This window comes from Mycobacterium europaeum (assembly GCF_034555895.2).
GTDB classification, from domain to species: domain Bacteria; phylum Actinomycetota; class Actinomycetes; order Mycobacteriales; family Mycobacteriaceae; genus Mycobacterium; species Mycobacterium europaeum.
Window position 1 is genome coordinate 2,972,597 of record NZ_CP157315.1, and the last position, 55,267, is coordinate 3,027,863.

Here is a 55,267-nt window from a genome sequence, read left to right on the forward strand (position 1 = left end):
CGACCCACGCGCCGACCGGCCGGGCGGCGTGGAACCACGAGCTCGCGGCGACCACGACGGAAATCGCGAGCAGCATCAGCGCGATGCCGTCGCGGCGGTGTCCCGGGTCGATGTCGCGGGCCCGTCCGATCGACCGCGCCGCGCCCCCGGTGCTCCGCGCGGCCATCAGCCAGGTGGCGCGCAAAGCGCGGCCGCCGGTCAGTCCGGCGGCCACCAGCAGCGAATGGTTACGCCGCCTGGCAGGCCTGCTCGGCCGTTTGCGGGGCGCCGCCGGCCGCGCGCGACCCGACCCACTCCGCGCAGGGGCCTTTGACCTGCTCGTTCTGGCCTTGGAGCGGGCGGCGGTCTTGTTAGCCATATCGGCCAGGGTAGTCGCATCGACATCATCTGCACCACCCGCCACACGGGTAACGATTCGGCCCGTGCGCCATCTGGCGGGTCCTCCGCCGGACCGCGTGAGTAGGGTAGACAAGCGGTGATTTAGATAACAGAAGTCATGCGCGTCACCCCCACCCGTTGCCCCAGGAGGCCCCAGCATGCCCGTCGTCGTCGTTGCCACCATGACCGTCAAACCCGAGTCGGTCGACGCAGTCCGCGACATCCTCACGCAGGCGGTGGAGGAAGTGCACAACGAACCGGGCTGCCAGTTGTACTCGCTGCACCAATCGGGCGAGACCTTCGTGTTCGTCGAGCAGTGGGCCGACGAAGAGGCGCTCAAGGCCCACAGCACCGCGCCGGCCATCGGCAAGATGTTCGGCGCGGCCGGCGAGCACCTCGCCGGGGCGCCCGACATCAAGATGCTGCAGCCGGTTCCCGCGGGGGACCCGGACAAGGGTCAGCTGCGGTCGTGATGACCCGGCCACTCGAAGGCAAGGTCGCCTTCATCACCGGCGCGGCGCGCGGGCAGGGACGCGCGCATGCGGTGCGGCTCGCCGCCGACGGCGCGAACATCATCGCGGTCGACCTGTGCGAGCAGATCGCCAGCGTCCCCTACCCCCTGGCCACCGCGGAGGACCTGGCGGAGACCGTCAAGCTGGTCGAGGACACCGGTGCGCGCATCGTGGCCGCTCGCGGCGACGTGCGCGAGCGCGCATCACTGTCGGCCGCGCTGCAGTCGGGCCTGGACGAGTTCGGCCGGCTCGACATCGTCGTGGCCAACGCCGGCATCGCTCCGATGCAGTCCGGTGACGACGGCTGGCGCGACGTCATCGACGTCAACCTCACCGGCGTCTACAACACCATCAAGGCCGCCATCCCGACCATGGTCAAGCAGGGCACCGGCGGCTCGATCGTGCTGATCAGTTCGAGCGCCGGCCTGGCCGGCGTCGGAAGCCCGGACGCGGGTTCGGTCGGCTACGCCGCCGCCAAGCACGGCGTGGTGGGGCTGATGCGAGTGTACGCGAATCTGCTTGCCACGCAGTATATTCGAGTCAACTCGATCCACCCGTCCGGAGTCGAAACGCCGATGATCAACAACGAGTTCACCCGGGAGTGGCTGGCCAAGATGGCCGCCGCGACCGACACGCCCGGGGCCATGGGCAACGCCATGCCGGTGGAGGTCCTGCAAGTCGAAGACGTCGCCAACGCGGTGGCGTGGCTGGTGTCCGACCAGGCCCGCTACATCACCGGCGTGACATTGCCCGTCGACGCCGGATTCCTGAACAAGTAGCGGCCCATGGCCCGAAATCCCGCCGCCCAGACCGCCTTCGGACCGGTGGTGTTGGCGGCCGTCGAACACAACGAGCCGCCGGGCCGCCGCCTGGTGGACGACGATCTCGCGGAGCTGTTCCTGCCGGCGCCGCTGCGCTGGCTCGTCGCGGCGACCCGCGCGGCGCCGGTGCGCCGCTTGATGATGCGCGCATCGGAGTGGTCCGGCCGCGGCCTGTGGGCGAATCTGGCCTGCCGTAAGCGATTCATCGGCGACAAGCTGGCCGAAGCGCTGGACGGCATCGACGCGGTCGTCATCCTCGGCGCCGGATTGGACACGCGTGCTTACCTTTTGACGCGGCAGGTCCGCATCCCCGTCTTCGAGGTCGACCTGCCGGTCAACATCGCCCGCAAGCTCAAGACGGTCCGGCGGGTGCTGGGCGGACCGCCGATGTCCGTGCGGCAGGTGGCACTGGACCTGGAGCGGGACGACCTGCTCACCTCCCTGGCCGAGCACGGCTACCACACCGACTACCGGACGTTCTTCATCTGCGAGGGCGTAACCCAGTACCTCAGCGAGAAGACCGTCCGGCGAACCTTGGAGGGGTTGCGCGCGGTGGCGCCCGGCAGCCGTTTGGTCTTCACCTACGTCCGGCGAGATTTCATCGACGGCACCAATCGATACGGCACCCGCACGCTCTATCGCAGCGTGCGCCAGCGGCGACAGTTGTGGCACTTCGGCCTGCAGCCCGACGAGGTCGGCGGGTTCGTCGGCGAGTACGGCTGGCGGCTGCTCGAGCAGGCCGGCCCCGACGAGCTGGTTGCGCGTTACGTCGCACCCACCGGCCGCAAACTCACTGCCTCCCAAGTGGAGTGGTCGGCCTATGCGGAGAAGGTGTGACGGCGCACGTTCCGCGGAACTGCGACGCGCAGCCACCAACACGTCATCTCTTGCTGTGGTACCGGGTGGCGAACACCTCAGCCTGCGCCACAGCGGCCGACTCCGGTGATGTTAAACCGAGGCCCTGCTCCATGAACTCTTGTACGGCGTCGGCGCCGTCAGACCCCACCTCACGCATGACTTCCGACAGGGAAGACCCGTCCAGCCAATAGCTTTGCTGCGCAGCCAATCCCTGCTGCCGGGCCAGGGCGGCAATGACCAGTATCTCGTCCGCGAGCTCGGCTTCGGTCATGCCCGTCACCTTCGGTGACAACCCGACACTTTCCATGGTGCCGTCCAAGAGCACCGACACCGACACGGTCCCGGGCGGGTTTGTCACCGTGACGACTTCGACGGCGTCCTTCTGCGGTTCCCCGGAAGCCGGACTCTGCGAGTTGATCGCGTCCAAGTCGGTTGTGGTATCGACCGGCTCGTTCGGCGAGAACTCGCCCAATGCCTCGATGACCGACTCGCTGCCTTTGCCGTCTTTGGGAGCTGAAAAGTCCAACGCATCCGATGGCGCCGGGTCGCCGGAACCGGACATGTCCGCGGTGAAATTCAGGGCGGCCAAAGCGTCGTCGGTGGGCTGCGACATGGCTCCTCCTTTGCAAAGAATGACGTCAATGGTCGGCGGATCGAGCCCCGGTCAGATGCTTCCCCCACTCGACGCGATCAGCGCTCGAGCACCTGCGCGTCGATGTTCCTGCTTGTTTCGTCGTCGGCGCTTTGGTAAACGGCTCTCGCGGTGCGCAACTTGCCGGAGAGCTCGGTCGACGCCTTGCTCATGGCCTCGGCCGTGCTCTTCCGCGCGGCCGCGGCGTTGGTGAAGGCCACGTTGGACGCCCCGCTCACGATGCCGTGGGTGACCCAGACGGCAGCCTTGATGTTGTCGCCTGCCGTACCGGCGGTCGAGGCTTGGGTAGCCGCTTGGTCTTGTGCTGTTGCCAGCTTCTTGAGGTGTTCCGGCGTGACGATCAGGTCGGCCATAAGTCACTCCTCCTTTGCCCTGGACTGCTGTATCCGGTTGTGCCACAACATGGTCGGCTGGAAAATCGGCATCACACGGCGCGCTCGACTCCACGTGGCGCCTGCGCCGTGGGGGCGTCGGCCGGTGCCGCCTCGACGGGCGCGCGCTCAGCGCCGAGTGTTCCCAGCCCCGCCCCCGTGCCCTCGACGTCGCCGTCTGCGGCGCGGACCTCCTCGGCGGTCGCCGCCGGAGTTTGTGCCACCTTGCCCTGCCGGGCCGCTTGAGCGAGGGTGCGCAACTGGCCGCGGGCCTGGTTGACGAGGTCTTCGTGGCTGGACAGGTTCGTGGCCTGCCCTGTCGTTGCCGCCAGCTGCACCAACGTGGGCATGTTGGCCGTCGACGTGGACGGGGCCGTTTGGTCGGGTGCGCTCTTCGCGGGTCCGTCGGCCTCGCCGGCCCGCGAGGCGACGCTCGGCCCGCCGACGGCGGCCGACGTACCGGACATACCGGCCGATATCGCCTCGAAGCTGGCCACCGTGGACTCCGTCGCGGTGGCTACCCCCGTCTCGGTGAACGCACCGTTTTGAACGATCGCACCCGCCAGCTCCGAGTACGTGACGGCCAAAGCATCCGCCTTTGTGGCGTGCTCGATGGAATATCCGAGCAACGTGCCAAGGAAGCTCACGGCAGCACCAATCCCGAGGACCGCAACCGTGATTGCGAAGGCTTTCGCCGCGACGGGACCGGCCGGGGCGGGCACCGTAAACGTAATGGTCATCTCGATGACGAGGGCCACCAGAAGAAAATCCTTCAATATGCCGAACGCCAATTGCATATGGCCGACCCACTCGGCCTGCGCTTTCACGAGGGCCGCCAGCTGGTCATCAAGACCGGCCATGGTCTGGGCGGCGTTACGGAGCGCCGTGTCCAGCCCGGCATAGGCGTCCGAAGCGCTGCCCTCCCAGCCGGTGTCCGGAAGGGCGGACTTCAGCTGCTCGGCGAGCGTCGTGAATTGCTGCGATCCGCCTTTGAGGGAATCGCCCTCGTACGGTGTACCGAATCCGGCCGTCAGCGCCAATAATTCGACGGTAGTAATCGTCCAGGAGATGATGCTGAGTCCTTGAGCGTGTTGTTTTGCGCCCTTCAAACCTCCAAGCTGCCCGAAAAATTGTTCTTGAGCATCTTGGGGGAGCGACTTGATGTACCCGGAGATCATGTACCCGGCAAAAGGATTCAATACCAGGGACCCGCCGTCACCCGCCATATTCAAGCCGGTCACGGCCTTGCCTTCGGCGCTCGATTCCGAGCCGCTCCAGCCGCTGCTGTCGAGGCCCAGGCCCGCGCCTTGTTGCCCCAGGGCGGCCAGGCTGGCGATCAACTTCGCGGCTGCGGCGAACACAGACATCGGCAATTCCCTTCGTGCTTTCGGGCTTGGTGGACGTTGGGCCTGAGCACCGCGTTCACCCGTTGAGCGTAACGCCGCTCCCAGCATCCCCGGCGCACGAATTATGGTCGGAGCCCCGACCGCAACTGTTAACTGGATTCCCTACAAAGAAGGCGGGTCCAATTCAGCACAAGCCGATGGCATGGCTAAACGCATACGGTCGGCGGGCGAATCGAATTACACTGACGGTTGCCGCCGGACCCGCAGCGCTCCCGGAAGTAAGGACGCCCATGACCGCCGAAATGCACCCGCAGGTCGCCGAGGCGCTGCGGCAGGCCCAGCAGTTTCAGTCGGTCCTCGACGACCACATGCACCGAACGCACACGGAAACGGTGACGGCGACAGACGAAAACGAGAGCGTCGAAGTGACCCTGGATCCGCACCGCGGGTTGACCGCCCTCACCATCGAACCGGGCCTGCTGAGGCTGGGCGCCGCGGTGGTGGAAGAGCGCATCAACGAGGCGCTGCGGAACGCAGTGGCCACCGCCACCGCGGCCACCGACGGCGAGGACGAACGACTGGTCGCGGCGCTGGCTGAGATCGCGGGATCTCTCAAGAACAGCCTGGGCTTGACCTAGGCGGGCCGAGCGCCTCAGACCTCGATGACCGTCGGCACGATCATCGGCTGCCGGCGGTAGGTCTCGCCCACCCACTTGCCGACGGTGCGGCGCACGGCCTGGGCGATGCGCCCCGGGTCGGTGATGCTGTCGGCGGCGAGCAATTCCAGCTCCGCCTCGACCCGGCGCACGGCGGGTTCCAGCGCCTTGGGATCTTCGGAGAACCCCCGCGAGTGCAGGTGTGGGGCGGCCGCCGGGCGCCCGGTGCCGCGATGGACGACCACGGTCACCGCGACGAAACCCGACGACAGGATGAGCCGTTCGCCCAACGTGATGTCGCCGACGTCGCCGCCGATCAGTCCGTCGACGAACATCTTGCCGACCGGCACCGCCCCGGCGATCGACGCCGTGCCGGCGACCAGGTCGACGCTGACGCCGTTCTCGGCCAACAGGATTGACTCCTCCGGCACACCGGTGCTGGCCGCCAGCTTCGCGTTGGCGCGCAGCATCCGCCAGGTGCCGTGCACGGGCATGACGTTGCGCGGGCGCACGCCGTTGTAGAGGAACAACAGCTCACCGGCGTAGGCGTGACCCGAGACATGCACGCGCGCTTGGGCGTTGGTGACGACCCGGGCCCCGATCTTGGCGAGCGCGTCGATCACGCCGTAGACGGCCTCCTCGTTGCCGGGGATCAGCGAGGAGGCCAGCACCACCAGGTCCCCCGCGGTGAGCGTGATGCTGCGATGCTCGCCGCGCGACATCCGTGACAGCGCCGACATGGGTTCGCCCTGGGTGCCGGTGGTGATCAGCACCACCCGCTCGGGCGGCATCAGCTCGGCGGCGCCGATGTCGATCACGTCGGAATCATCGACCCGCAGGAATCCCAACTCGCGGGCGATGCCCATGTTGCGCACCATCGACCGCCCGACGAACGACACCCGCCGGCCCAAAGCCACGGCCGCGTCGATGATCTGCTGGACGCGGTCCACGTTGGAGGCGAAGCACGCCACGATCACGCGCCCCTCGGCGCCCCGGATCAGGCGGTGCAGCGTCGGCCCCACTTCGCTTTCCGACGGCCCCACGCCGGGGATCTCGGAGTTGGTCGAGTCGCACAGGAACAGGTCCACCCCGGCGTCGCCGAGCCGCGACATCCCGGGCAGATCGGTGGGCCGGCCGTCGAGGGGCAGCTGGTCGAGCTTGATGTCGCCGGTGTGCAGGACGGTGCCCGCGCCGGTGTGCACGGCGATCGCCAGCGCGTCGGGGATGGAGTGGTTGACGGCGAAGTACTGGCACTCGAACACGCCGTGGGTGCTCCGCTGTCCCTCGGTGACCTCGACGAACACCGGCTTGAGCCGGTGTTCGCGGCATTTGGCGGCGACCAGCGCCAGGGTGAACTTCGACCCGACGACGGGGATGTCCGGGCGCAGCTTGAGCAGGAACGGGATGCCACCGATGTGGTCCTCGTGCGCGTGGGTCAGCACCAGCGCCTCGATGTCGTCGAGCCGGTCCTCGATGTGGCGCAGGTCCGGAAGTATCAGGTCCACTCCCGGCTCGTCGTGGGTGGGGAACATCACCCCGCAGTCGATGATCAGCAGCCGGCCGAGGTGTTCGAAAACCGTCATATTGCGGCCGATTTCGCTGATGCCGCCCAGCGCGGTGACCCGCAGCCCGCCAGTGGTCAAGGGACCGGGAGGGGCGAGGTCTACATCCACTTACGGGCCCCTTCAGCTCACCGGAGCACCGATGCCGCGCGCATATCGGCGGCCAGCGCATCCATCTGCTCGGGCGTTGCGGGCATCTGCGGCAACCGGGGATCGCCGACCTCGATGCCCTGCAGGCGCAGACCCGCCTTGGACATCGTGACGCCGCCCAGCCGGCTCATCGCGTCGCACAGCGGGGCGACGGTGACGTTGATCTTGCGCGCGGTGGCGATGTCGCCGGAAGCGAAGGCCGCCAACATCTCTCGGAGCTGGCCGGCGGCCAGATGCGAGATCACGCTGATGAAACCGGTGGCGCCCATGGCCAGCCACGGCAGGTTCAGTGCGTCGTCGCCGGAGTAGTAGGCCAGCCCGGTCTCGGCGATGATCTGGCCGCCGCTGTGCAGGTCGGCCTTGGCGTCCTTGATTCCCACGATGTTGGGGTGGGCGGCCAGCGCACGAATGGTTTCGGTCGCGATCGGGATCACCGAGCGTGGCGGGATGTCGTAGAGCAGCACGGGCAGCTCGGTGGCGTCGGCGACGGCGGTGAAATGCGCGATCAGCCCGCTCTGCGGCGGCTTCGAGTAGTAGGGCGTGACCACCAGCAGTCCATGGGCGCCCTCCGCGGCGCAGGCCCTGGCCAGCCGGACGCTGTGGGCGGTGTCATAGGTGCCCGCGCCGGCGATGACCCGGGCGCGGTCACCCACCGCCTCCAGCACGACGCGCAGCAGGTCCCGCTTCTCGTCGTCGGTGGTGGTCGGCGATTCGCCGGTGGTTCCGGAGACCACCAGGCCGTCGCAACCGGCATCGACCAGGTGGTTGGCCAATTGTGCCGCGGCGGCGGTGTCGAGCGAGCCGTCGGGAGCAAACGGTGTCACCATCGCGGTCAGCACGGTTCCCAACCGTGCCGGGGCGTCGAATCCGACCGTGCTCACGGTCTTTAGGTTACCTGGCGGCGGCAAGGGCTTGAGTAACGGCGCGGAGGTCCGGCGGGAAACTCAGGCCTCGGTCGCCAGCGGGCTGGTGGCCACCTCGGTCCCGTCGGCCAGCGTCGAGATCTCGAAGTCGGCGAACACCGCCGGCGCGGCGCCGGCGAGCTGGCGCAGGCACTCGATGGCCAGCCGCCGGATTTCCACGTCGGCGTGCTCGCTGGCGCGCATCGCGATGAAGTGCCGCCAGGCCCGGTAGTTGCCGGTCACGACGACGCGGGTCTCGGTCGCGTTGGGCAGCACGGCGCGGGCGGCCTGGCGCGCCTGTTTGCGGCGCAAGACCGCGTTGGGCTGGCCCGCGGCGAGTTTCGCCTCGAGCTTGCCCAGCAGCTCGGTGTAGGCGGCCCGGCCGGCGTCGGCGGCCTCGGTCAGGATCTGCCGCAGTTCGGGGTCGTCTTCCATGCCCGGGGGCACGACGACTCGCGAATCACCCTCGGGCACGTAGCGCTGTGAGAGCTGTGAGTAGGAGAAATGCCGGTGCCGGATGAGCTCATGGGTGAGCGATCTGGAGATGCCGGTGATGTAGAACGACACGCTCGCGTGCTCGAGCACCGAGAAATGCCCGACGTCGATGATGTGCTTGATGTAGCCGGCGTTGGTCGCGGTCTTCGGATTGGGTTTCGACCAGCTTTGATAGCAGGCCCGGCCGGCGAATTCGACCAGCGCCGGGCCGCCGTCGGCGTCGGTGGTCCACGGCACGTCCGGCGGCGCCAGGAACTCGGTCTTGGCGATCAGTTGCACGCGTAGCGGCGCGGTCTCGGCCACGGCGCTCACCTTAACGCGGTGACCGCACCGACAGCTCACCCGATATCAACACCGGCAGCAGCGCGTCGCGCAGCGCGGCCAACCGCACGCTTTCGGTGCGGCGCGCGTGGCACAGCGCTCCCAGGCCGGTGATGGTTTGCCGGGCACCGGCGGGCAGGCGCCGGACGTCCGGGACAGCAACGTCCAGCAGCTCGCGGGGCTGGATCCGCTGATGGCTGCCCGACGTTCCGGCGACCCGACGTTGCAGTCGTTCGGAGACGTCCGGCTGCCGCACGGCCGCCCACAGGGCCGACGCGTCGAGGCCGCTCGGGGTAAGGACGACGAACTCGCTGCTGGCCAAGGCCATTTCCGAGGGCAGGCTGACCACGTTCCAGATCCGCGGGATCCGGGGGTTCAGTTTCGCGAACAACACACACGGCTCCGACAACAGGAACTTGCCGCTCCGGATGGACTCGGCGGGCACGACGCGCGGGTTCGCCCCGTCATCGAACGCGGGAAGGCTGAAGTGCGCGACCACCTCGTCGAACTCGGCCACGTTGAGGAACTCCGTGGCGCGGCTCGCCAGGGCGGACAGCGGCACGCGCTCGCGGGCCGACCCCGCGATGGCCACCATCACGTTCTCGGCGGTCTCGATCACCCGCGCGTTGGCGGATACCTTGTCGTCGAGGGAACCGAGCAACTCGGCGACGGCGCGGCGCCGCGGCGCCCCCACGCTCCGCACGGCCACGGCCCGCAGGGTCCGCTGGCTGAGCAGCGGCTGCCCCGATCCGCAGCGGTGATCGCCGAGCCGGCAGGTGTGCAACGCGTAGTACCAATACCGCGTCTCGCGTGGGTCTTTCGCCCGGCATACCACGGCGTTCTCGGTGACCCAGACGTCGGTGTCGCAATACCGCAGGCTTCCGCACTGCGCCCCGACGCGTCCCAGGATGATCAGCGGACCGGCCGCGTTGGGTTCGTTGCAGTAGCCGATGGCCCCGTTGGCGCCATAGACGCGAAAGCGTCCGCGCGGGGCGCGCCGCGGTGCGCTGCTGCCGTTGCTGAAGACCAGGTGGTCACCCAGCGTGGCCGTCACCGCAGGCGCTCCAGTTGCCGGCGCACGACATCGTCCAGACGGGCGGATTCGTCGAGCGCGGCCAGCAGGTCGCCGGTCAGCCGGGTGATCTTGTCCGCTACCGGCTCGCCGTCGTCGGCGGCGGCGGGCGCACCGACATAGCGGCCGGGCGTGAGGGTGTAGCCGGCCGCGGCGATGTCGTCGAGGCATGCGGAGCCGCAGAACCCCGGGACATCTTGGTAGCCGAGGTTTTTCGCGGCGGCCGCGCGCGATCCGCGCCAGGCGTGATAGGTGTCGGCGAGGCGGGCGACTTCCCCGTGCGCCAGCGCGCGCTCGGCGCGGTTCACCAGGTGGCCGAACCCACGGGCGTCGATGAACAGCACCTGCCCGGACCGCTCGCCCTTGTCCGTGTCGAAGATCCACAGGCACACCGGAATCGACGTGCTGCGGAACAGCTGGGCGGGCAGCGCGACCATGCACGAGACCAGGTCGGCGTCGACGATCCGGGCGCGAATGTCGCCTTCGCCGAGCGTGTTCGACGACATCGAACCATTGGCCATCACCACCCCGGCCTTTCCGCCGGGGGCGAGTTTGGACAGGATGTGCTGAATCCATGCGTAGTTGGCGTTGGCGGCGGGCGGGACGCCGAAGCGCCAGCGCGGGTCGTCTTCGTCGCGTGCCCAATCCCTGATGTTGAACGGCGGGTTCGCCATCACGTAATCCATCTGCACGCCGGCGTGCTGGTCCTCGAGGAGCGTGTCACCCCAGCGCTCGCCCAGGCCGGTGTTGTCGATGCCGTGCACGGCGAGGTTCATTCGCGCGATCCGCCAGGTCTGCTCGACGCTTTCCTGTCCGCAGATGGTGACGTCCGCGGGGGCGCCGGCGTGCTGCGCGACGAACCGTTCGGTCTGCACGAACATCCCGCCCGAGCCGCAGCATGGGTCATAGACCCGCCCGCCTGCGGGTTCCAGCATCTCGACGATCACCCGAACCACGCTGGGCGGGGTGAAGAATTCGCCGCCGCGCCGGCCTTCCGCGCGCGCGAAATTGCCCAGGAAGTATTCGTACACCTCACCCATGAGGTCGCGGCCGCGGCCCCGTTCGCCGAATCGCGCGGAGTCGAGCAGGCAGACCAGCTCACCGAGCCGGCGCCGGTCGAGCCCCTCGCACAGCCGCGGCAGCGCGAGGGTGTCCATCGCGTCGTCGACGAGCCGGCCGATCGCCGGCGATTTCGCGTTGCGCCTCAACAACTCCCACTGCGCGTCGCACGCGTGCTGGAGAAACACCAGCCCGAGGATGACGTCCTTGTAGTGGCTCGCCGGCAGGGAACCGCGCAGCTTGTTGGCCGCCTTCCAGAGCGTGTCTTTGAGCTCCTTGTCCGTTGCCCGCATCAGCCGGCCGCCCGCAGGTCGGCGGCCAGGTCGCCCCGGGTCGCGACGCTGAACCCGCCCAGGCCCAGCCAGGACGCCATGGACCGCAGCTCGCCGGCCATGGCCTCGACCACGCGCGGTCGCGGGGTGTCGGGTTCGCCGAACGCGCCGACGACGCGCAGCGTGTCGCCGGCCCGGTCCGCCTTCAGGTCGACGCGGGCGACCAGTTGCCCGTCCATCAGCAGCGGCCACACGTAGTAGCCGTACCGGCGTTGGGCGGCCGGGGTGTAGATCTCGATGCGGTAGTGGAACCCGAACAGCCGCTCGACGCGGGGCCGGAAGAAGATCAGCGGGTCGAACGGGCACAGCAGCGCGGTGCCGCGGTCGGTGCGCGGCACCGCCCGACCGGCGCGCAGGTAGGCCGGCGCGGGCCAGCCGGCAACCTCGACCGGCTCGATCTCCCCCGCGGCCACCAGGTCGGCGACGGCCGGTTTGACCTGCTGGGCCGACAGGCGGAAGTAGTCACGAATGTCGGCTTCGGTGGCCACGCCGAGCGCGGTGGCGGCCCGCAGCGTCAGTTCCCGGACGGCCTCGGCGTCGTCGACCTCGCGGGCCAGCACGCTCGCCGGCAGCACCCGCTCCACCAGGTCGTAGTGGCGGGCAAAGCCCACTCGCGTGGCGGTGGTGAGCACGCCGGCGGCGAACAGCGCCTCCGCGACCCACTTGGTGTCGCTGCGGTTCCACCATGCGCCCTTCTTCCGGCGCGGCGCGGCGTACTTGGAGGCCAGGTGCGCCTCGATCTGCCCGGCCGTGCTGGGGCCGAGTTCGGCGACGGCGGCGACGACGTCCTCGGCCAGTCGGGGATTGGCCTTGACGACGTGGGTGCCCCAGCGGCCGTGCCGGTACTGGTGCATCCGCCAGCGCAGCAGCGGCCAGTCGTCGACCGCCATCAGCGCGGCCTCGTGCGCCCAGTACTCGGCCAGCAGCCGCGACGACCGCGGGCCCCAGGCGGCGCGGTCCAGCACGTCGCGGTCGTAGGGGCCGAGTCGGCTGAACACCGGGGCGTAATGGGCGCGCACCGCGACCGACACCGAATCCAATTGCAGCACTTGGATTCTCGATATCAGCCGCTTCAGGTGGGCACGGGTGATCCGGCCGGACGGCGGCGGCTCGCTAAAGCCTTGGGCCGCAACGGCGATCCGCCGGGCTTGCGCGGCCGACAGCCTGGGGGTCCGGACAGACACGGCGCCGAGAATACCGCTCGGGTGCGACAGCGGCCGGCGGCGACGCGGCTAGGCCGTGTTGACCTTCCCGTCCAGCGGCACCACGACGCTGGCTTCCGGCGCGTTCTTCTGCTCTTGGTAGGCCGACTCGAGCGCGGCCGGGACCGCTTCGAGGTCGCGGTACACGCCCATCAGCTGCTCGAGGACGTTGATCCGTTGTTGGATCGCCTCGTCCGCCGCGCGCCGCGCCTGCTCCCGGTAGTGATCGGCCTCCCGCTGGGCGTCGCGCCAGGCCTTGTCGACCGCCGCTTCGGTCTCGGCGCGCATGCCGGCCAGCTCGGCCTCGAGCTGCTTCTTGGTTTCCTCGTAATCGTTTTCCATGGCTTTTCGTTGGGCGGCCATCTCCGCCAACTCCTCTTCGTGCTTTCGCTGCGCCGCTTCGATCTCCGCCTGGGCCGCCGCGATCAGCGCGTCCGCCTCGCTGCGCGCCTCGGCCTGCATCTCGGCCACCTCGTCGACCGCGCGGTTGAGCATCTTCGCCATCCGGCGCTGCATCGCGTGCGGTGAGGGCGAGGTGTCGGTGAGGACGGCGACCTCCTTGCGCAACGCGGCCGTCTCGTCGCCGGCCTCTTTCAGCCGGGTCCGCAGGTTCTCCACGTCGTCGAGCAGCAACTGCTGCTTGGTGGCCAACATCTCGATGTGCGCGTCCACCGCGGCCGGGTCGTAGCCCCTGAACATGCGGTTGAACGTTTTTGCGGGTTCGGTTATCACTGCCAATTCCCCCTTCTGGCAACGTGTGGTGACCTCGTGAGACCGACCCCGCGTCCGAGTATGTCACGGTCGCGGGGACCGGGGCTCATGCCCGACGGTAGCTGTGCAGCCGGTACCGCAGCCCGGTGCGGCTGACCTGCCACTCCCCCGTCTCACCGATCCAGCTGTCGTCGAGCACCGGCGCCAACGCGTCGTCGTCGTCGCGCCGCAGGTCGACTTCGACCTCGGTGACCTCGCACCGGGTGGCGCGCGGCAAGGCGAGCAGATAGACCTGCTCGCCGCCGATCACCCAGGTCTGCGGCTCGTCCTCGGCACGGGCGAGGGCGGCCTCGAGCGAATCGACGACCTCCGCCCCGTCGGCCACGAAGTCGCTCCGCCGCGAGAGTACGACATTGCGGCGGCCCGGCAGCGGCCGCACCTTCGCCGGCAACGACTCCCACGTCCGCCGCCCCATCACCACGGTGTGCCCGAGCGTCAGCTCCTTGAAACGGGCCAGGTCCTCGGGCACTCGCCAGGGGATGTCGCCACCGCGGCCGATGACGCCGGACGTCGACTGAGCCCACACCAGACCCAGACGCGTCATACGGCGACGGGGGCTTTGATCGCCGGGTGCGGGTCGTAGTTCTTCACCACGACGTCGTCGTAGGTGTAGTCGAAGATCGAATCACGATGCGCCAGTACCAGTTCCGGGTAAGGTCGCGGTTCGCGGCCGAGCTGGGTGCGCACCTGCTCGACGTGGTTGTCGTAGATGTGGCAGTCACCGCCCGTCCAGACGAACTCGCCGACCGCCAAGCCGGCCTGGGCGGCCATCATGTGCGTGAGCAATGCGTAGCTGGCGATGTTGAACGGCACCCCGAGGAACAGGTCGGCGCTGCGCTGATAGAGCTGGCAGCTCAGCCGGCCGTCGGCCACGTAGAACTGGAAGAACGCGTGACACGGCGGGAGCGCCATCTGCGGGATCTCCCCGACGTTCCACGCCGACACGATGATGCGCCGGGAGTCGGGATCGGTGCGCAGCAATTCCAGCGCCGCGCTGATCTGGTCGACGTGCTCGCCCGTCGGCGTCGGCCAGGACCGCCACTGCACGCCGTAGATCGGCCCGAGATCGCCTGTCTCACTTGCCCATTCGTCCCAGATGGTGATGCCGTGCTCGTGCAGCCAGGCCACGTTGGAGTCACCGCGCAAGAACCACAGCAACTCGTAGACAACCGACTTGAGATGCACCTTCTTGGTGGTGAGCAGCGGGAAACCGGCCGACAGGTCGTAGCGCAACTGCTGGCCGAACAGGCTGCGGGTCCCGGTGCCGGTGCGGTCGGATTTGGCCGTGCCCCGCTCGAGCACCAGGCGCAGCAGGTCCTCGTAGGGCGTCGGGATCGGCACGCGGCCAGCTTAGCTCTCGGGGCCAGGAGTAGAACGGGTGCCATGCCGAAGATCATCGACACCATCACCACCGCTGACGGGGCCTGCACGGTCCACTTCTTCACACCGGATGGCCCGGAGGGCCGGGTCCCCTGGCCGGGCGTGGTCATGTACCCCGATGCCGGCGGGCTGCGCGGCACCTTCGACCAGATGGCCGCGAAGCTGGCCGGTTTCGGTTACGCCGTGCTGCTGCCCGACGTGTATTACCGCAGCGGCGACTGGGCGCCGTTCGACATGGCCACCGTGTTCGGCGACGAGCGGGAGCGCAGGCGGCTGTTCGGCATGATCGGCAGCGTCACCCCGGACAAGATGGCCGGCGACGCCGGCGCCTTCTTCGACTACCTGGCGGCCCGGCCCGAGGTGTCCGGGGAGCGCTTCGGCGTGTGCGGCTACTGCATGGGCGGGCGCACGTCGCTGGTGGTCGCCGGCCGGGTGCCAGAACGCGTCGCCGCGGCGGCCTCGTTCCACGGCGGCGGCCTGGTGACCGACGCCGCGGACAGCCCGCACCTGCTGGCCGACCGGATCAGCGCCACGGTGTACGTGGGCGGCGCCAAAGACGACGCGTCCTTCACCCGCGACGACGCCGAGCAACTCGACAAGGCGCTGACGGCGGCCGGCGTCCAGCACACCATCGAGTGGTATCCGGCTGGTCACGGGTTCGCGGTTCCCGACAACGCGCCGTATGACCCGGCGGCCGCCGAACGGCACTGGCAGGCCATGACCGAGGTGTTCGGTTCGGCGTTGCCGCGCTGAGCCGCCCGGCGGCGCAGGTCTCGCCTAGCTCGGCGGCAGGTCGACCAATTCGGCCAGCCGGGCGCGGTGACGGTAGGCGGTGCCGAAGATCAGCTGGTCGCTCTTGGCTCGCTTGAGGTAGAGGTGCGCGGGATACTCCCACGTCATGCCGATGCCGCCGTGCAGCTGGACGCATTCCTCGGCCGCGTGCACGGCGATGCCGCTGCAATAGGCCTGGGCGAGGGCGGTGGCGACGGCGGCGTCTTCGTCGTCGCGGGCGCACGTGTCGGCGGCGTAGCGGGCCGCCGCCGTCGCCGCCCCGACCTCGAACCACAGGTCGGCCAGCCGGTGCTTGACCGCCTGGTAGGAGCCGATCGCGCGGCCGAACTGCTTGCGCTGCTTGACGTAAGCCAGGGTGGTGTCGAAACACCACTGCGCCACCCCGAGTTGCTCCGACGCGAGCAGGGCCGCCCCGGTGCGCAGCGCCTCGGCGACCGGCCCGTCCGCCGGCCCGACGCGTGACGAGGCCGCCGCCGAAAAGCTCACGTCGGCAAGGGGTCTCGTCATGTCCAACGCGACAAGCGGGGACACCCGCACACCGGCGGCCGCGCGTGGGACGGTATGCAGCTCCAGCCCGTCCGGGCCGGCGACCGGCACCACGAGCACGTCGGCCTCGGCGGCGCCGGCGACGCTGGTGACCGATCCGCTCAGCCCGTCCGCGCCGCCGCTCACCGCGGTCGTGGGATCGCCGGGTGCGGTCGACAGCGGCACCACCAACGCGGCGGTGAGCTCGCCCTGCGCCAGGGCGGACACGGTCTCGGTATCGCCGGCGCGCAGCAGCGCGACGGTGGCCAGCACCGCGCTGGACAGGAACGGCACCGGCGCGACGGCCCGCCCGATCTCCTCCATGACGACCGCGGCCTCCCGGGCACCGGCGCCCGCCCCGCCGAGTGACTCCGGGACCAGCAGCCCGGCCACGCCCAGGTCGGCGGCCAGCGTCCGCCAAACACCCGAAAAGTCCTGCGGTTCCGGGTCGTAGGCGCGTGCCACCGATTCGGGCGGGCAGCGGTCGGCCAACAACTGCCGGACGCTGTCCCGCAACGCCTCCTCGGTGTCGGAATAGAGCAGGTCACTCACCGGTCCAAATCCTTCCAGGCGACGTCTTTGTCGACCCGGTGCTCGCCGGGCAGGCCGAGGATGCGCTCGGAGATGGTGTTGCGCAGGATCTCCGAGGTGCCGCCCTCGATCGAGTTGCCGCGGGCACGCAGGTAGCGGTACCCGGGCTCGCGTCCGATCAGATCGACGACTTCGGTCCTGCGCATGGTCCAGTCGTCGTACTGCAGGCCGGACTCGGCGTGCAGCTCGATGTCGAAGCCCGAAATGGCTTGCGCGAGCCGGGCGAAGGCCACCTTCATGCCCGCGCCTTCCGGTCCCGGCTGGCCGGCCTGGGCCTGCTGTCGCAGCCGCTCACCGGCCAGGCGGAGGACCTCGGTGTCGACCCACAGCCGCATCAGCTCGTCGTGCATCCCGGGGTTGCGCAGCCCCGGCTCATCCCGCCACACCCGGGCGACCTTCCCGATCATCCCGCCCTCGCGCGGTGTCCCGGCGCGGGTGCCGATGGCGACGCGCTCGTTGTTGAGGGTGGTGGTCGCGACCCGCCAGCCGCCGCCGACCGGGCCGAGCCGGTTGGCGTCGGGCACGCGGGCGTCGGTGAGGAACACCTCGTTGAACTCCGCCTCGCCGGTGATCTGCCGCAGCGGTCGCACCTCGACGCCGGGTTGCGTCATGTCGCACAGGAAATACGTCAGGCCCGCGTGTTTGGGCACGGTGGGGTCGGTGCGGGCGACCAGGATGGCCATCTGCGCGTGCTGGGCCATCGAGGTCCACACCTTCTGCCCGTTGACAATCCAGTCGTCACCGTCGCGGACCGCCCGGGTGGCCACCCCGGCCAGGTCCGAGCCCGCGCCGGGCTCACTGAACAGCTGGCAGTAAACCTGCTCACCGGTGAACAAGGGACGCAGGAACTTTCGCTTCTGGTCGTCCGTCCCGAATGCCGCGATGGTGGGGGCCGCCATGCCCATCCCGATGAAATTCTTCGCCGTGCCGCCCACCGGCGCGCCCGCGGCGGCCAGTTGGGCGTCGACGATTTCCTGGGCCTTGCGCGGCAGGTCCAGCCCGCCGAAACCGTGCGGCAGGTGCACCCAGGCCAGGCCCGTGTCGTATTGCGCGCCAAGGAACTCGCGCGGGTCGGTGGTGGCCGGGTCGTGCTCGTCCAGCAGCGCCTGGACCCGCGCCTTGAGGTCCACCGCCAGGTCTTCGGAGCTCATCGCTAGCCCTGCGGCCGTACCTGGAAGCCCTGCGCGGCGCCGAGCAGCAGGCCACCGTCGATGACCATGGTCTCGCCGGTGATCCAACTCGCGGCGTCGGAGACCAGGAAGGCCACGGCGCCGGCCACGTCGGCGGGCTCACCGATGCGTCCGAGCGCGATCGAGGCGGCCAGCGGATCCTCGTGGTCCTTCCACAGCGCCTCGGCGAGCCGGGTGCGCACCACCCCCGGGGCGATGGCGTTGACGCGGACGCGCGGCGAGAGCTCCAGGGCGAGCTGCTTGGTGACGTGGATGAGCGCGGCCTTGGTGGCGTTGTACATGCCCATGGCCGGGGACTGGTGCAGGCCGCCGATGGAGGCGGTGTTGACGATCGCGCCGCCATGCTCGCCCATCCACGCTTTGACCACGAGCGACGTCCACAGCAGCGGCGCCCACAGGTTGACGTCGAAGATCTTGGTGAACCGGGCGTGGTCCTGGTCGATGAGCGGGCCGTAGGCGGGATTGGTACCCGCGTTGTTGACCAGGATGTCCGCGCTGCCGAAGCGCTCCAGCGTCAGGTCCACGCAGCGCCGGGCGGCGTCCTCGTCGACCGCGTGCGCGCCGACGCCCAGGGCGTTGCCGTCCACCTGCGCGGCGGCCTCGTCGGCGGCCTCCTGCTTGCGGGCGGTGAGCACCACGTTGGCCCCCGCGGCCGCGAGCTGCTGCGCGATCGCCAGGCCGATCCCGCGCGAGGCGCCGGTGATGATCGCGGTGCGGCCGGTCAGATCCAGTGAGGTCATCGTGATGCGCCTTCCGTTGCGCGAATGCCAACGGTTGCCCGTTCGCTACATGGATGTTTTACACGCGTATGCGCGTGGTATGCGACCCGCATGTTCTCGAAATTAACCCTCGCGAAAAGACTGGTGGTGGGCGGGACGGCCGCCGCGGCAATCGCGGTCGCACCAATCGCCATGACCGATTCCCACGCCTCGGCGCCCGCGCCGTCGGCGGCCCCGACGCACGTGGTGTTCAAGGACGATCCGGGCGGTGGCGGCTGTGACGCCAACGGCAACTGCGGTTCCGGCGGCCAGTTCAACGGGCCCGGCGGCGGTCCGGGCGGCCAGGGCTGCGTCCCGGGCGTCGGCTGCGGCTCCGGCGGCCAGAACGCGGGGCCCGGCGGGATCCCCGGCGGTCAGGGCTGCCTGCCGGGTGTCGGCTGCGGTTCCGGCCACGCCTGATCGGGTCGACCCGGCGATTCCCGGAGCCTGGCGATCCAGGCCCGGGAGTCCGCGGGGTCGATGACGTCGTCGAGTTCGAACGTGGTGGCCGCCCGCAGCGCCTTGCCGTGCTCGTAGGCCGCCGCCACCAGCTTGTCGAACAGTTCCTGGCGCTTCGCCGGGTCTGCCTCCGCTGCCAGTTCCTTGCTGAACCCGAGGCGTACCGCGCCCTCGAGGCCCATCCCACCGATCTCGCCCGTCGGCCAGGCGACGGTGAACTGCGGGGCGCGGAACGAACCACCCGCCATCGCCATGGCGCCGAGCCCGTAGCCCTTGCGCAGGATGATCATCCCGACCGGCACGGTCAGCCGCGCACCCAGGACGAACATGCGCCCGAACCGCCGGACCGCCGCCTGGGTCTCCGCGTCGGGGCCGACCATGAAGCCCGGGGTGTCGCACAGCGAAATCACCGGCAGCCGAAACGATTCGCAGAGGGCCAGGAAGTCGCCGGCCTTGTCGGCAGCCTCGGCATCGATGGCGCCGCCGAGGTGATGGGTGCTGTTGGCGATCAGCCCGTAGGGCGCCCCTTCGACGCGGACGAGCGCGGTGACGATCCCGACGCCGTAGTCGGGCCGCAGCTCCAACGCCGAGCCGGAGTCGACGATCGCCTCGATCGCCCGGTGCACGTCGTAGGCCCGTAACCGGTTCTGCGGCACCACATGCCGGGCCAACCGCGGATCCGGTGCGGCCCAATCGCCCACCGTGCCCTGGAAGTACGACAGGTACTGCTTGGCCAGCGCGACCGCGTGCGCCTCGTCGCGGGCGACGAGGCTGACGACGCCGTTGCGCCGCTGCAGGCCGATCGGCCCGATCGCCTCCGGCGGATACACCCCGAGCCCGCCGCCCTCGATCATGGCCGGGCCGCCCATGCCGATGTTGGCGTCCGGGGTCGCGATGATGACGTCGCACACCCCGGCCAGCGCGGCGTTGCCGGCGAAGCACCGGCCCGACACGATCGAGATCAGCGGGACCCGGCCGCTCAGCGCCGCGAGCATCCGGAAGGTCGGCACGTCCAGCCCGGCGGCGCCGCCGACGTCGGTGTCGCCCGGCCGGCCGCCGCCACCCTCGGCGAACAGCACCACCGGCAACCGCTTTCGGGCGGCCAGGTCGAACGCGCGGTCGGTCTTGGCGTGGTTGCGCATGCCTTGCGTGCCGGCCAGCACGGTGTAGTCGTAGGACACCACGACGGCCTCGGCCGCCGCTCGCCCGAAGCGGTCCGCGCCGATCGTGGCCAGGCCGGCGACCAGGCCGTCGGCCGGCGTGTTGGCGATCAGGTCCTCCTCCGAGCGCCTGCTGCGCTGCGCCGCGATCGCCAGCGCGCCGTACTCGACGAAGCTGCCGGGGTCGATCAGGTCCGCGATGTTCTCCCGGGCGGTGCGACGCCCTTGCTTGTGCCGCTTGGCAACCGCCGCCTCGCGACCCTCATCGAGGGTGAGCAGATGCCGCCGGTGCACCTCGTCGAGGTCGGCGCGCGGCCGGTCGAGATCCGCTGCGGCCGTTGCCGAATCGCCACCGCCGGCGGTGCCGGTGCGGGTGAAGACCAGTAACGGATCACCGGTTCCGACCACCTGCCCGGGGGCAACCAGGTTGCGCGCGGTCCGCAGCGCATCCGGCGCGACGAGCACGTGCTGCATCTTCATCGCTTCGAGGATGACGAGCTGGCCGCCCGCGTGAACCTCGGCGCCCTCGGGCGCCACCTCGACCACGGTGCCGGCCAGCTGCGCCCGCAGCACGTCCTCGCCGGGGTAGAGCTCGACCGGCGCAACGGGGACCTCGTGGTGGTGCGCCGCCGCGGCCGCGGCCAGCTCGGGCAGCTTGTCGTCGACGAAACCCGTGCTCACGCAGCCGGATTCCACCGCGGGGTCGCTCAGCAGCTCGCGCAGGAAATCGATGTTGGTGCGGACGCCCTCGATGCCGAACTCGGCCAGCGCGGTCCGGGTTTTGCGCAGCGCGGCCTCGGTTGACGGTCCGTGCACGTGGGTGACCACCTTGGCCAGCAGCGAGTCGTAGTGCGGGTTGACAGACAGTCCCGCCCGGCCGTAGGTGTCGACCCGGATCCCCGGCCCGCTCGGTGGCGCGAAGGCGGTGAGCGTGCCGGCGGAGGGGACGACCGAGAGGTCGGCGGCGAAGGTCTCCGCGTTGACCCGCGCCTGGATCGCGATGCCGCGGTGCGCGGCGGGCTCGCCGATGACCTCGGTGCCGTCGGAGGCGATTCCGGCCGGCAGGCCGAGCTGGTAGAAGGAGGCGCCGGCGGCGATGCCCAGCTGGACGGCCACCAGGTCGACGCCGGTCGTCTCCTCGGTGACCGTGTGCTCCACCTGGATTCTCGGGTTGACCTCCAGGAACACGAAGTCCTCACCGGTGACCAGGAATTCGACCGTGGCCAGCCCGCGCAGCGCGACGCGCGCGCACAGCCGGGCCGCGGCCTGGTGTAGGTCCCGCCGCAATCGGTCGGAAAGCCCTTGCGCGGGCGCTATTTCGACGAGCTTCTGATAGCGCCGCTGGATGCTGCAGTCGCGGTCGCCGAGCGCGAGCGCGCGAGTCTGGTGCCCCGCCGGGGCGGCGACCACCTGGACCTCGATGTGCCGGGCACCGTCGAGCAGCGCCTCGGCGAACAACGCCGGGTCGCCGAAGCCCAGCCGCGCCTCGGCGGCGCACTGTTGGTAGGCGTCGCCGATCCGATCGGCGCTGCGCACCGTGCGCATCCCCCGCCCGCCCCCGCCGGCCAGCGCCTTGATCATGATGGCGCCGCCCCGGGCGGCGAAGAACGCCTCGACGTCCGCGATGCTGCTGGGCCCGTCGGTCGCGGGCAACACCGGCACCCCGGCGGCGACGGCGGCGCCGCGGGCGGCGGACTTGTTGCCCACCAGCTCGAGCGCGTCGGCGTCCGGCCCCACGAACGTGCACCCGGCGCCGGCGCAGGCGCGGGCGAATTCGGCGTTCTCACTGAGGAACCCGTAGCCCGGGTGGATCAGCTGGGCGCCGGCAGTCTTTGCCGCGGCCAGCATCGCCGGCTGATCCAGGTACGTTCGCGGTCCGGCACCGGGCAGGCCGATCGCCTCGTCGGCGGCGTGCACGTGCGGGCTCTCGGCATCGTCCTCGGCATAGACGGCCACCGTGCGCATGCCCCGTTCGGTTGCCGTGCGGATGATGCGGAGCGCGATCTCGCCGCGGTTGGCGACCAGCACGGTCGAGCTCATCGCAGCGGGTCCCCCCACCGCACCTGCTCACGGAGTTTGCCTTTGAGCAGTTTGCCGCCGGCGTTGCGCGGCAGCGCACCATCGACCACGGTGACGTACTGCGGCACTTTGAAGTCGGCGAGCTGCGAGCGGCAGTGGTCGAGCACCGCCGGCACGTCGATCTCGTCCGCGCCGCCGAAGAGCACCGCACCCACCTTCTCGCCCATGATGTCGTCGGGAACCGCGAGCACGCACGCGTCGGCGACGTGCGGCGCCGCCAGGAGCACGGCTTCCACCTCGACGCTGGAGACGTTCTCACCGCCGCGGTTGATGATGTCCTTGAGCCGGTCGACGATGTGGACCCGGCCGGCGTCGTCGACGCGCACCACGTCGCCGGTGTGCAGCCAGCCGTCCACGATGGTGGCCGCGGTCGCCTCCGGGCGGTTCCAGTAGCCGGCGGTCACGTTGGCGCCGCGCACCACCAGCTCGCCGACTCCCGGCTCGTCGCCGCCGAACGGGACCAGGCCCAGGTCGACCGACGGCACCGCGTAGCCGACCGAGTCGGCGTGCTCGACGGCGTCGCGGCTGGGCAGGACGGTCATCAGCGAGGCCGTCTCGGTCATGCCGTAGCCGTTGAACACCGTGGCCTGGGGGAAGGCGTTCTTCACCGCCCGCACCAGAGACGGGGCGATCGGGGCGCCGCCGTACCCCACCCAGCGCACACCGGAAACGTCGGCGTCGGCGAAGCTGTTGTGCCGCAACATCAATGCGTAGATCGCCGGGACGGTGACCATGACGGAGATGCGCTCGGCGCTCAGCGTGGCGATCAGCCCCGCCAGGTCGAGGGCGGGCATGATCACCGAGGCGCCGCCGAGCCGGGTGGCCGCCAGCAGCTGCGAGTTGCACCCGGTCACGTGGAACAGTGGCACGGAGATCAGCGTGCGCATCGCTTCGCCGAGATCCCGGGGCTGGTCGAGGCAGCGAATGGCGTTCTCGGTGTTGGTGAGGAAGGCCTCGTGGGTGGTCGGCACGCCCTTGGGGTGGCCGGTGGTGCCCGAGGTGTAGAACAGCGCGGCCACGTCGGCGGGACCGAGTTGCTCGGTCACGTACGGCCGGCCGTCGGGCAACGGCGTGTCGGCGGCCAGGTCAAGCATCGCCCCCGAGTCGGAGAGCACGAACTCGACCTCCGGTTGCGCCGAGCGCGTATTGACCGCGACCGCGACGCCGCCGGCCATCACCGTGCCCCAGAACGCCAGCACCCAGTCGATGCCCGCGGGGTAGCGCACCGCGACGCGGTCACCCGGTCGCAGTCCGGCCGCGCGGAGCCCGCCGGCCACGCGCGCCGCCCGGTCCCACAGCTGGCGGTAGGTCAGTCGCCCGGCGCCGAGTTCGACCACCGCCTCGCCGTCCGGGCGCCGCTCGACGTGTTCGGCGAGCATGCCCAGCAGGGTGGCCGGGAGATCGTCGTAGCGCGGGATGCCGTCGGCGCCGCGAATCACGCCGGTCGTGGGGAACGGGTTGTTGGCCCGGGAAATGTCGAGGACTGCGCCCCGCTGCGTCACGTCTCGACCTCCGTCACAAAGAACAGTCACGTTCCGCTGCGAGCGTAGTGGGCGGTCCGTCCCCAGGGCCCGAAACGGGGCGACCGGATCAGCGCGGTGGTCCCGGCGGCCACCCGGAAAGACCGTCCGCGATCCCGCGGTCGATGTCGTGTTGTTGAACCGGGCCGCCGCCTGAAGGCCTGTCCGCGCAGGCGCAGCCCAGGGTGCCGAAGACGCTGGGGTCGGCGCGGACCGGCGCCCCGCCACCGCAGCTCAGCGCCAGAGCGGCGGCGAGCAGTATCTCGACGATCACCTGACGGCTCCTCCTCACCCGGCGGCTGCCCGCCCCATACATAAGCGGACGGCGACGCGCACTACCGGGTTCCACTGACCAGGTCGGGTGTGCGGTCGACAGCGGCCTCGGCCGCCTCTGACCGCAAGAGCATCCCGTCGAGCGCCAAGAACGTCAGGACGGCCCCGGAGCCCGCCATCATCGGCGGCAACACCAGCACACACAGCTCCGACAAGCCCAATCCGGTCAGCCGAACTCCCGCCGACAAGACGGCCGCGTTGAAGGCGAGCGTCTCGGCCACGTGGAGCACGGACCTCGCCAGATACCGGCCGCCCGCGGCGCGGATACTGGCCGGAGAAGCGGTGGTCGTCTTCATGACCCCAGGCTCACGCGCCGCCGGGTCGGTGTCGTCGGTGCTGACACCCGTCTTGCGGGACGGCCAGCCTGACCGCGGCCGTACCCGCTGGCTGCAATTACGCTCGGCACAGCCGGTGCGGATCAGACGAGAGGACCGGGATCAGGTGGAGTCGGACAAGCCGGGCGTGCGCGTCGTCCTCGCCGACGACGACGTGCTGTTGCGGGAGGGGCTGGCCAGCCTGCTGACGCGGTCGGGCTACCGCGTCGTCGGCCAGGCCGGTGACGCCGCGAGCCTTCTCGAGCTGGTCCGCCGGGAAAAGCCGGAGCTGGCGATCGTCGACATCCGGATGCCGCCGACGGGCACCACCGAAGGACTCGACGCCGCGATGACCATCCGCGACGAGCTGCCGGCCGTCGGACTGGTGATCTTGTCCGCCCACGTGGACGTCGAGCCCGCGACGCGACTCCTGGCCAGCGGCCGCGGTGTCGGTTACCTGCTGAAGACGCGGGTCACCGATGTCGACGACTTCCTGGACACGCTGCGCCGGATCGCCGACGGCGGGTGTGTGGTCGATCCCGCGCTGGTCCAGGAGTTGGTCGAATCGCGCACGCGCAACGATCCGCTGGCCGTGCTGAGCCCACGGGAGTTGGAAGTCCTTGCCCTGATGGCGGAAGGGCGCTCCAACGCCGGCATCGCCCGCCGCCTGTGGGTTACCGAGGGCACCGTCGAAAAGCACGTCCGCAGCATCATGACCAAGCTGGAGCTGCGCGAGACCCCGGACGATCACCGGCGGGTTCGTGCCGTCGTCACCTTCCTGAAGGCCCGCTGACCGGTGCCGAAAGCCAAGTCGGAGAACCTGTCCCGCCTCGGCTCGAGGTTGCTGTCGCGGGACCCGCTACCCACGCCGCTGGGCGTCGCGGTCGCCGCCGCCTGCATTGCGGTGGAAACCTCCGTGATGCTGCTGCTGAAGACACTCGCCGAAGAAAACGCCTTCGGCGTCCTCTACCTGATCGGCGTCCTGATCGTCGCTACCGGCTGGGGCGCCGGACTGGCCGCCGCCACCGCGGCCCTCAGCGCGCTCGCTTTCGTCTACTTTCGCAACTGGCCGGACAGCACGATGGTGCCGACCCAGCCCCAGGACTGGACGGCGTTGCTGGTCTTCGTGGTCGTCGGCCTGGCGGCAAACGCCCTGGCGCGCACCGCACGAGCGCACGCCGCAGACGCCGAACAGCGGCGGCGAGACGCCGAGGCGAGCCGCGATGAGCTCGGTGCGCTGGCCGACCGACAAGCCGCGCTGCGCCGGGTCGCGACCCTGGTCGCGCGCGGCGTTCGGCCATCGGACGTCTTCCCGGCCGTCGCCAACGAGCTGGCCAGATCGCTCGGCGTTGCCAATGCCGCACTCTGGCGCTACGAGAGCGACGGCACCGCAACGCTTGTCGCGGGCCGCGACGACCCGGTTCAGGTGGCGCGGATGCCCGTCGGTAGCCGCTGGTCGTTGGACGGGCAGAACATCGGCGCGATGGTGGCCGATTCCGGTCAACCCGCTCGAATGGACAGTCACGACACGGCGGTTGGTGACGTGGCAGCGCTGATTCGCCGCCTCGGATTGCGCAGCGGCGTGGGAGCGCCCATCGTGGTCGAGGGCAGGCTGTGGGGTGTCGCCGTCGTCGGCTCCTCCGCGGAGCCGCTGCCGCCCGACACCGAACAGCGAATCGGCGAGTTCACCGAACTCGTTGCCGTCGCCGTTGCCAATGCCGAAGCCCACGCGGCGCTCACGGCGTCCCGAGCACGGATCGTCACGGCCGCCGACGACGCCCGCCGCCGCTTGGAGCGTGATCTGCACGATGGGGCACAGCAGCGGCTGGTATCGCTTGCCCTGCAACTGCGCTCGATCGAGGCCGGGGTCCCGCCCGAACTGGGTCCGCTGAAGGACGAAATCTCGGCCGTCGTGACGGGTTTGAACGCGGCATCTGCCGATCTCCAGGAGCTCGCCCGGGGGATCCATCCGGCGATCCTGTCCAGAGGCGGGCTCGGCCCGGCGCTCGAGGCGCTCGCCCGCCGCTGCCCCGTACCGGTCACCGTTCGCCTGGCCCTGGACGAACAGATTCCCGAGTCTGCCGAGGTCGCGGTGTATTACGTTGTGGCGGAGGCACTTACCAACGCCGCCCGGCATGCGCACGCCTCACTCGTCGACGTCGACGCCCGAACCGACGAGTCGCAACTGACGGTCGCCATCCGCGACGACGGAGTCGGCGGCGCCGACAGCCGCAACGGATCCGGGCTCGTCGGATTGACAGACCGGGTCGAAGCGCTTGGCGGTCACCTCGACATCGCCAGTCCGCCCGGTGGCGGGACCGCGCTGTGGGTGGCGATCCCCACCCGCGCCTGACGCCCGCGCAGGTTTCACCGTGGGAGTGTCCTATCGTCATAGCGGTGACGAATGATTCCGCCGTTACGCCCGAGGCATTCTTCACCGTCGACGGCGACTCGTATGTCCCGGGCGCGATGACCCGGGGGCCGTGGGGCGCCGCGATGGGGGGCCAGATCGTCGGCGGCCTGTTGGGTTGGGGCATAGAACGATCCGGCATCGGGCCCGACTTCCAGCCGGCCCGCCTCACGGTCGACCTGCTCCGTCCGGCGTTGCTCGAACCCGTGCAGATCCGGACCTCGGTGCAGCGGGAAGGCCGGCGGATCAAGCTGGTCGACGGCGCCTTGGTGCAGAACGGAAACACCGTCGCGCGGGCCAGCGCGCTGTTCCTGCGGCGCGGGGAACATCCCGACGGTGCGGTGTGGTCGGCACCCCTGACGATGCCGCCGCTTCCGGCCGACTCCGAGGGTTTCCCGGCCGAGATGCCGTTTCTGATCTGGGGTTACGGGGCCACCGCGGCGGGAAGTCCGGGCATCGCGGCCGGCGAGTGGGAACAGTCGCATTCCCAGAAGTTCGCCTGGACGCGGCTGTTTCGCCCGATGGTGCAGGGCCACCCACTGACCCCGTTCACCCGCCTGGCCTTCGTCGGTGACGTCACCAGTTCGCTGACCCATTGGGGCACCGGCGGATTGCGCTACATCAACGCCGACTACACGGTCACCGCCAGCCGCCTGCCCGACGGTGAGTACCTGGGCCTGGCCGCGCAAAGCCATTACGGCATGGCCGGGGTGGCCACCGGCGCCGCCACCTTGTTCGACCGGCACGGCCCGATCGGCACCAGCTCGGCCCTGGCCCTGGCCCAGCCGGCCGAGGCGTTCCGGCCGGAATTCTCCTAGTCCATCAGCTGGGCGGCGACCGTCGCGCCGAGTTCCCAGCAGGCCTGCAGGTCGCCCTTGTCCGGCTTGCCCGAAACCACCACGGTCTCCGCGGCTTTCGTCCAGCCCAGGCCGGTGGTGATCGACATGACGCCGCGCTCGGCGCCCTCGGTGCCCTCGTTGCCGTGCAGGTAAAGGCCGAACGGGCGCCCGCGCGTCGAGTCGAGCAGCTGGTAGTAGGCGCAGTCGAACGCGTGCTTGAGCGCCCCGCTCATGTAGCCCAGGTTGGCGGGGCTGCCCAGCAGATAGCCGTCGGCGCTCAGCATCTCGGCCGGCGACACGGTCAGCGCGGGTCGCCGGACGACCTCGACACCCTCGATCTCCGGATCGGTGGCTCCGGAGACGACCGCCTCGAACATCTCGTGGCAGTGCGGGGACGGTGTGTGGTGGACGATCAGCAGCGTCTTGCTCATGGGCGGCCCTGCAATTCGAGCGCCGTCTTCATCGCTGCCCGCGCCCGGCGGCGATCCCCCGCGTAGTCGTACGCGCGGGCGAGCCGGTACCAGCGCCGCCAATCATCGGGGTGGTCTTCGACTTCGGTGCGCACCTCGGCGAACAGTGCGTCGGCGGCGTCCCGCTCGATGCGGCCCGAGGCCCGCCGTGGCAGCGCGCTGGTGTCGAGCTCCATGCCGTCGGCCGCGATCAGGTGGGCCAGCTTCTGGTGGGCGAACCCGTTGCGCAGGGTCGCGATCATCGCCCACAGCCCGATCACGGGCATGATCAACACCGCCAGGCCCAGCCCCACGGCGGCCGCCCGGCCCGAGGCGATCAGCGCGACGGCCATCCGCCCCAGCAACACGAAGTACGTCAGCATCGCGACGCACATGAACGCGATGAGCAACTGGGTGCGCAGTGCGGCGCTCATCGCCGGTTCACTGCAGGTCGAGCAGGGGCTCGAGCCCCACGGTCAGGCCGGGCCGTTCCTTGACGCGCCGCACCGCCAGCAGCACGCCCGGCACGAACGAGGTGCGGTCCAGGCTGTCGTGACGGATGGTGAGCGTCTCCCCCTCGGTGCCGAACAGGATCTCCTGGTGGGCGACCAGCCCGGCCAGCCGCACCGAGTGCACCGGGATGCCGTCGACGTCGGCGCCGCGCGCGCCGGGCAGGCTGGTGCTGGTGGCATCGGGGTTGGGCGGCAGGCCTTTTCGCGCTTCGGCGATCAGCTTCGCGGTGCGCGCGGCGGTACCGGACGGGGCGTCGGCCTTGTGCGGGTGGTGCAGCTCGATCACCTCCACCGACTCGAAGAAACGCGCCGCCTGCTTGGCGAAATGCATCGACAGCACCGCGCCGATCGCGAAGTTGGGCGCGATCAGCACCGAGGTGTCGGGCTTTTTGTTGAGCCACGCCTCGACCTGCTGCATGCGCTCGGCGGTGAAGCCGGTGGTGCCGACGACGGCGTGAATCCCGTTGCCGATCAGGAACTCCAGGTTGCCCATCACCACGTCGGGATGGGTGAAGTCGATGACCACCTCGGTGTCCGAGTCGGTGAACAGGCTCAGCGGGTCGCCGGCGTCCACCTCCGCGGACAGCGTCAAGTCGTCGGCGGCCTGCACGCCGGCCACCATCGCCGAACCGACCTTGCCCTTGGCTCCCAAGACGCCTACCCGCATGAGGTTCACCCTAGACCGGGCCGATTCATCCACAGTCGGGTGTTTATCCACAGCGGTCGCTTTCTCGGTGGTGCTCGGCGGAGGCCCTCGATAGTGTTCGAACATGAGTTCGATCGAGCTTCCGTCGGAGGTGGCCGCCGCCCTGGAGGCGCGGGACGCGGCCGACGCGGCGGTCCGCGAGCTGAACTTTGACGCGCTGAGCCCGGTGGTCAGGCTGCGGGTGCTGGAGTGTCTCGAGACCTCGCGCCGGCGGCAGGTCGCGACGAGTCATGACCTGATCGCGGGGCTGGCGCGCGAGGATCCCGGCGACCTGGGCGGGCCGGTTCACAAGGTCATCGGGGATTGGTTGCGGATCAGCTATGCCGAGGCATGCCGTCGAGTTCGGGACGCGAGACAGCTATCGACGCGCCTGACCCTGACCGGCGAGGCGCTGCCGCCGGAGTTGCCGGCCACCGCCCGGGCGTGGCGGAACGGTCTCCTTAATGGTCAGCACCTGCGGGTGATCCAGACCTTCGTACGCGACCTGCCAGACGCCACACCCGCCGATCAGGTGGATGCGGCCGAGCGTTTCCTGGCCAGGCAGGCGGTGGGCCTGCGTCCCGACCAGTTGCAGAAGGTCGCGAACCAGTGCGCGGTGCGGATCAACCCCGACGGAAAATTCTCCGACGCCGACCGCGCCCGGCAGCGCGGATTCACCTGGAGTGGCCAGCGCATCGACGGGATGAGCATCGGCAAACTGGTCGCTTCCCCGGAGTTGCGGGCCAACCTGGATGCCTGGCTGGCGCGGTTCGCCGCGCCCGGCGCGTGCAACCCGGACGACGAAAAGCCCTGTGTCGACGGCGAACCCAGCGACGAGTCGGCGAGCGGCGACGTGCGCAGCCACGCGCAGCGCCAGCATGACGCGCTCAACGCGTTGGTCCGCGGCCGACTGGGCGATCCGAAACTGGGCGCGCACAACGGGTTGCCGGTCACCGTCATCGTCTCCACCACGCTGCAGGAGCTGACGGCGGGCACCGGGCGGGCGGTCACCGGCGGCGGAACGGTGCTCCCCATGCGCGACGTGATCCGGATGGCACGCCATGCCTACCACTATCTGGCTGTCTTCGATCAACACTCCGGGCGCCCGCTGTATCTCGGCCGGACGCGGCGAATCGCCACGCCGGACCAGCGCATCGTGTTGTACGCGAAGGACCGCGGCTGCACGCATCCCGGCTGTGATGCGCCCGGCTACTGGTGCGAGGTCCACCATCTCGACGACTGGGCCACCGGCGGCCCGACCAACGCCGACAACATCGCGTTCGCCTGCACGCCGCACCACAAGCTGATCGACAGGGGCTGGCGGACAAGGAGACTCCCGAACGGGCGCACCGAATGGATACCGCCGCCGCAACAGGGCCGCGGCCCGGGCACCAACGACTACCACCACCCGGAACGGCTTGCGGACCCTTGACCTAGATCTTGAACCGCCCCGCGAACCCGCGCAGTGGCAGGTCGGCGCTGGTGATGAGTCCCGGCGGCGCCGCGACGACCGATTTGATCGAGGCCAGCGCCGGCATGCCGGTGACGGTCATGCCGATGGAGGCGAAGCTGTCCGGGTTGGACAGGTCGACGCCGGGCTTGGGGAAGATCATGTGTTTGTTGTAGATGCAGGGGTCGCCCTTGATCTGGGTGATGTAGCAGCCCTTGATGTTCCAGCTCGGGTCGGTGTGCGGGGTCATCTGCCATTCCAGGTGCGTCTCGACCCGGGGCACGCCGTCCACCATGCCCTGGTACTTGATGTAGTTGCCGCCCAGCGAGCCCTTGGGCAGGGTGTACCAGCCCAGATCCACGTCCTTGGTGCAAGCGCCGAGCTCGTAGCTGAACTTCACCTCGTCGAGGGGCAGGTCGAAGCAATCGGCCATCATGAGCACGCTGTCGGCGAACACGCGGGTGTACTTCTCCAGCTTGGCCGGGATTTCCGGATCGTCGACCGGCTGGCCATAGCCCACCTCGATCCAGGTGTCCTTGGAGTGGTGGCATGACACGTCCACGGATTCGATCGTGGTGACGTTCTCGATGTCGGCGACGTCGGCCGAACACACCACGCCCAGAATCTGGTTCAGGCCCGGGTTCATCCCGGTCCCGTAGAACGTCGCGCCGCCCTTTTCGCAGGCCTCGGCCAGTAGCCGGCTCACCGGCTTGCCCGACGGGTGCGGATGGTTTTTGTCGCGGTGCCAGCCGGTGATCCAGTCGGCGGTGGTGACGACGTTGATGCCCGCCTCGAGCACCTTGACATAGAGGTCCTCGTCGGGGAACACGCCGTGGAAGGTGAGTACGTCCGGCTTGGCGGCGATGATCTCCTCGATGGTGCCGGTGGCCTTCACCCCGTTGGGCGCCACACCGGCGAGCTCGCCGGTGTCCTTCCCGATCTTCTCCGGCGAATAGCAGTGCACGCCAATGAGTTCCAGGTCGGGCTGGGTCGCGATCCGCTTGATCATCTCCGAACCGACGTTTCCGGTGGCCACCTGGAACACGCGGATCGGTGCGCTGGTCATTGCATTGAGCCTTCCTGTGCTGCGAACGCCTCGGGGTAGAACTGTTTGGCCCACTTGCGAATTGCGGTGAAACCCTGGTACTCGTCGGTGGCCAGTGCCGGCGGGTCCGAGTAGCGCTGGTGCCGCCAGATCTCGATGTCCTGCTCGAACTGCCGGATCACTTCGCGGCCGAACTCGGCCGCCTTGCGCTCGGCGCGGTCGGGGTCTTTACCCGGCGTCCGGCCGATGTAGACCATGAACCGGACGTCGGAGGTGAACTCGTCGACCGGGGTGACCGCGGAGATGGTGCGGTTGTCGATCATCCCCCAACTCTTGGTCACCGCGATGCCCAGGCCGCCGTTGATGGCCTCGACGCCGCTGTTGACGTCCTCGATCTTCTGCCCGTCGTCACCTTCGAACGTGATGGTGAAGTCGACGAACGACACCGGTTCGGCGAAGTCATGACGGGTGAACACGGGCACGATGGGCGTGTTGTGCACGAATTTGAAATGCGCGAAGTCGACCCCGTTTTCGAGCACGTACTGGGGATGCAGCTCCAAGGCCTGCCGATACAACCGCTGCTGCGGGTAGTAGTCGTCGGCGCTGCTGCCGTCGCCGAACGCGGCGAAGACGTCCGGCGCGTCGAAATAGGGCTCACGGCGCTCGACGTCGTGCCAGATGTAGACCGAGGCGTTGCGCTCCACCACGGGGTAGGTGCGGATGCGACGGCCCCGGTTGGGCCGGTCCTGGTAGGGAATGCAGACGTTGCGGCCCTCCTGGCTCCATTGCCAGCCGTGGAACGGGCACTGCAACACCTCGCCGACGACCGTGCCGCCATAACCCAGATGCGCACCGAGGTGCTCGCAGTAGGCGTTCATCACGGTGAGCTGACCGGACTCGGCCCGCCACGCGACCATCTCCTGCCCGAAGTACTTCATCGTGTGCACGTCGCCCACGCCGATCTCGTCGGACCAGGCGACCTGGAACCAGCCGGTTGGTGTCATCGACAACGGCGGCTTAGCCATGCGGGATCCCTCCTTGGCAGAAATGATAGGCGGGACGCTCGCCAAATCAAAGTACCCTCTATGAAACCCTGGGGCGCGATAGGCTCGGCAGATGACTCGGCAGGTTAGCCCGGCCGGAACCGCGAGCCGGCGCCCCAATCGGCGTGGCAACGCCACGCGAGAAAGCATGCTCGAAGCCGCGCTCAAGTCGTTGGCCTCCGGCGACCCGGGTTCGGTGTCGGCCAACCGCATCGCCAAGGAGATCGGCGCCACCTGGGGCGCCGTGCAGTACCAGTTCGGCGACACCGACGGTTTCTGGGCGGCCGTGCTGCACCGCACCGCCGAACGGCGCGCGGCGACATTCTCGACCCTGTCGACCCCGGTCTCACCGGACGCGCCCCTGCGCGAGCGGGTCGGCGCGATCGTCGACACCCTCTACGACGGGTTGGCGTCGCCGGATTCCCGGGCGATCGAGAACCTGCGGGCGGCGCTCCCCCGCGACCCCGGCGAGCTCGAGCGCCTGTTCCCGCGCACCGCCGCCGAGCTGTTCTCCTGGGGCAAGAGCTGGCTGGAAACCTGCCAGAACGCCTTCGCCGGCCTGGACGTCGACCCCGATCGGGTGCGCGAGGTGGCCGCCCTGATCCCCGGCGCGATGCGCGGCCTGGTGTCCGAGCGGCAGCTCGGCTCCTACGCCGACCTGGACATGGCGCGGCGCGGCCTGACCAACGCGCTGGCCGCCTACCTGGAGCAATCACGTCCGTGACGACCGGCGACATCCCGTGCGACATCGCAATCCGCCGAGCCGCCCCGAGCGATCTCGCCCGGGTTGCCGAGATGCACTATCCGGTCTGGCGTCAGTCCTGGGCCGGCGTGCTGCCGGACGCCACGCTCGACCTCCTCGGATCGCCGCGGCGCTGGGCCATCCTGGCGTACCCGGGCATTCTGCGGCGCAGGCGCTGGAGCATGTGGCTGGCCGAATCCGGTTCGCGGACAATCGGTATGACGATCTTCGGCCCCGACCCCGCGAACCCCGAGCAGATCGAACTCGATTCGCTCTACATCGCGGCCGACTGCCAGCGCCACGGTGTCGGAATGCGCCTGCTGGCCACGGCCTTGACCGAGAGCCCGCCCGGAGACGTCGTCCTGTGGTGCGCCGAACACAACACTCAGGCGCGACTCTTCTACGAGAAGAACGACTTTCGCGCCGACGGGCGCACCCTGGACTGGGAGCCGCTGCCCGGTGTCAAGATCGCCCATCGGGGCTATCGGCTCCGTCGGCGTTAGCTTCGCCGGCCGCCGGCTACTCGGACTCGGCGCGCTGCTTGAGGCGCTGCAAGGTGAGCCGGATGTGTTCGGTGTTGGCGGCCACGCGATCCGGAACACCGGTGGCCCTGCCGGCGAGCTTGCGGAACCAGCGGGGCCTGCGGTCCCAGGTACTCTCGGTGACCCGGCAGCCGCCGTCGGCGGCCACGATGTCGTATTGCCAGCGCGCGATCGGAAGGACGGTGTGTCGCACATCGAACGCGAAGACGCGGCCCGGTTCCGCGTCGGTGACGGTGCACGTGGTGCTCCAGCGTCGTTTGCCGCTTTCGTTGTGACCGGTGAACACGGCCCCGGGCCGCGCGGCATCGCCTTTGCGCCACTCCATCGCCACCGCCTCCTCGGCGAACGAGGTCAGCGTCGGCAGGTCGGTGAGGAGCCGATACACGACCTCGGGGCGGGCGTCGACCTGCACGGTGGCCGTCACGCACGGATCAGTCATCCGCCGATCATAGCCAGCACGCGCCGGATCCCACCGTGATTGCGGCCCCTCCGAACTTTCTCCACACTTGAGTGCGAACCGTCCAGAGCGAGGGGCAAGCATGCGAGTCGGCGTACCGACCGAGACCAAGGTCAACGAGTTCAGAGTGGCCATCACCCCTGCCGGCGTCGCCGAACTGACCCGCCGCGGCCACGAAGTGCTCGTGCAGGCCGGCGCCGGGGACGGGTCGTCCATCCCCGACGACGAGTTCAAGGCGGCGGGCGCCCGATTGGCCGACTCGGCCGAACAGGTGTGGGCCGAGGCCGACCTGCTGCTCAAGGTGAAGGAACCGATTGAGCCCGAGTACGGCCTCCTGCGCCGGGATCAGGTGCTCTTCACCTATCTGCACCTGGCCGCCTCCCGCACCTGCACCCAAGCGCTATTGGCTTCCGGCACAACGTCGATTGCCTACGAGACTGTGCAGGCGGCCGACGGCACGTTGCCGTTGCTGGCGCCGATGAGCGAGGTCGCCGGCCGGCTCTCGGCCCAGGTCGGCGCCTACCACCTGATGCGCACGCACGGCGGCCGCGGCGTACTGATGGGCGGGGTCCCGGGCGTCAAGCCCGCCGACGTCGTGGTGATCGGTGCGGGTACGGCCGGCTACAACGCCGCCCGGGTCGCAAACGGCATGGGCGCGAACGTGACGGTCCTCGACGTCAACATCGGCAAGCTGCGCCTGCTCGATGCCGAATTCGGCGGACAGGTCCGCACGCGCTACTCGTCGGCCTACGAGCTGGAGGGCACCGTCACGCGCGCCGACCTGCTGATCGGCGCGGTCCTGTTGCCGGGCGGCAAGGCACCGGAGCTGGTTCCCAATTCGCTTGTGGCACAGATGAAGCCGGGCGCGGTGTTGGTGGACATCTCCATCGACCAGGGCGGCTGTTTCGCGGATTCCCGGCCGACCACACACGACGACCCGACGTTCGCCGTGTACGACAAGCAGTTCTACTGCGTGGCGAACATGCCCAGCGCGGTGCCCAAGACGTCCACCGTGGCGCTGACCAATGCGACCATGCCGTACGTGCTCGAACTGGCCGACCGCGGCTGGCGGACGGCGTGCCGATCGGATCCCGCTCTGGCGAAAGGCCTTTCGACGCACGACGGCGGGCTGCTGTCCGAACCGGTGGCCACCGACCTGGACTTGCCGTTCACCGATCCGGCGGGCCTGCTGACCTAGTCGCGCTCCACCAGGCTGTCGATGATGTCGGCCGCCTTCCCCGCCTTCGCCTCCTTGAACGACGTTCCGGCCCACAGCGGTATCCCGTTCGGGTCCTCCAGGGCGGCGGCCGCCTCCCGGATCGGGGTGGTCATCTGGTTGACCTCCGGGTAGCCCAGCGGCGCCACGTTGTCGAGCAGGCGGGTGAAGTTGTTCTCCAGGCCGCGCGCGTAGCGGCCCGAGAAGGCGCGCGTGACGACGGTGGTGCCGAAGACCGGATTCTTCAGGGCGGTGCGGTGCGCGGCGCTGGTGCCGGCTTCGTCGCTGAGCAGCAGCGCGGTGCCGACCTGTGCGGCAACGGCGCCCCGGTGCAGCACCGCCGCGACGTCGCGCGCGGTGCCCAGCCCGCCGGCCGCGATGACCGGGACGTCGTGCGCATGGCGGATGCGGTCGATCAGATGGTGCAGCGATTCATTGCTGGGCTCCATGTCGGGGGCGAACGTGCCCCGGTGCCCGCCCGCGTCGGGGCCCTGCACAATCAGGCTGTCCGCGCCGGCGGCGACGGCCACGCCCGCCTCGTACACCGACGTCACCGTGACCATCACCAGCAGGCCCAGCGCCCCCAGTCTCCGGATGACGTCGGGCGGCGGGACACCGAAGGTGAACGAGACCAGCTCGGGCCGCACGTCGGCCACCACTTCGAGCTTGCGCTCCCAGTCGTCGTCGTCGCCGTATTGCGGGTGTCCGACCTCGACCTGGTAGTAGTCGGCGATCTCCTCGAGTTCCTCGGCGTAGTAGTCCAGCGCCACCCAGTCCGCGACGCTGGGCTGGGGAACGAACAGGTTGACGCCGAGCGGGCCGGTGGTGGCCGCGCGCGCGGCGGCGATGTCCTCGGCGAACCGCTCCGCGCTGCGGTGGCCGCCGGGGACGAAGCCGAGCCCGCCCGCGTTGGACACCGCCGCGGCCAGCTCGGGCGTGCCCGGTCCGCCGGCCATCGGCGCACCCACGATGGGCACCATGATGTCCCAAAAGCCCAGTACCACGGAGCTAATTTACCATCGCCCGAAGTTGTTGGGGCAGTGACCGTTTGGAGGCATAGGGCCCCAGGACGGCGGCGCCGTAGGGCTGGCTCAGCAGCCGGCGGGCAACCGCGTTGACCTCCTCGACCGTCACCTGGTCGATTTGCCGCAGGGTGTGCTCGATGCTGCGATGCTCGCCGTAGTTCAGTTCGTTGCGGCCCAGACGGCTCATCCGCGAACTGGAATCCTCCAAACCGAGGACCAGCCCGCCGCGCAACGACCCCTTCGCGATGCGGCACTCCGCCTCGGTGATGCCGTCGCGGGCCACCGACTCGAGGACCTCGTTGGTGACCTGCATCACCTCGGCGAACCGCTCGGGCTGGCAGGCGGCATAGATAGACAGCGCTCCACTGTCGGCAAAGATGTCCACCGTCGAGTAGACCGAGTAGGCCAACCCGCGCAACTCGCGAACTTCTTGGAACAGCCGGGAACTCAGGCCGCCGCCCAGCGCGCTGTGCAACACCGACAGCGCCCAGCGGTGCCGCCAGCTACGCCCCGGGGTACGCACGCCCAGCGACACATGGGTCTGCTCGGCGTCCCGGTTGCCCAGCATCAACCGGGGCTGTCCGGTCACCCGTCCGGCGCCCTTGCGCGGGGCGATGGGCCGGCGCCCGCGGACCAGGTGCGGCCCGAAGTGCATACGCACCAGCGCCACGACCTCGTCGTGGTCGACGTTGCCGGCCACCGCGACCACCATGCGGTCCGGCGTGTAGCGGCGCACGTGGAACGAGTGCAGCTGCGTCCGGGTCATCGACGACACCGACTGCGCGGTGCCGATCACCGGCCGGCCCACCGGGTGATCGCCGAACATCGCGCCCAGGAACATGTCCCCCAGCGCGTCCTCGGGGTCGTCGTCGCGCATCGCGATCTCTTCGAGCACCACGTCGCGCTCCAGCTCGACATCTTCGGCGGCGCAGCGGCCGTTGAGCACGACGTCGGCCACCAGGTCGACGGCCAGCTCCAGGTCGCTGTCGAGCACGTGCGCGTAGTAGCAGGTGTGCTCCTTGGCCGTGAAGGCGTTCAGCTCCCCGCCGACGGCGTCCATCGCCTGCGCGATGTCCACGGCACTGCGGGTGGGCGTCGACTTGAACAGCAGATGCTCGAGGAAGTGGGCCGCGCCCGCCACGGTGGCACCCTCGTCGCGCGAGCCGACGCCGACCCAGACGCCGACGGACGCGGAGCGCACCGATGGCAGGTACTCGGTGACGACCCGCAGACCGCCCGGAAGCGTGCTGCGCCGCAGCGCGGACTGGCGGTCCGGTTCCGCCGTGGCGGTGTGCTTGCCGCGCCGCAACGCGGCGACAGCCGCTGGCCTTCCTGGGTCAGCTAGCGGCATCGGCTGGCGTGGCCTCCTGAGGAGCCCCGGCATCGGCCGGGGCCGCGGCGTCTTCCTCGACCAGCACCAGCGAGATCTTGCCGCGCTTGTCGATGTCGGCGATCTCGACCCGCAGTTTGTCGCCGACGTTGACGACGTCCTCGACCTTCGCGATGCGCTTGCCCTTGCCGAGCTTGGAGATGTGGACCAGGCCGTCGCGTCCCGGCAGCAGCGACACGAACGCACCGAAATCGGTGGTCTTGACCACGGTGCCGAGGAACCGTTCGCCCACGGTGGGCAGCTGCGGGTTGGCGATGGCGTTGATCCGGTCGATCGCCGCCTGCGCCGAGGGGCCGTCGGTGGCGCCGACGAACACGGTGCCGTCGTCCTCGATGGAGATCTGCGCGCCGGTCTCCTCGGTGATCGCGTTGATGACCTTGCCCTTGGGCCCGATCACCTCACCGATCTTGTCCACCGGGACCTTGATGGTGGTCACCCGCGGCGCGTAGGGGCTCATCTCGTCGGGCTCGTCGATGGCCTCGGCCATCACCTCGAGAATGGTCAGCCGGGCGTCCTTGGCCTGCGCCAGCGCGCCCGCCAGGACCTGGGACGGGATGCCGTCGAGCTTGGTGTCCAGCTGCAGCGCGGTGACGAACTCCTTGGTGCCGGCGCACTTGAAGTCCATGTCGCCGAACGCGTCCTCGGCGCCCAAAATGTCGGTCAGGGTGACGAATCGGCGCTCGGCCTTGCCGTCCACCTCGACGTCGTCGGAGACCAGCCCCATCGCGATGCCGGCGACCGGCGCCTTCAGCGGCACCCCGGCGTTGAGCAGCGCCAGCGTGGACGCGCACACCGATCCCATCGACGTCGAGCCGTTGGAACCCAGCGCCTCGGACACCTGGCGGATCGCGTACGGGAACTCCTCGACGCTGGGCAGCACCGGGATCAACGCCCGCTCGGCCAGCGCCCCGTGCCCGATCTCGCGGCGCTTGGGCGAGCCGACCCGGCCGGTTTCACCGGTCGAATACGGCGGGAAGTTGTAGTGGTGCATGTAGCGCTTGCTGGTCTCGGGCCCCAGCGAGTCGATCTGCTGGGCCATCTTGACCATGTCGAGGGTGGTCACTCCCAGGATCTGGGTCTCGCCGCGCTCGAACAGCGCGCTGCCGTGCGCCCGGGGCACGATGGCCACCTCGGCCGACAGCGCGCGGATGTCGGTGACACCCCGGCCGTCGATGCGGAAGTGGTCGGTCAGGATGCGCTGGCGAACCAGCTTCTTGGTCAGCGAGCGGAACGCGGCGCTGACCTCCTTCTCGCGGCCCTCGTAGGTCCCAGAGGCGCCGGCGAGCCGCGTGAGCACCTCGGCCTTGAGCTCGTCGGTGCGCGCGTCGCGCTCGGCCTTGCCGCCGATGGTCAGCGCCTTGGCCAGCTCGTCGGTGGCCACCGAGGCCACCGAGTAGTAGACGTCTTCGCCGTAGTCGGGGAACGTCGGGTAGTCGCCGGTGGGCTTCGCGGCCGCGTCGGCCAGCTCCTGCTGCGCGGTGCACAGCGCGGCGATGAACGGCTTGGCGGCCTCCAGGCCCTCGGCCACGACGGTCTCCGTCGGCGCCTGGGCCCCGCCCTCGACGAGCTCGATGACGTTCTCGGTGGCCTCGGCCTCGACCATCATGATCGCGACGTCGACGTTTCCGGGCGCACCGCCCTGTTCGCCGACGATCCGGCCCGCCACCACCATGTCGAATACGGCCCGCTCGAGCTGCTCGACCGTGGGGAAGGCGACCCAGGTGCCGTCGATCAGCGCCACCCGCACGCCCCCGATGGGACCGGAGAACGGCAGGCCGGCCAGCTGGGTGGAGGCCGACGCGGCGTTGATCGCCAGCACGTCGTACAGGTCGTTGGGGTCCAGGCTCATGATCGTCACCACGACCTGGATCTCGTTGCGCAGGCCGGAGACGAACGACGGCCGCAGCGGGCGGTCGATCAGCCGGCAGGTCAGGATCGCGTCGGTGGAGGGGCGTCCCTCGCGGCGGAAGAACGAGCCGGGGATGCGGCCGGCGGCGTACATCCGCTCCTCGACGTCGACCGTCAGCGGGAAGAAGTCGAAGTGCTCCTTGGGGCTCTTGCTGGCGGTGGTCGCCGACAACAGCATGTTCTCGTCGTCGAGGTAGGCGACGACGGCGCCGGCGGCCTGCTGGGCCAGCCGGCCGGTCTCGAAACGGATGGTGCGGGTGCCGAGGCTCCCGTTGTCGATAACGGCGGTTGCCTCGAACACGCCTTCTTCAATTTCAGCGACAGACATAGGTGTCCGTACGGCCTCTCTGGGTATTCAGCTTTTTCGCGTGGTCACGCGCAGGTAACCCGAGAGCTTCCTAAGGAGAGGAAAGAGTCTGAATGCGGCTACGGCCATCGATCGAAGCTGCCGACCTGCCCCAGATCCGGAGAGCCCGGCAGCCACTACCGAAGACCGCCCGATGCAGACCGGGCTGCTCCCTGGTGACGTGCGCAGTGACACGCTGGAACGGCGCACGCGGATCTGCGTGACCGCACCGTTTGCTCGGGCCGAACCGGCCCAGAACGCTCCTACTCTACATGGCGAACTTGCGCCGCCGGCAGGGCTTCGCCGATTGGCGGTTTCCGAGCGTCAGCGACGCAGACCCAGACGCTCGACCAGCGAGCGGTACCGTTCCACGTCGATCTGAGCGACGTACTTGAGCAGCCGGCGCCGCCGACCAACCAGCAGGAGCAGGCCCCGCCGGGAGTGGTGATCGTGCTTGTGCACCTTGAGGTGCTCGGTCAGGTCGGCGATCCGTTTGGTCAGCAGCGCGACCTGGGCCTCCGGGGAACCGGTGTCGGTGTCGTGCAGGCCGTAGTTGCCCAGGATTTCCTTTTTCTGCTCGGCTGTCAGCGCCACGAAACATCTCCATCAATTGGGTGCCGCGAAAAAACGTGTACGTGGCCGCCGCGGACTGCAGCACACGCCATTCGGGGGGCGAGTCTATCAGCGGCTGCGACGCCCGCCGAAATCCCAGGCCGGCGCCGCCCCGGATCAGTCCCGCGCCGAGAGCATCGCGCGGGCCCGCTCGGTGTCGTTGCCCATCGCGTCGATCAGGTCCTGCACCGAGTCGAACTTGGTTTGCCCGCGGATGCGGCCGACGAAGTCCAGCGCCACGTACTGGCCGTAGAGGTCGGCGGTGGTGTCCAGCACGAAGGCCTCGACGGTGCGGGTGCGTCCCGAGAACGTGGGGTTGGTGCCGACGGACACCGCGGCGTGGTAGCGCTCGCCCGGGACGACGGTGCCGGTCACCGGCCCGTGCCCGAGCAGGGTGAACCACGCGGCGTACACGCCGTCGGCCGGGATCGCCGAGTACATCGGGGGCGCCACGTTGGCGGTCGGGAAGCCCAGCTCCATGCCCCGGCCCTCGCCGCGGACGACGACGCCCTCGACGCGGTGCGGGCGGCCCAGCGCCTCCATGGCCGTCACCACGTCACCGGCGTCCACGCAGGACCGGATGTAGGTGGAGGAAAACGTCACCGTCTCGTTGCTGTGGTGCTCGGACAGCAGCGACATGGACTCGACCGCGAACCCGAAGCGCTCCCCGGCGCGCCGCAGGGTCTCGACATTGCCGGCCGCCTTCTTGCCGAACGTGAAGTTCTCCCCGACCACGACCTCCACCACGTGCAGGTGTTCCACCAGCAGCTCGTGGACGTAGCGCTCCGGGGTCAGCTTCATGAAGTCGCTGGTGAACGGCATCACCAGGAAGACATCGATGCCCATCTCCTCGACCAGCTCCGCGCGCCGCGTCAGCGTCGTCAGCTGCGCCGGGTGGCTGCCCGGGTAGACCACTTCCATCGGGTGCGGGTCGAAGGTCATCAGCACGGTCGGCACGTTGCGCGCGCGCCCGGCCTTCACCGCATGCGCGATCAATTCGGCATGGCCCCGGTGCACACCATCGAACACGCCGATGGTGAGCACGCATCTGCCCCAGTCCGTGGGAATCTCGTCTTGGCCGCGCCACCGCTGCACGAGGGCAAGCCTACGGCCACCCGCCGTCCGCCGGGAGATCCGCCGCCGCGAGGGTGGCGAGGAGCACACGATCGGGTCTGGGTTGCCTAAACTTTGTCGTTGTGAGGGCTGACGAAGAGCGTGGCGGTCTCACCGCCGTCGGCCAGGACTACCTCAAGGTCATCTGGAACGCCCAGGAGTGGTCGCCCAAGGACGCGCCGCAAAAGGTCAGCACCAAGATGCTCGCCGAGAAGATCGGGGTGTCGGCCAGCACCGCGTCGGAGTCCATCCGCAAGCTCGCCGAGCAGGGCCTGGTCGACCACGAGAAATACGGGGCCGTGACCCTGACCGAGGCGGGCAGGCGGGCCGCGCTGGCGATGGTGCGCCGGCACCGGCTGCTCGAGACGTTTCTGGTGAACGAGCTCGGCTACGGCTGGGACGAGGTGCACGACGAGGCCGAGGTGCTCGAACACGCGGTGTCGGATCGGCTGGTGGCCCGCATCGACGCCAAGCTGGGGTTCCCGCAGCGCGACCCGCACGGGGACCCGATCCCGGCCTCCGACGGACAGGTGCCCACTCCGCCGGCGCGGCAGCTGTGGGCGTGCGGCGACGGAGACACCGGAACCGTGGCCCGCATCTCCGACGCCGACCCGGAGATGCTGCGCTATTTCGCCGATGTCGGCATCAACCTCGACTCGCGGCTGCGCGTCCTGACGCGTCGCGAGTTCGCCGGCATGATCTCAGTGGCGATCGACGACGGCGACGGAGTCGAGACGACCGTCGACCTGGGCAGCCCGGCCGCCCGGGCGATCTGGGTGGTGGGCTAGCCGCCGGTTGGCTCGGGCTAGCGTTCGGCGCGCTGGTAGGCGGTGACGACGGCGGCCCCACCGAGTCCGATGTTGTGTTGCAGCGCGGCGCTGACACCCTCGACCTGACGCTTGTCGGCGGTGCCGCGCAGCTGCCAGGTCAGCTCGGCGCACTGCGCCAGCCCGGTGGCACCCAACGGATGTCCCTTGGAGATCAGGCCGCCGGACGGATTGACCACCCAGCGCCCGCCATAGGTGGTGTCGCCGTTGTCGATCAGCTTGGGCGCCTCACCCGGCCCGCACAGCCCCAGCGCCTCATATAGCAGCAACTCGTTGGCCGAAAAACAGTCGTGCAGCTCGATCACCTGGAAGTCCTCGGGCCCCAACCCGGACTGCTGGTAAACTTGTTGCGCCGCTTGAACATTCATGTCGTAGCCGATCAGATTTTTGGCGCTTCCGTCGAAGGTGGAGGCGAAGTCGGTGGTCATGGCCTGACCGACGATCTCCACCGCCTGGGCGGCCAACCCGTGGCTGTCGACGAAGCTCTCCGAGGCCAGGATCGCCGCGCCGGAACCGTCGGACGTGGGCGAGCACTGCAGCTTGGTCAGCGGGTCGGAGATCATCCGCGCGGCCAGGATGTCCTCGAGCGTGTAGGACTCCTGGAACTGCGCGAATGGGTTGTTGACGGAGTGCTTGTGGTTCTTGTAGCCGATCTTGGCGAAATGTTCTGCGGTGCTGCCGTATTGCCTCATGTGTTCGCGGCCGGCGGCGCCGAACATCCAGGGCGCGACGGGCATCGCGAACTCGTCGATCTCGGCCATCGCCTTGACGTGCTTGCCCATCGGCGATTCGCGGTCCTGGGCTCCCCCGCCCAGCGAGCCGGGTTGCATCTTCTCGAAGCCGAGCGCGATGGCGCAGTCGACCAGCCCGCCCCGGATCGCCTGCGCCGCCAGGAACAGTGCCGTCGAGCCGGTCGAGCAGTTGTTGTTGACGTTGACGATCGGGATGCCGGTCATGCCCAGCTCGTAGAGCGCCCGCTGCCCGGACGTCGAGTCGCCCGCGACGTAGCCGACGTAGCCCTGCTGCACCTCGCGGTAGTCGATGCCGGCGTCGGCCAGCGCGTTGGTTCCGGACTCGCGCGCCATGTCGGGGTAGTCCCAGCCCTCGCGGCGGCCCGGCTTCTCGAATTTCGTCATGCCGACGCCGACGACGTAAACCTTGTTCGACATAGCGCGCCCCTTCTTCGACAGGGTTGAGGAGATCCGCGTCACAGCCTATTCCCCGAGCGTCGCCGGGCGGACCACGACCACCGACTTGGTGCGCGCGCCCTCGTCGCGCAGCAGCGCGATGACCCGCCCGCCGGCGTCGCAGGCGGCATAGACGCCGTCGATGCCGGCCGCCGCAAGCGGCCGCCCGTTGGCCGTCGCCTCGGTCTCCTCGGCGGTCAGGTCGCGGCGAGGAAAGATCAGCAGGCACGCCTCGTCCAGCGTCAACGACAGGCCCGGCCGCTCGGCCAGGTCGTCGAGCGAGCGGGCCCGGTCCAGCGTGAAGCGACCGACGCGGGTGCGCCGCAGTGCCGTCAGATGCCCGCCCACGCCCAGCGCGGCCCCGACGTCGCGGGCGAGCGCGCGCACGTAGGTCCCCGACGAGCAGTCCACCTCCACGTCCACGTCGACGAACTGGCCGGCGGGCCGGACGTCGAGCACCTCGAACCGGTCGATGCGCACCGGGCGGGCCGCGAGCTCGACGGCCCGGCCCTCGCGAACCAGCCGGTAGGCGCGCCGCCCGTCGACCTTGATCGCGCTGACCGCCGACGGCACCTGCTCGATGTCGCCGCGCAGGGCGGCCACCGCGGCGGTGATGGCCTCACGCGTCAGGTGCGCGGCCGAAACGCTGTGCAGCACTTCCCCTTCGGCGTCCTCGGTGGAGGTGGTCTGGCCAAGCCGGATGGTGGCGGTGTAGGACTTGGGGGCCGCCGTCAACAGGCCGAGGATCTTGGTGGCGCGGTCGACGCCGATCACCAGCACGCCGGTGGCCATCGGGTCCAGCGTTCCCGCGTGCCCGACCCTGCGGGTGGAGAAGATGCGCCGGCAGCGCCCGACCACGTCGTGACTGGTCATCCCGGCCGGCTTGTCGACGACGACTATGCCCGGCCCGCTGGGGCTTTGACTCATAGCACGATGGCGGTCAGCACCAGTCCCCGCTCCACCGACCACCGGCCCCTCAGCGCGGTCAGCGGCGGGCCGTCGAGCGTCTGCCCATCGATCAGGATCTTGGACACGAACACCCCGGTGGAGCCCCCGTCGGGCGGGTCGAGGTCGAACACGATGTGGGCGTCCTCGAAACCCAGCCAGCGCTTGGTCAGCGGGAACCACGCCTTGTACGTCGCTTCCTTGGCGCAGAACAGGATTCGGTCCCAGTGCAGGCCGTCGGGCAGGGTGCTCATCTCGTGCCGCTCCTCGGGCAGGCTGATCGCGTTCAGCACGCCGTCGGGCAACACGTCGTGCGGTTCGGCGTCGATGCCCACCGAGCGCACCGCGTCGGTGCGCCCCACGACCGCGCCCCGATAGCCCGTGCAATGGGTGAGGCTGCCCACCACGCCGTCGGGCCAGCACGGTTCGCCCTTCTCGCCCTTGAGGATCGGCACCGGCGGCAGGCCGAGCTCGCCGAGCGCGACCCGCGCGCAGTGCCGGACGGTGATGAACTCGTTGCGGCGCTTGGCCACCGACCTCGCGATCAGCGGCTCCTCTTCGGGCAGCGGCGCGAGGCCGGGCGGATCGGTATACACCTCCGAGTAGGCCAGGCCGTCCGCCGTCGGCAGCACCGAGGAAACCAGCATGTCCTCGGTCATCGTGATTGCCGCTGCCGCAACCGTTCCCGGAACTGCGCGGCCTGCTGCCGCATCTCGGGAGTGATCTCGAAGTGGCCGCCGAAGTCGTTGAGGTAACCGGGCGCGTACTCCGGATCGGGCAGCACCTGGCGCAGCCAGTGGTGCGGTTTGCGGCGCCGCCACTCCCGCGGGTAACCGACCGACACCTCCTCGAAGCGCACATCGTCATACCAGGTGGTACGCGGGATGTGCAGGTGACCGTAGACCGAACAGACGGCGTTGTAGCGGGTGTGCCAGTCGGCGGTCTTGGTGGTTCCACACCACAGCGCGAACTCCGGGTAGAACAGCGCGTCGCAGGGGTCGCGGACCAGGGGAAAATGGTTCACCAGGACGGTGGGCGTCATCCAGTCGAGCTTCTCGAGGCGGGCCCGGGTGGCGGCCAGCCGCTCCCGGCACCAGGCCTCCCGGGTGGGATAGGGCTCCGGCGACAGCAGGAATTCGTCGGTGGCGACGACGTTGCGCTCCCGCGCGATGGTCAGGCCCTCGGCTTTGCTGGCCGCGCCCTCGGGCAAGAAGCTGTAGTCGTAGAGCAGGAACATCGGCACGATGGTCGCCGGCCCGCCGCGCTCGGTCCACACCGGGAAGGGATGCTCGGGCGTGACGATGCCCATCTCGTCGCACATGTTGACCAGGTAGTCGTAGCGGGCCTTGCCGAAGATCTGCACCGGGTCACGCGTGGTCGTCCACAGCTCGTGGTTGCCCGGGACCCAGATCACCTTGGCGAATCGCCGGCGCAGCAGGTCCAGGGCCCAACGGATCTCGTCGGTGCGTTCGGCGACGTCCCCGGCGACGATCAGCCAGTCGTCCGGCGAGGACGGGTGCAGCGATTCGGTGACCGGCTTGTTGCCGAGGTGGCCGGTGTGCAGGTCGGAGACGGCCCACAGCGTCGGTTGCCCACCATTCGCCGATTGTTGCCCCGCATTTTGACCAGCCACGATTAACCAGACTAATGACCCGGGGCCGTGCGCCGGCCGGGACCGGCCCTTGCCCGCGGCATTAGAACGTGTTCTTGTTTGTCTGTGGCCGTGGCGACGCGACTTGTACACTCCCGGGCAAGGGCCGCCGAGCCGTCAGGGGGTGTCGTGTTCGCGAAGGTGCGTCTGATCGGGGCGGTCGGTGCCCTCGTCGCAGCGGCCGTAGCTGGCACGGTGGGGTGGCAGGGCGCCGCGCCGGGGCCGGCGGGGCCCGGGCGCGTGGAGCTGCGCTCGACGGCGGCGCCGATGGAAACCACCATGAAGAGCCCGATCGTGGCGACCACCGACCCGCGGCCGTTCGACGCGTGCGAGGACATCCCGTTCGATGCGGTGCAGCGGCTCGGGCTGGCGTTCACCCCGCCCGAGCACGAAGACGGCTTGCGCTGCCACTTCGACGCGGGTAACTACCAGCTGGCCGTCGAACCCATCATCTGGCGCACCTACGAGGAGACCCTGCCGCCCGACGCGGTCGAGACCACCATCGCGGGACACCGCGCCGCGCAGTACTGGGTGCTCAAGCCGACCTATCACAACAGCTACTGGTATTACTCCTGCATGGTCGTGTTCAAGACCAGTTACGGCGTGCTGCAGCAGGCGCTCTACTACTCGACGGTCTACTCCAATCCCGAGGTGGATTGCATGTCCACCGACCTGCAGCGCGCCAACGACCTGGCGCCGTACTACAAGTTCTGACCGGCGGCCCGGGCCTTAACCTGGCACCGTGAGTATCACCTCGACGCGAGCCGCCCAGCCCACGCTGCACACCCTGCGACACCTCGGCGGCAGGGCGGTGGGGCGGCTGCTGCGCCTGCCGCCGGCGACCGCCGATTACACCGTGCACCGGGTCCGGGTGCCGATGCGCGACGGCGTCGAGCTGGTGGCCGATCACTACGCGCCGACCACCTCGGCGGCCGTCGGCACCCTGCTGGTCCGGGGACCGTACGGGCGCGCGTTCCCGTTCTCCCTGGTGTTCGGCGCGTTCTACGCGAACCGGGGCTATCACGTCGTGCTGCAGAGCGTCCGTGGCACGTTCGGGTCGGGCGGGGATTTCGAGCCGATGGCCAACGAGGTCGCCGACGGCGCCGACACGGTGGCCTGGCTGCGCGAGCAGCCCTGGTTCACCGGCCGGTTCGCCACCATCGGCATGTCTTACCTCGGGTTCACCCAGTGGGCGCTGCTGCAGGATCCGCCCCCGGAGCTGGCCGCTGCGGTCATCACCGTGGGGCCGCACGATTTCAACGCATCCGTGTGGGGCACCGGCTCGTTCGCCATCAACGACTTCCTGGGCTGGAGCGACATGGTCGCCCATCAGGAGGACCCGGTGCGCGCCCGGTCGGCGCTGCGGCAGTTGCAGAGCCGCAACCGGGTGACACGGGCGGCGCTCGGGCTGCCCGTGGGCGACACGGCCCGCGCGCTGCTCGGCGCCGGCGCGCCGTGGTTCGAGTCGTGGGTCGAGCACACCGACCCGAACGATCCGTTCTGGGACGCGCTGCGCTGCGGCGACGCGCTGGACCGCGTCGACGTGCCCGTCCTGCTGATCGGCGGCTGGCAGGACATCTTCGTCAGGCAGACGTTGCAGCAGTACCGGCATCTGCGGGCCCGGGGGGTCGACGTCGCGCTGACCATGGGCCCGTGGACGCACACCCAGATACTGACGAGCGGGCTGAGCACCTGCGTGCGGGAGTCGCTGGATTGGCTGGACACCCACCTGGGTGGCGCGCCCGGCCCGCGCCGGTCCGGCCCGGTCCGCGTCTACGTCACCGGGCAGGGCTGGCGGACCGTGGCCGACTGGCCGCCGGCCACCAGCGAGCGCGTTCTGTACCTGCGGCCCGGCGGCCACCTGGGCGAGACCGCGCCGACGGACCTGACGCGGCTGGCGCCGGCGACCTTCCGCTACGACCCGGCCGACCCGACCCCCACCACCGGTGGCCCGCTGCTGTCGCCGAACGGCGGCTATCGCGACGACGGCCGGCTGGCGGCGCGCGACGACGTGCTGGCCTTCACCAGCCTCACCCTCACCCACGACTTGTCCATCTACGGCAACCCGGTCGTCGAGCTGGCGCACGGCGCGGACACCCCGCATGTCGACCTGTTCGTCCGGGTGAGCGAGATCGACGCCAAGGGCCGGTCGACGAACGTCAGCGACGGCTACCGGAGGCTGGACGCCCCGGTCAAGAACTCGGCCAAGAACTCGAGGAAGACGGTCCGCGTCGAACTCGACGGCATCGCCCACCGGTTTCGCGCCGGCTCACGTATCCGCCTGCTGATCGCCGGCAGCTGGTTTCCGCGCTACGCACGCAACCTGGGCACCGACGAGCCGATCCTGACGGGCCGGCAGTCCAGGCCGGCCACCCACAGGGTGCGCTACGGACGCTCCCGGTTGCTGCTGCCCGTCGGCCCGCTGGACCTGTCAGCCAACGGCGCGGCGGACGCGCGCGGCGACCTCGCTTAGCGCGGCCCCGTCCAGCGCCGGCGGCGCCAACGGCGCGCGCACCGGCAGCTCCACCCAGCTCTTGCAGCCGCCGTACTCGGGCGTCCGGTCGATCTCCACCGGCTCGGTCAGCGGGTGCACCGACACCACCAGCACGGCCAGCTTGTGCTTGGGCCGGAAGTCGAGCCGGTCGGCGCGCACCGACTCGGCGGTCCAGATGTGTAGGTCCTCGATCGCCGCAAGGCCCTCCGGCCGGTCGACCTCCACGGCGGCAACGACTTTCGCGGCGGCCCGTATCACCAGGCGATCGTCGGTGCTGTCGGCGGCCGCCGCTTCGAGCAGATCGCGATGTTCGGGCCGGACGCGCTCGCGGTGGCTGTGCGCGACCGTCGGGAACAGCAGGAACTCGCGGGCGGCCAGGTCGAACCGCTTCTCCCCGATGCCGCCCTTGCGCAGCAGCACCCGCTGGCGGCCGTCGAGCAGGGCGTGCACTGCAGCGCTCCACTCCTTGAGCGCGGGCGTCGTGGTGGGGCTGGTCGCGGTGGCGGTCATCGCGCACCGGCCAGCCGGGCGACCACGCCCCCGCAAGCGGGTGGTACCCCCACGGGCCGGCGCAGCGGCGGCACGGTCTTGGGCGGCTGCCTGCGCGCGGGCAGCGCCGCCAACAGCCGCGCGGTGGTCTCGGTAACCTCGGCCACCGCCGCCTCGAAGGCCTCGGCGTTCGCCGCCGAGGGTCGGCTGATCCCGCTGACCTTGCGCACGTACTGGCGCGCCGCCGCCGCGATCTCCTCGGCGGTGGCCGCCGGTTGAAGCCCGCGCAGCTCGGTGATGTTCCGGCACATGCCTCAACGATAGGCGCGGCCGGCGACCCTTTACGGTGATGTCATGACCGACGACATCCTGCTGATCGAAACCGACGAGCGGGTGCGCACGCTGACCCTCAACCGGCCGCAGTCCCGCAACGCGCTGTCCTCGGCGCTGCGGGACCGGTTCTTCGGGGCCCTGGCCGACGCGGAAACCGACGACGCCGTCGACGTCGTCATCGTCACCGGCGCCGACCCGGTGTTCTGCGCGGGACTGGATCTCAAGGAGTTGGGCGGTACCTCGGCGCTTCCGGACATCTCCCCGCGCTGGCCACCGCTGAGCAAGCCGGTCATCGGCGCGATCAACGGCGCCGCCGTCACCGGCGGGCTGGAGCTGGCCCTGTACTGCGACATCCTGATCGCGTCGGAGAACGCCCGGTTCGCCGACACCCATGCCCGCGTCGGCCTGCTGCCCACCTGGGGGCTGAGCGTGCGGCTGCCACAGAAGGTGGGCGTCGGCCTGGCCCGGCGGATGAGCATGACGGGCGACTACCTGTCCGCCGCGGACGCGCTGCGCGCCGGGCTGGTGACCGAGGTGGTGCCGCACGATCGGCTGTTGGCCGCCGCCCGCGGGGTGGCGGCGTCGATCGTCGGCAACAACCAGGACGCGGTCCGCGCGCTGCTGGCGTCCTATCACCGGATCGACGATTCGCAGACCAGCGCGGGGCTGTGGCTCGAAGCGATGGCGGCCCGCCAGTTCCGGACCAGCGGCGACGACATCGCCGCCAACCGTGAGGCGGTGCTGCAGCGCGGGCGGGCCCAGGTCCGGTAGGCGTCGCGGTCCGGCCCCGTAGTTCGCGGTCAACCAATACGATCAGCTGATGCGTGCTGTCGTCGATGTCATCGTGAGGGTGTTCGCGGGCGCCGTGACGCTCGCGGTGGCCGCGATCGCGGGACTCGCGCCGCGTGCGGCCGCCCTGCCGCCGCCGGGGTTTCCCAACCTGGACGGTTTCACACCCGTCCCGGCGGATGGCTTTGTCACCAGCGCCGGTCCGGGCACCTCGCCCCGGATCAGCTTCTCCACGCCCTACACGCTGGTGTGTGACTTCTACGGCGGGCCGGCGCCCGCGCCGCAGCCGTCACAGGACATCAAGTGCAAGGGCGACATGCCCGGCATCGACGACGTTCCCGTGCTGGGCGGACGCCCGCATCCGGGCGATTGTCTGGTGGGTTCGGCCGAATTCAAGGGGCCCGGCTACCAGTTGAGCCGGATGTCCTACGGCGGCTGCGACGGCAACCCGGCGACCCTGCCGCCGGGTGGCAAGCTGTTGAGCGCGGGGCAGAAGTTGACCTACCTGAACGTCACATGCGCCGTCGGCGCCGACAACCTCGTCGCCTGCCTGGACACCACCAGCGGAGACCACGGGTTCGTGCTGCAGCGCTCCGGCAGCTGGGCGTTCTAGCCCAGCGCCTCGCGCAGCGCGGCCACGACGTCGACGATCGGGCCGCTCGCCGAATAGCCGGCCGCCAGCCGGTGGCCGCCCCCGCCGAATCCGGAGGCGACGGCCGCGAGATCCACCTCGCTCTTGGCCCGCATCGACACCGACCACCGCTGCGGGCCGACCTCCTTGAACACCGCGGCCACCTCGGCCTGCTGCGTGGTGCGCACGACGTCGACGATGCTCTCGACTTCCTCGGGACGCGAAGTCAGCCAATCCCCGTGCCCGACAACGGCATACACCAGACCACGGCCACCCGCCGCGTCCGGCAGCAACTGGGCCGAGCCCAGCACCCGGGACAGCAGCGGCAGCCAGGCGAACGGGTGGCTGTCCATCAGGGTCCGGCTGATCGCGGCGTTGTCGACGCCCGTATCGACCAGCCGGGCCGCCAGCCGAAGGGCGCGGGCACTGGCCCAGCGGAAGGACCCGGTGTCGGTCGTCAGCCCGGCGTAGATGCAGTGGGCGACGTCAGGGTCGATCGGCTTGTCCCACGCGTCGAGGATGTCGGCGATCATCATCGTGGTCGAATCCGCCGACACGTCAACGAAGTTGGCGGTCCCGAACATCCCGTTGGAGGCGTGGTGGTCGATGACCAGCAACTCCCGCCCCGCACCGGCCAGATCGCTCAGCGCGCCCAGCCGCTTGAGGCTGGGAACATCCACGGTGACAACCAGATCCACGTCGCGCCGCATCGCGTCCGCATCGACCAGCAGCCGGCAACCGGGCAGCGACGACAGCGACTCGGGCAGTGTCGCCGGCTCGGCGAAGCCGACCTCGACGGCCTTGCCGCACCTGTCCAGCACCAGGGCCAGCGCCAGGCCCGCGCCGATCGTGTCGGCGTCGGGGTGGACATGGGCGACCACCGCGACAGTCGCTGCGGCGGAGAGCAATTCGACCGCGCCGCGGACGTCGACCCGGGCTCCGGCTGCCGCGGCGCGGGACGGCTCAGTCTTGGCGTCGGTCGTCGTCACCGGCATCCCCGTCGCTCGGCCCGCTGGCACGGTAGGGATCGGCCTCGCCGGCCGGCTTGGCCCCCGAGCGCACCCGCGCCAGGTCGGCGTCCGCGGCCCGGGCGCGGGCCAGCAACTCGTCCATCCGCTGCACGGTGTCGACCGTGGTGTCGCGGGTGAAGGTCAGCGTGGGCGTGAAGCGCACGCCGGTGCCGGCCCCGACCATGGTGCGCAGCGCGCCCTTGGCCCGCTCCAGCGCCGACGCGGCGGCGTCGTAGTCCGGTTCGTCGTCGAGAGTGCGGCCCATCACGGTGTAGAACACCGTCGCATCGTGCAGGTCGGCGGTGACCTTCGTGTCGACGATGGTCACCCCGTCCAGGCCGGGATCCTTGATCTCGAACTCGATCGCCGAGGCGACGATCGTGTTGATGCGTTTGGCCAATCGGCGCGCCCGGGCCGGATCGGCCATCAGGCGCGCTCCTTCTCGACGAGCTCGTAGGACTCGATGATGTCGCCTTCCTTGATGTCGGAGTAGCCCAGCGTCATACCGCACTCGAAGCCCTCGCGGACCTCGGTCACGTCGTCCTTCTCCCGTCGCAGCGAAGTGATCGACAGGTTGTCGACGACCACGATGTTGTCCCGCAACAGCCGGGCCTTGGCGTTGCGGCGCACCACGCCCGAGCTGATCATGCAGCCGGCGATGATGCCGACCTTGGAGGACCGGAAGATGGCGCGGATCTCCGCGCGGCCCAGCTGGTTCTCCTCGTAGATCGGCTTGAGCATGCCGCGCAGGGCCTTCTCGATGTCGTCGATCGCCTGGTAGATCACCGAGTAGTAGCGGATCTCGACGCCCTCGCGGTTGGCCAGCTCCGTCGCCTTGCCTTCAGCGCGCACGTTGAAGCCGATGATGATCGCATCCGAGGCCGACGCCAGGTTGACGTTGGTCTCGGTGATGCCACCGACACCGCGGTCGATGACGCGCAACATCACCTCGTCGTCGACCTGGATGCCCATCAGGGCCTCCTCGAGCGCCTCGACGGTACCGGCGTTGTCGCCCTTGAGGATCAGGTTCAGCTGGCTGGTTTCCTTCAGCGCCGAGTCCAGGTCCTCCAGGCTGATCCGCTTGCGCGACCGTGCCGCCAGCGCGTTGCGCTTACGCGCGCTGCGCCGGTCGGCGATCTGGCGAGCGATGCGGTCCTCGTCGACGACCAGGAAGTTGTCGCCGGCGCCCGGCACGGACGTGAACCCGATGACCTGCACCGGCCGCGACGGCAGCGCCTCCTCGACGTCGTCGCCGTGCTCGTCGACCATGCGGCGGACACGGCCGTACGCGTCGCCGGCGACGACGGAGTCACCGACCCGCAGCGTGCCGCGCTGCACGAGCACCGTGGCGACCGGGCCTCGGCCGCGGTCCAGGTGCGCCTCGATCGCCACACCCTGGGCCTCCATGTCGGGGTTGGCCCGCAGGTCCAGGGCGGCGTCCGCGGTCAGCAGCACCGCCTCCTCGAGCGCCTCGATGTTGGTGCCTTCCTTCGCCGAGATGTCGACGAACATCGTGTCGCCGCCGAAATCCTCCGCGACCAAACCGTATTCGGTGAGCTGAGCCCGGATCTTGGCCGGGTCGGCGCCCTCTTTGTCGATCTTGTTGACCGCCACCACGATCGGCACGTCGGCCGCCTGCGCGTGGTTGATCGCCTCCACCGTCTGCGGCATCACGCCGTCGTCGGCGGCGACCACCAGGATCGCGATGTCGGTGGCCTTCGCGCCGCGGGCACGCATGGCGGTGAACGCCTCGTGACCCGGGGTGTCGATGAACGTGATCAGCCGCTCGCTGCCCTCGAAGTCGACGCCCACCTGGTAGGCACCGATGTGCTGGGTGATGCCACCGGCCTCGGCCTCGCGCACGCTCGCGTTCCGGATGGTGTCCAGCAGTCGCGTCTTACCGTGGTCGACGTGACCCATCACGGTCACCACCGGCGGCCGCGTCTGCAGGTCCTCCTCGCCGCCTTCGTCCTCGCCGTAGGTCAGGTCGAAGGATTCCAGCAGCTCGCGGTCCTCGTCCTCCGGGCTGACGACCTGGACGACGTAGTTCATCTCGCTGCCCAGCAGCTCGAGCGTCTCGTCGCCGACGGACTGGGTGGCGGTCACCATCTCGCCGAGGTTGAACAGCGCCTGCACCAGCGAGGCCGGGTTGGCGTTGATCTTGTCGGCGAAGTCGCTCAGCGACGCGCCACGGGCCAGCCGGATCGTCTCGCCGTTGCCGTGCGGCAACCGCACGCCGCCGACGACCGGTGCCTGCATGTTCTCGTACTCGGCGCGTTTGGCCCGCTTGGACTTGCGGCCACGCCGGGGCGCGCCACCGGGACGGCCGAACGCGCCGGCGGCGCCACCGCGCTGCCCGGGACGGCCACCGCCGCCACCGGGACCGCCGCCGGGACGACCGCGGAAGCCGCCGCCACCCCCGGGCGGGGCGCCGACGCCGCCGCCAGCACCACCGCCGCGGTAGTTGCCACCGCCGCCGTCACGACCGCCGGGCCCGCCGGGCCGGCCGCCGCCGGGTCGAGGGGCGCCGGGCCGGGCCGGGCGGCCCTGACCGGCGGCACCGCCG

The 55,267-nt window shown here is 69.9% G+C and carries 58 protein-coding genes (2 of these 58 cut by a window edge); 18 read left to right on the forward strand and 40 right to left on the reverse strand.

Annotated elements, in window-relative coordinates:
* Positions 1–538: the 5' end (the start) of a DNA translocase FtsK 4TM domain-containing protein gene (locus U8D42_RS13290; RefSeq protein WP_431523767.1), read on the reverse strand. 2,144 nt of this gene lie to the left of the window's left edge; the window shows 538 of its 2,682 coding nt (coding positions 1–538); it begins with the start codon at positions 536–538; its stop codon lies beyond the left edge, outside the window.
* On the opposite strand from U8D42_RS13290, the gene U8D42_RS13295 reads away from it, so the two are divergent.
* From U8D42_RS13295 to U8D42_RS13305, 3 genes are read left to right on the forward strand one after another with little or no spacing between them, the layout of a single operon-like run.
* Positions 537–851, forward strand: a complete 315-nt coding sequence (locus U8D42_RS13295) for a putative quinol monooxygenase (protein ID WP_085242012.1) — start codon at positions 537–539, stop codon at positions 849–851. The two genes, U8D42_RS13290 and U8D42_RS13295, sit on opposite strands and share 2 nt — an antisense overlap.
* On the forward strand, positions 848–1,669 hold the full coding sequence (locus U8D42_RS13300; RefSeq protein WP_142278429.1) for a mycofactocin-coupled SDR family oxidoreductase: 822 nt from the start codon (positions 848–850) through the stop codon (positions 1,667–1,669). Before U8D42_RS13295 ends, U8D42_RS13300 begins: the two co-directional genes overlap by 4 nt.
* Positions 1,670–1,675: 6 nt before the next feature.
* On the forward strand, positions 1,676–2,548 hold the full coding sequence (locus U8D42_RS13305; RefSeq protein WP_322860051.1) for an SAM-dependent methyltransferase: 873 nt from the start codon (positions 1,676–1,678) through the stop codon (positions 2,546–2,548).
* Between the two features lie 43 nt (positions 2,549–2,591).
* On the opposite strand, the gene U8D42_RS13310 is transcribed toward U8D42_RS13305, so the two are convergent.
* The 3 genes from U8D42_RS13310 to U8D42_RS13320 all read right to left on the reverse strand — a co-directional run bounded on the left by U8D42_RS13310 (position 2,592) and on the right by U8D42_RS13320 (position 4,959).
* On the reverse strand, positions 2,592–3,182 hold the full coding sequence (locus U8D42_RS13310) for a hypothetical protein (RefSeq protein WP_322860050.1): 591 nt from the start codon (positions 3,180–3,182) through the stop codon (positions 2,592–2,594).
* A 77-nt stretch (positions 3,183–3,259) separates the two neighbouring features.
* A complete protein-coding gene (locus U8D42_RS13315; protein WP_085242016.1) occupies positions 3,260–3,574 on the reverse strand; it encodes an ESX-1 secretion-associated protein in 315 nt (104 codons plus the stop codon).
* Positions 3,575–3,645: 71 nt separating this feature from the next.
* Positions 3,646–4,959 (reverse strand): EspA/EspE family type VII secretion system effector, encoded by a 1,314-nt coding sequence (locus tag U8D42_RS13320; RefSeq protein WP_322860049.1) that lies wholly within the window; start codon positions 4,957–4,959, stop codon positions 3,646–3,648.
* Between the two features lie 269 nt (positions 4,960–5,228).
* Between U8D42_RS13320 and U8D42_RS13325 the strand changes: the two genes are divergently transcribed.
* On the forward strand, positions 5,229–5,576 hold the full coding sequence (locus tag U8D42_RS13325) for a YbaB/EbfC family nucleoid-associated protein (RefSeq protein ID WP_322860048.1): 348 nt from the start codon (positions 5,229–5,231) through the stop codon (positions 5,574–5,576).
* Positions 5,577–5,590: 14 nt separating this feature from the next.
* Here U8D42_RS13325 and U8D42_RS13330 read toward each other — a convergent pair whose 3' ends face one another.
* The 9 genes from U8D42_RS13330 to U8D42_RS13370 form a co-directional block, all read right to left on the reverse strand.
* Positions 5,591–7,267, reverse strand: coding sequence for a ribonuclease J (locus U8D42_RS13330; RefSeq protein ID WP_322860047.1), 1,677 nt, complete (start codon positions 7,265–7,267; stop codon positions 5,591–5,593).
* A 17-nt stretch (positions 7,268–7,284) separates the two neighbouring features.
* On the reverse strand, positions 7,285–8,187 hold the full coding sequence (dapA, locus tag U8D42_RS13335; protein ID WP_322860046.1) for a 4-hydroxy-tetrahydrodipicolinate synthase: 903 nt from the start codon (positions 8,185–8,187) through the stop codon (positions 7,285–7,287).
* A gap of 63 nt (positions 8,188–8,250) precedes the next feature.
* Complete coding sequence (gene thyX / locus U8D42_RS13340; protein WP_322860045.1) at positions 8,251–9,006, reverse strand: FAD-dependent thymidylate synthase; 756 nt, start codon at positions 9,004–9,006, stop codon at positions 8,251–8,253.
* A 10-nt stretch (positions 9,007–9,016) separates the two neighbouring features.
* Positions 9,017–10,078 carry a restriction endonuclease subunit S gene (locus U8D42_RS13345; RefSeq protein ID WP_322860044.1) on the reverse strand — a complete coding sequence of 354 codons (1,062 nt, stop codon included), beginning with the start codon at positions 10,076–10,078 and terminating at the stop codon, positions 9,017–9,019.
* Positions 10,075–11,448, reverse strand: a complete 1,374-nt coding sequence (locus U8D42_RS13350) for an N-6 DNA methylase (protein WP_322860043.1) — start codon at positions 11,446–11,448, stop codon at positions 10,075–10,077. The genes U8D42_RS13345 and U8D42_RS13350 overlap by 4 nt, the downstream gene beginning before the upstream one ends.
* On the reverse strand, positions 11,448–12,701 hold the full coding sequence (locus U8D42_RS13355) for a winged helix-turn-helix domain-containing protein (protein ID WP_322860186.1): 1,254 nt from the start codon (positions 12,699–12,701) through the stop codon (positions 11,448–11,450). Before U8D42_RS13355 ends, U8D42_RS13350 begins: the two co-directional genes overlap by 1 nt.
* Before the next feature lie 18 nt (positions 12,702–12,719).
* Complete coding sequence (locus U8D42_RS13360) at positions 12,720–13,421, reverse strand: DivIVA domain-containing protein (RefSeq protein WP_085242023.1); 702 nt, start codon at positions 13,419–13,421, stop codon at positions 12,720–12,722.
* Positions 13,422–13,506: 85 nt separating this feature from the next.
* Positions 13,507–14,004, reverse strand: a complete 498-nt coding sequence (locus tag U8D42_RS13365) for a dihydrofolate reductase (protein WP_085242024.1) — start codon at positions 14,002–14,004, stop codon at positions 13,507–13,509.
* Positions 14,001–14,801, reverse strand: a complete 801-nt coding sequence (locus U8D42_RS13370; protein ID WP_322860042.1) for a thymidylate synthase — start codon at positions 14,799–14,801, stop codon at positions 14,001–14,003. Before U8D42_RS13370 ends, U8D42_RS13365 begins: the two co-directional genes overlap by 4 nt.
* A gap of 42 nt (positions 14,802–14,843) precedes the next feature.
* Between U8D42_RS13370 and U8D42_RS13375 the strand changes: the two genes are divergently transcribed.
* The gene (locus U8D42_RS13375; protein WP_322860041.1) at positions 14,844–15,593 is read left to right on the forward strand and encodes a dienelactone hydrolase family protein; all 750 of its coding nucleotides are present in this window, start codon (positions 14,844–14,846) and stop codon (positions 15,591–15,593) included.
* A 24-nt stretch (positions 15,594–15,617) separates the two neighbouring features.
* Here the strand turns inward: U8D42_RS13375 and U8D42_RS13380 are convergent, their stop codons facing one another.
* Genes U8D42_RS13380 through U8D42_RS13390 form a run of 3 tightly spaced genes read right to left on the reverse strand, consistent with a single transcriptional unit; the run spans position 15,618 to position 18,678 of the window.
* The gene (locus tag U8D42_RS13380; RefSeq protein WP_090423054.1) at positions 15,618–16,709 is read right to left on the reverse strand and encodes an acyl-CoA dehydrogenase family protein; all 1,092 of its coding nucleotides are present in this window, start codon (positions 16,707–16,709) and stop codon (positions 15,618–15,620) included.
* Complete coding sequence (locus U8D42_RS13385) at positions 16,706–17,899, reverse strand: acyl-CoA dehydrogenase family protein (protein ID WP_322860040.1); 1,194 nt, start codon at positions 17,897–17,899, stop codon at positions 16,706–16,708. The genes U8D42_RS13380 and U8D42_RS13385 overlap by 4 nt, the downstream gene beginning before the upstream one ends.
* Before the next feature lie 2 nt (positions 17,900–17,901).
* The gene (locus U8D42_RS13390) at positions 17,902–18,678 is read right to left on the reverse strand and encodes an SDR family oxidoreductase (protein ID WP_322860039.1); all 777 of its coding nucleotides are present in this window, start codon (positions 18,676–18,678) and stop codon (positions 17,902–17,904) included.
* A 90-nt stretch (positions 18,679–18,768) separates the two neighbouring features.
* Here U8D42_RS13390 and U8D42_RS13395 point away from each other — a divergent pair, with 90 nt between their 5' ends.
* Positions 18,769–19,116 carry a PE-PGRS family protein gene (locus U8D42_RS13395; RefSeq protein WP_085242030.1) on the forward strand — a complete coding sequence of 116 codons (348 nt, stop codon included), beginning with the start codon at positions 18,769–18,771 and terminating at the stop codon, positions 19,114–19,116.
* Here U8D42_RS13395 and U8D42_RS13400 read toward each other — a convergent pair.
* The 4 genes from U8D42_RS13400 to U8D42_RS13415 all read right to left on the reverse strand — a co-directional run bounded on the left by U8D42_RS13400 (position 19,071) and on the right by U8D42_RS13415 (position 24,543).
* Entirely contained in the window at positions 19,071–22,355 is a 3,285-nt protein-coding gene (locus U8D42_RS13400) for an acetyl-CoA carboxylase family protein (protein WP_322860038.1), read from the reverse strand. The two genes, U8D42_RS13395 and U8D42_RS13400, sit on opposite strands and share 46 nt — an antisense overlap.
* On the reverse strand, positions 22,352–23,896 hold the full coding sequence (locus tag U8D42_RS13405; RefSeq protein WP_322860037.1) for a class I adenylate-forming enzyme family protein: 1,545 nt from the start codon (positions 23,894–23,896) through the stop codon (positions 22,352–22,354). Before U8D42_RS13405 ends, U8D42_RS13400 begins: the two co-directional genes overlap by 4 nt.
* Positions 23,897–23,984: 88 nt before the next feature.
* Positions 23,985–24,188 carry a hypothetical protein gene (locus U8D42_RS13410; RefSeq protein ID WP_085242033.1) on the reverse strand — a complete coding sequence of 68 codons (204 nt, stop codon included), beginning with the start codon at positions 24,186–24,188 and terminating at the stop codon, positions 23,985–23,987.
* A gap of 61 nt (positions 24,189–24,249) precedes the next feature.
* On the reverse strand, positions 24,250–24,543 hold the full coding sequence (locus U8D42_RS13415) for a hypothetical protein (RefSeq protein ID WP_322860036.1): 294 nt from the start codon (positions 24,541–24,543) through the stop codon (positions 24,250–24,252).
* Between U8D42_RS13415 and U8D42_RS13420 the strand changes: the two genes are divergently transcribed.
* From U8D42_RS13420 to U8D42_RS13430, 3 genes are read left to right on the forward strand one after another with little or no spacing between them, the layout of a single operon-like run.
* Complete coding sequence (locus U8D42_RS13420) at positions 24,542–25,354, forward strand: response regulator transcription factor (protein WP_431523768.1); 813 nt, start codon at positions 24,542–24,544, stop codon at positions 25,352–25,354. The genes U8D42_RS13415 and U8D42_RS13420 overlap by 2 nt on opposite strands.
* A gap of 3 nt (positions 25,355–25,357) precedes the next feature.
* Positions 25,358–26,914 carry a GAF domain-containing sensor histidine kinase gene (locus U8D42_RS13425; protein WP_322860035.1) on the forward strand — a complete coding sequence of 519 codons (1,557 nt, stop codon included), beginning with the start codon at positions 25,358–25,360 and terminating at the stop codon, positions 26,912–26,914.
* A gap of 44 nt (positions 26,915–26,958) precedes the next feature.
* Positions 26,959–27,789 carry a thioesterase family protein gene (locus tag U8D42_RS13430; protein ID WP_431523769.1) on the forward strand — a complete coding sequence of 277 codons (831 nt, stop codon included), beginning with the start codon at positions 26,959–26,961 and terminating at the stop codon, positions 27,787–27,789.
* Here the strand turns inward: U8D42_RS13430 and U8D42_RS13435 are convergent.
* Genes U8D42_RS13435 through dapB form a run of 3 tightly spaced genes read right to left on the reverse strand, consistent with a single transcriptional unit; the run spans position 27,786 to position 29,438 of the window.
* Complete coding sequence (locus tag U8D42_RS13435) at positions 27,786–28,241, reverse strand: flavodoxin family protein (protein WP_068058832.1); 456 nt, start codon at positions 28,239–28,241, stop codon at positions 27,786–27,788. The two genes, U8D42_RS13430 and U8D42_RS13435, sit on opposite strands and share 4 nt — an antisense overlap.
* Positions 28,238–28,693: a hypothetical protein gene (locus tag U8D42_RS13440; RefSeq protein ID WP_322860034.1), complete on the reverse strand. Its 456-nt coding sequence runs from the start codon at positions 28,691–28,693 to the stop codon at positions 28,238–28,240. Before U8D42_RS13440 ends, U8D42_RS13435 begins: the two co-directional genes overlap by 4 nt.
* Positions 28,694–28,700: 7 nt before the next feature.
* The gene (dapB, locus tag U8D42_RS13445; protein ID WP_085242135.1) at positions 28,701–29,438 is read right to left on the reverse strand and encodes a 4-hydroxy-tetrahydrodipicolinate reductase; all 738 of its coding nucleotides are present in this window, start codon (positions 29,436–29,438) and stop codon (positions 28,701–28,703) included.
* A gap of 103 nt (positions 29,439–29,541) precedes the next feature.
* Here dapB and U8D42_RS13450 point away from each other — a divergent pair, with 103 nt between their 5' ends.
* Positions 29,542–30,888, forward strand: coding sequence for an HNH endonuclease signature motif containing protein (locus tag U8D42_RS13450; protein WP_322860033.1), 1,347 nt, complete (start codon positions 29,542–29,544; stop codon positions 30,886–30,888).
* A 1-nt stretch (position 30,889) separates the two neighbouring features.
* On the opposite strand, the gene U8D42_RS13455 is transcribed toward U8D42_RS13450, so the two are convergent.
* Both U8D42_RS13455 and U8D42_RS13460 read right to left on the reverse strand, forming a co-directional pair.
* Entirely contained in the window at positions 30,890–31,972 is a 1,083-nt protein-coding gene (locus U8D42_RS13455) for an NAD(P)H-dependent amine dehydrogenase family protein (RefSeq protein ID WP_322860032.1), read from the reverse strand.
* Positions 31,969–32,976: a Rieske 2Fe-2S domain-containing protein gene (locus U8D42_RS13460; protein WP_322860031.1), complete on the reverse strand. Its 1,008-nt coding sequence runs from the start codon at positions 32,974–32,976 to the stop codon at positions 31,969–31,971. Before U8D42_RS13460 ends, U8D42_RS13455 begins: the two co-directional genes overlap by 4 nt.
* 166 nt (positions 32,977–33,142) lie before the next feature.
* Between U8D42_RS13460 and U8D42_RS13465 the strand changes: the two genes are divergently transcribed.
* Together U8D42_RS13465 and U8D42_RS13470 are read left to right on the forward strand one after the other, a co-directional pair.
* Entirely contained in the window at positions 33,143–33,718 is a 576-nt protein-coding gene (locus tag U8D42_RS13465; RefSeq protein ID WP_420845681.1) for a TetR/AcrR family transcriptional regulator, read from the forward strand.
* Positions 33,719–33,789: 71 nt separating this feature from the next.
* Positions 33,790–34,239, forward strand: a complete 450-nt coding sequence (locus U8D42_RS13470; protein WP_322860183.1) for a GNAT family N-acetyltransferase — start codon at positions 33,790–33,792, stop codon at positions 34,237–34,239.
* Positions 34,240–34,255: 16 nt separating this feature from the next.
* On the opposite strand, the gene U8D42_RS13475 is transcribed toward U8D42_RS13470, so the two are convergent.
* A complete protein-coding gene (locus U8D42_RS13475; RefSeq protein ID WP_322860030.1) occupies positions 34,256–34,717 on the reverse strand; it encodes an SRPBCC family protein in 462 nt (153 codons plus the stop codon).
* A 100-nt stretch (positions 34,718–34,817) separates the two neighbouring features.
* Between U8D42_RS13475 and ald the strand changes: the two genes are divergently transcribed.
* Entirely contained in the window at positions 34,818–35,933 is a 1,116-nt protein-coding gene (gene ald / locus U8D42_RS13480) for an alanine dehydrogenase (protein ID WP_322860029.1), read from the forward strand.
* Here the strand turns inward: ald and U8D42_RS13485 are convergent.
* The 5 genes from U8D42_RS13485 to U8D42_RS13505 all read right to left on the reverse strand — a co-directional run bounded on the left by U8D42_RS13485 (position 35,930) and on the right by U8D42_RS13505 (position 42,327).
* On the reverse strand, positions 35,930–36,955 hold the full coding sequence (locus tag U8D42_RS13485; RefSeq protein ID WP_322860028.1) for a nitronate monooxygenase: 1,026 nt from the start codon (positions 36,953–36,955) through the stop codon (positions 35,930–35,932). The genes ald and U8D42_RS13485 overlap by 4 nt on opposite strands.
* A gap of 4 nt (positions 36,956–36,959) precedes the next feature.
* A complete protein-coding gene (locus U8D42_RS13490) occupies positions 36,960–38,327 on the reverse strand; it encodes a M16 family metallopeptidase (protein ID WP_322860027.1) in 1,368 nt (455 codons plus the stop codon).
* Complete coding sequence (locus tag U8D42_RS13495; protein ID WP_322860026.1) at positions 38,314–40,602, reverse strand: polyribonucleotide nucleotidyltransferase; 2,289 nt, start codon at positions 40,600–40,602, stop codon at positions 38,314–38,316. The genes U8D42_RS13490 and U8D42_RS13495 overlap by 14 nt, the downstream gene beginning before the upstream one ends.
* Positions 40,603–40,944: 342 nt before the next feature.
* Positions 40,945–41,214, reverse strand: a complete 270-nt coding sequence (gene rpsO, locus U8D42_RS13500; protein ID WP_066995824.1) for a 30S ribosomal protein S15 — start codon at positions 41,212–41,214, stop codon at positions 40,945–40,947.
* A gap of 135 nt (positions 41,215–41,349) precedes the next feature.
* A complete protein-coding gene (locus U8D42_RS13505) occupies positions 41,350–42,327 on the reverse strand; it encodes a bifunctional riboflavin kinase/FAD synthetase (protein WP_322860025.1) in 978 nt (325 codons plus the stop codon).
* A 101-nt stretch (positions 42,328–42,428) separates the two neighbouring features.
* Between U8D42_RS13505 and mntR the strand changes: the two genes are divergently transcribed.
* The gene (gene mntR / locus U8D42_RS13510) at positions 42,429–43,133 is read left to right on the forward strand and encodes a manganese-binding transcriptional regulator MntR (protein ID WP_322860024.1); all 705 of its coding nucleotides are present in this window, start codon (positions 42,429–42,431) and stop codon (positions 43,131–43,133) included.
* 17 nt (positions 43,134–43,150) lie between these two features.
* Here mntR and U8D42_RS13515 read toward each other — a convergent pair whose 3' ends face one another.
* The 4 genes from U8D42_RS13515 to U8D42_RS13530 are packed head-to-tail and all read right to left on the reverse strand — an operon-like array spanning position 43,151 to position 46,937.
* On the reverse strand, positions 43,151–44,341 hold the full coding sequence (locus U8D42_RS13515; protein ID WP_322860023.1) for a lipid-transfer protein: 1,191 nt from the start codon (positions 44,339–44,341) through the stop codon (positions 43,151–43,153).
* Between the two features lie 45 nt (positions 44,342–44,386).
* On the reverse strand, positions 44,387–45,286 hold the full coding sequence (truB, locus tag U8D42_RS13520) for a tRNA pseudouridine(55) synthase TruB (protein WP_322860022.1): 900 nt from the start codon (positions 45,284–45,286) through the stop codon (positions 44,387–44,389).
* Positions 45,283–45,963: a 4'-phosphopantetheinyl transferase PptT gene (pptT, locus tag U8D42_RS13525; protein WP_085242052.1), complete on the reverse strand. Its 681-nt coding sequence runs from the start codon at positions 45,961–45,963 to the stop codon at positions 45,283–45,285. Before pptT ends, truB begins: the two co-directional genes overlap by 4 nt.
* Positions 45,960–46,937: a metallophosphoesterase family protein gene (locus U8D42_RS13530; protein ID WP_322860021.1), complete on the reverse strand. Its 978-nt coding sequence runs from the start codon at positions 46,935–46,937 to the stop codon at positions 45,960–45,962. Before U8D42_RS13530 ends, pptT begins: the two co-directional genes overlap by 4 nt.
* Positions 46,938–47,084: 147 nt before the next feature.
* Between U8D42_RS13530 and U8D42_RS13535 the strand changes: the two genes are divergently transcribed.
* Together U8D42_RS13535 and U8D42_RS13540 are read left to right on the forward strand one after the other, a co-directional pair.
* Positions 47,085–47,669 (forward strand): DUF3558 domain-containing protein, encoded by a 585-nt coding sequence (locus U8D42_RS13535; RefSeq protein WP_085242054.1) that lies wholly within the window; start codon positions 47,085–47,087, stop codon positions 47,667–47,669.
* Positions 47,670–47,697: 28 nt separating this feature from the next.
* The gene (locus U8D42_RS13540; RefSeq protein ID WP_322860020.1) at positions 47,698–49,428 is read left to right on the forward strand and encodes a CocE/NonD family hydrolase; all 1,731 of its coding nucleotides are present in this window, start codon (positions 47,698–47,700) and stop codon (positions 49,426–49,428) included.
* Here the strand turns inward: U8D42_RS13540 and U8D42_RS13545 are convergent.
* Positions 49,387–49,959: a DUF1802 family protein gene (locus U8D42_RS13545; protein WP_085242056.1), complete on the reverse strand. Its 573-nt coding sequence runs from the start codon at positions 49,957–49,959 to the stop codon at positions 49,387–49,389. The genes U8D42_RS13540 and U8D42_RS13545 overlap by 42 nt on opposite strands.
* On the reverse strand, positions 49,956–50,249 hold the full coding sequence (locus tag U8D42_RS13550; RefSeq protein WP_085242057.1) for a DUF2277 family protein: 294 nt from the start codon (positions 50,247–50,249) through the stop codon (positions 49,956–49,958). The genes U8D42_RS13545 and U8D42_RS13550 overlap by 4 nt, the downstream gene beginning before the upstream one ends.
* A gap of 43 nt (positions 50,250–50,292) precedes the next feature.
* Here U8D42_RS13550 and U8D42_RS13555 point away from each other — a divergent pair, with 43 nt between their 5' ends.
* Positions 50,293–51,042 (forward strand): enoyl-CoA hydratase, encoded by a 750-nt coding sequence (locus tag U8D42_RS13555; protein ID WP_322860019.1) that lies wholly within the window; start codon positions 50,293–50,295, stop codon positions 51,040–51,042.
* A 49-nt stretch (positions 51,043–51,091) separates the two neighbouring features.
* The gene (locus U8D42_RS13560) at positions 51,092–51,673 is read left to right on the forward strand and encodes a hypothetical protein (protein ID WP_322860018.1); all 582 of its coding nucleotides are present in this window, start codon (positions 51,092–51,094) and stop codon (positions 51,671–51,673) included.
* Here the strand turns inward: U8D42_RS13560 and U8D42_RS13565 are convergent.
* The 3 genes in view from U8D42_RS13565 to infB are tightly spaced (each overlapping or abutting the next) and all read right to left on the reverse strand, a layout consistent with a single transcriptional unit that may run on beyond the window.
* Positions 51,670–52,686, reverse strand: a complete 1,017-nt coding sequence (locus U8D42_RS13565; RefSeq protein WP_322860017.1) for a DHH family phosphoesterase — start codon at positions 52,684–52,686, stop codon at positions 51,670–51,672. The genes U8D42_RS13560 and U8D42_RS13565 overlap by 4 nt on opposite strands.
* The gene (gene rbfA / locus U8D42_RS13570) at positions 52,655–53,128 is read right to left on the reverse strand and encodes a 30S ribosome-binding factor RbfA (RefSeq protein WP_322860016.1); all 474 of its coding nucleotides are present in this window, start codon (positions 53,126–53,128) and stop codon (positions 52,655–52,657) included. Before rbfA ends, U8D42_RS13565 begins: the two co-directional genes overlap by 32 nt.
* A protein-coding gene (infB, locus tag U8D42_RS13575) for a translation initiation factor IF-2 (protein ID WP_322860015.1) crosses the window boundary here: on the reverse strand, positions 53,128–55,267 show its 3' portion. The gene runs 644 nt beyond the window's last position; only the last 2,140 of its 2,784 coding nucleotides appear in the window; its start codon lies off the right edge, out of view; the stop codon is at positions 53,128–53,130. Before infB ends, rbfA begins: the two co-directional genes overlap by 1 nt.

Excerpts from the sequence above, each read along its gene's own strand:
- U8D42_RS13550 (WP_085242057.1), bottom strand. The coding sequence starts at position 50,249 with ATGTGCCGGAACATCACCGAGCTGCGCGGGCTTCAACCGGCGGCCACC.
- U8D42_RS13390 (WP_322860039.1), bottom strand. The coding sequence starts at position 18,678 with ATGACCTCACTGGATCTGACCGGCCGCACCGCGATCATCACCGGCGCC.
- U8D42_RS13395 (WP_085242030.1), top strand. The coding sequence starts at position 18,769 with ATGTTCTCGAAATTAACCCTCGCGAAAAGACTGGTGGTGGGCGGGACG.
- U8D42_RS13565 (WP_322860017.1), bottom strand. The coding sequence starts at position 52,686 with ATGCCGGTGACGACGACCGACGCCAAGACTGAGCCGTCCCGCGCCGCG.
- U8D42_RS13305 (WP_322860051.1), top strand. The coding sequence starts at position 1,676 with ATGGCCCGAAATCCCGCCGCCCAGACCGCCTTCGGACCGGTGGTGTTG.
- U8D42_RS13495 (WP_322860026.1), bottom strand. The coding sequence starts at position 40,602 with ATGTCTGTCGCTGAAATTGAAGAAGGCGTGTTCGAGGCAACCGCCGTT.
- U8D42_RS13325 (WP_322860048.1), top strand. The coding sequence starts at position 5,229 with ATGACCGCCGAAATGCACCCGCAGGTCGCCGAGGCGCTGCGGCAGGCC.
- ald (WP_322860029.1), top strand. The coding sequence starts at position 34,818 with ATGCGAGTCGGCGTACCGACCGAGACCAAGGTCAACGAGTTCAGAGTG.
- U8D42_RS13475 (WP_322860030.1), bottom strand. The coding sequence starts at position 34,717 with ATGACTGATCCGTGCGTGACGGCCACCGTGCAGGTCGACGCCCGCCCC.
- U8D42_RS13515 (WP_322860023.1), bottom strand. The coding sequence starts at position 44,341 with ATGTCGAACAAGGTTTACGTCGTCGGCGTCGGCATGACGAAATTCGAG.
- U8D42_RS13385 (WP_322860040.1), bottom strand. The coding sequence starts at position 17,899 with ATGAGCTCCGAAGACCTGGCGGTGGACCTCAAGGCGCGGGTCCAGGCG.
- U8D42_RS13545 (WP_085242056.1), bottom strand. The coding sequence starts at position 49,959 with ATGACCGCCACCGCGACCAGCCCCACCACGACGCCCGCGCTCAAGGAG.
- U8D42_RS13460 (WP_322860031.1), bottom strand. The coding sequence starts at position 32,976 with ATGGCTAAGCCGCCGTTGTCGATGACACCAACCGGCTGGTTCCAGGTC.
- U8D42_RS13450 (WP_322860033.1), top strand. The coding sequence starts at position 29,542 with ATGAGTTCGATCGAGCTTCCGTCGGAGGTGGCCGCCGCCCTGGAGGCG.
- U8D42_RS13415 (WP_322860036.1), bottom strand. The coding sequence starts at position 24,543 with ATGAAGACGACCACCGCTTCTCCGGCCAGTATCCGCGCCGCGGGCGGC.
- rbfA (WP_322860016.1), bottom strand. The coding sequence starts at position 53,128 with ATGGCCGATCCGGCCCGGGCGCGCCGATTGGCCAAACGCATCAACACG.
- U8D42_RS13420 (WP_431523768.1), top strand. The coding sequence starts at position 24,542 with ATGACCCCAGGCTCACGCGCCGCCGGGTCGGTGTCGTCGGTGCTGACA.
- truB (WP_322860022.1), bottom strand. The coding sequence starts at position 45,286 with ATGAGTCAAAGCCCCAGCGGGCCGGGCATAGTCGTCGTCGACAAGCCG.
- U8D42_RS13320 (WP_322860049.1), bottom strand. The coding sequence starts at position 4,959 with ATGTCTGTGTTCGCCGCAGCCGCGAAGTTGATCGCCAGCCTGGCCGCC.
- U8D42_RS13375 (WP_322860041.1), top strand. The coding sequence starts at position 14,844 with ATGCCGAAGATCATCGACACCATCACCACCGCTGACGGGGCCTGCACG.
- U8D42_RS13365 (WP_085242024.1), bottom strand. The coding sequence starts at position 14,004 with ATGACGCGTCTGGGTCTGGTGTGGGCTCAGTCGACGTCCGGCGTCATC.
- dapB (WP_085242135.1), bottom strand. The coding sequence starts at position 29,438 with ATGCGGGTAGGCGTCTTGGGAGCCAAGGGCAAGGTCGGTTCGGCGATG.
- U8D42_RS13310 (WP_322860050.1), bottom strand. The coding sequence starts at position 3,182 with ATGTCGCAGCCCACCGACGACGCTTTGGCCGCCCTGAATTTCACCGCG.
- U8D42_RS13315 (WP_085242016.1), bottom strand. The coding sequence starts at position 3,574 with ATGGCCGACCTGATCGTCACGCCGGAACACCTCAAGAAGCTGGCAACA.
- U8D42_RS13490 (WP_322860027.1), bottom strand. The coding sequence starts at position 38,327 with ATGCCGCTAGCTGACCCAGGAAGGCCAGCGGCTGTCGCCGCGTTGCGG.
- U8D42_RS13555 (WP_322860019.1), top strand. The coding sequence starts at position 50,293 with ATGACCGACGACATCCTGCTGATCGAAACCGACGAGCGGGTGCGCACG.
- U8D42_RS13435 (WP_068058832.1), bottom strand. The coding sequence starts at position 28,241 with ATGAGCAAGACGCTGCTGATCGTCCACCACACACCGTCCCCGCACTGC.
- U8D42_RS13295 (WP_085242012.1), top strand. The coding sequence starts at position 537 with ATGCCCGTCGTCGTCGTTGCCACCATGACCGTCAAACCCGAGTCGGTC.
- U8D42_RS13560 (WP_322860018.1), top strand. The coding sequence starts at position 51,092 with ATGCGTGCTGTCGTCGATGTCATCGTGAGGGTGTTCGCGGGCGCCGTG.
- U8D42_RS13465 (WP_420845681.1), top strand. The coding sequence starts at position 33,143 with ATGCTCGAAGCCGCGCTCAAGTCGTTGGCCTCCGGCGACCCGGGTTCG.
- U8D42_RS13470 (WP_322860183.1), top strand. The coding sequence starts at position 33,790 with ATGCACTATCCGGTCTGGCGTCAGTCCTGGGCCGGCGTGCTGCCGGAC.
- U8D42_RS13440 (WP_322860034.1), bottom strand. The coding sequence starts at position 28,693 with ATGAGCGCCGCACTGCGCACCCAGTTGCTCATCGCGTTCATGTGCGTC.
- U8D42_RS13455 (WP_322860032.1), bottom strand. The coding sequence starts at position 31,972 with ATGACCAGCGCACCGATCCGCGTGTTCCAGGTGGCCACCGGAAACGTC.
- U8D42_RS13350 (WP_322860043.1), bottom strand. The coding sequence starts at position 11,448 with ATGCGGGCAACGGACAAGGAGCTCAAAGACACGCTCTGGAAGGCGGCC.
- pptT (WP_085242052.1), bottom strand. The coding sequence starts at position 45,963 with ATGACCGAGGACATGCTGGTTTCCTCGGTGCTGCCGACGGCGGACGGC.
- U8D42_RS13400 (WP_322860038.1), bottom strand. The coding sequence starts at position 22,355 with ATGAGCTCGACCGTGCTGGTCGCCAACCGCGGCGAGATCGCGCTCCGC.